Genomic DNA, 57,671 nt, shown 5'->3' on the forward strand with positions numbered 1-57,671 from the left:
CGGTATTGCGCGAGAACTGCAGGAACCCTTCGGCATTCGGATGCTCGATCTTGCGGTCGCGCACGAGCGGATGCGGACCCGGCTTGTCGGCAGCCTTGCGCGCGAACGCGATGGCTTCATCGAGCAGATCGCCCTTTGCCATGGCGTCGAAAAGCCCCGACGTGGCGAGCTTGTCGGACAGCACCGGCGCGCCGCTCACGATCATGTTGAGCGCGGCTTCGAGACCGATCGCACGCGGCAGACGCTGCGTGCCTCCAGCGCCGGGCAGGATGCCGAGCTTCACTTCAGGCAGCGCGATCTGGGCACCAGGCGCGGCGATGCGATAGTGCGCGCTGAGTGCCAGTTCGAGGCCGCCGCCCATCGCGACGCTGTGGATGGCCACCACGACGGGCTTGGCGCTCTGTTCGACCGTTTTGATGACGGTATCGAGCGAAGGCTCCTGGAGTGCCGCTGGCGTGTTGAACTCGGTGATGTCCGCGCCGCCCGAGAATGCCTTGCCGGCACCCGTGATCACGATGGCGGCAATGGCCGGATCCTGCGCCGCGCGCGCGACGCCTTCGACGATGCCAGTGCGGGTCGATAGCCCAAGGCCGTTGACGGGCGGGTTGTTGAGCGTGATGACGGCGACACCGTCACGAGTCGAGTAGTCCACTGCCATTTGGCTGCCTCCATGCTTGCGGGTCGCATTGGGATTCGTCGGCTTTCATTGTCCGACAATCCCGATAGAGAGGCAGCATACCCACAAACGAACGATCGTTCAATTTTTTAACGCTTCATCCACACCAGGGTTTTACCGAGGATTGGCCGGCGCTAGTCGAGAACACCCATCACCAGCGCCGGTGAACGCAAATAGAGGCATGGGGCGCGCTACGTGGCTCCAGCAACAAACCACCGCTGAATGGCGCACCGAAGCGCGCAAAGAAAAAGGCGCGGCAGAAACGCCGCGCCTTTAAACGCCTCCCTGTGAACGAAGCCGCTCACCGTTAGCGATTCGCCTCGCTTTCGCCGAGCGGGCAGTTATCGGTATCGAGCGCCGTGGGCAGCACGTAGTCGCGGAACTGCTCGCGAAGTTTGAGTTTCAGAAGCTTGCCCGTAGCGGTGTGCGGTAGTTCGTTGACGAACACGACGTCGTCGGGCATCCACCACTTCGCCACCTTGCCTACGAAGAACGCGAGGAGCTCTTCGCGCGTGAGCGTCGCACCCGGCTTGAGGACCGCCACGATCAACGGACGCTCGGTCCAGCGTGGATGCGCGCACGCGATGCACGCGGCCTCCGCGACGGCAGGATGCGCGACCGCCACGTTCTCCAGACTGATCGAACTGATCCACTCGCCGCCCGACTTGATGACATCCTTGGTGCGATCGGTGATGTGAAGGAAGCCGTCGGCATCGATCGTCGCAACGTCGCCGGTCGGAAACCAGCCATCGACGAGCGGCGACCCGCTCTCCTGACGAAAATAACGGTCGATCACCCACGGCCCGCGCACGTGCAGGTCGCCGAACGCGACGCCGTCCCACGGCAGTTCCTTTCCATCGGGACCGACAATCTTCATGTCGACGCCATAGATCACGCGCCCCTGCTTTTCCAGTTGCGCGCGCTGCTCCTCCAGTGGCCGCTGCGACTGCGCCCAGTTCAGTTTCGCGAGCGTCCCGAGTGGCGACATTTCAGTCATGCCCCACGCGTGGATCACCTGCACGCCGTACTCGTCCTCGAACGCGCGCAGCATCGCCGGCGGACACGCCGACCCGCCGATCACAGTGCGCTTGAGCGTCGAAAAGCGCACGCCAGCCCCGCGCAGATGCGCCAGCAGACCGAGCCACACGGTCGGCACACCGGCCGCGCACGTCACACCCTCGGCCTCCATCAATTCGTAGAGTGATTTGCCGTCGAGATCCTTGCCCGGCAACACCAGCTTCGCGCCGTCGAGCGGCGCCGCGTGCGGAATACCCCACGCGTTCACATGGAACATCGGCACGACAGGCAGGATTGCGTCCCGCGAAGACAGGCCCATCGCATCGGGCAGCGATGCGCCATAGGCGTGCAGCACCGACGATCGATGGGAGTAAAGCGCGCCTTTCGGATTTCCGGTCGTGCCGGAGGTGTAGCAGAGAACCGACGCGCTGCGCTCGTCCAGTTGCGGCCACTCGTACTGTCCGTCCTGCGCTTCGAGGAGCGTTTCGTAACAGAGCACTGGCGTTCGCATCGCGGGGAGATGCGATTCGTCGGTGAGCGCGATCCAGCCGCGCACGTTCGGGCACTGCGGGGCGAGCGCGTCGACGAGCGGCGCGAACGTGATGTCGAAAAGGACGTACTGATCGTCCGCGTGATTGACGATGTAGGCGATCTGCTCCGGAAAGAGCCGCGGATTGATCGTGTGGCACACCGCGCCAAAACCTGGTACACCGAAATATGCCTCCAGGTGCCGGTAGCCGTTCCAGGCAAGCGTGCCGACACGCTTGCCTCGCGCCACGCCGAGCGCCATCAGCGCCTGCGCGAGCTGCTTCGCGCGCGTCTCGCATTCGCGGTACGTGTAGCGATGAATGTCGCCTTCGATGCGGCGCGACACGATCTGGGTGTCACCGTGGTAACGCGCCGCGTGCGCAATCAGCGACGACACGGTGAGCGGCACGTCCATCACTTGTCCAAAGAGCGGCGCAGTCATCGGGTGCGGTCTCCTCGCCTTGAATGTGTGTTTTCTGCCTGTATCGGCTTGTATCGACTTGCGTCTGCCCAGGTGCCGCGGCCGTCATGCCCGGCCTCATGGGCCGGCAGGCGCATTAACGGGCGTCCTGCACGCCTGCCGGCGCGGATTTACAATATCGGCTATTCAACAGGCGCTCAATATGTCGTTTTCACCAGGCCAAACCAATTCCCTCGCGGACCTTGCCGCGACGCCCCAAACGCTCGACGGCCCGCTGGCTGACGTCGAACGCGCGCTTATCATGCCGCGCGAAAGCGCATTTCCCGCACTGGGTTCGACGTTCCTCACCCGGCTGCCGGCACAACCGCTCCCCGCGCCGTATCTCGTCGGTTTCTCGACCGAAACAGCGGCGTTACTCGGGATCGATCCTGCCATCGCAGCCAACGCGGCCTTCGCGCCGTTCTTCGCCGGAAGCTTCACGCGCGAACGAACACCGTCGTCGATGTCGTACGCCACGGTCTATTCGGGGCACCAGTTCGGCGTATGGGCGGGCCAGCTCGGTGACGGACGCGCGCTCGGCCTCGGCGAACTCGAGCACGCCGGCCAGCGCAATGAACTGCAACTCAAGGGGGCGGGCCGCACGCCGTATTCGCGCATGGGCGACGGCCGCGCGGTATTGCGCTCGTCGATCCGGGAATTCCTGTGCTCGGAAGCGATGCACCACCTCGGCATCCCGACCACGCGCGCGCTCGCGGTAGTCGGCTCCGATCAACCCGTGCGCCGCGAGGAAATCGAAACGGCGGCGGTCGTGACGCGCGTCTCGCCGAGTTTCGTGCGCTTCGGCCACTTCGAGCACTTCTACGCGAATGACAATGTCGTCGCGCTGCGCTCGCTCGCCGATCACGTGATCGAGCGTTTCTACCCGAACCTGCGCGAAGCCGACGATCCCTATCTCGCGCTACTCGACGAAGCGGTGCGCACTACCGCGGCGCTGATGGTCGAATGGCAGGCGGTGGGCTTCTGCCACGGTGTCATGAACACCGACAACATGTCGATCCTCGGTCTCACGATCGACTATGGTCCGTTCGGCTTCATCGACGGCTTCGACGCGAACCACATCTGCAATCACTCGGATTCGCAGGGCCGCTACGCGTACCGCATGCAGCCGCAGATTGCGTACTGGAATCTTTTCTGCCTCGCGCAGGCGCTACTGCCGCTCTTTGGCCTGCAACGCGACGAAGCCGACGACAAGACACGCGGCGAGCGGGCAGTCGCCGATGCGCAAGGCGTGCTCGAACGCTTCAAAGGTCATTTCGCGCCCGCGCTCGAAGCGCGCATGCGAGCGAAGATCGGCCTTGAAACGGCCCGAGAAGGCGACGACGCTCTCGCCAATCGTCTTCTCGAAATCATGCACGAGAACCGCGCCGACTTTACGCAGACGTTCCGCCATCTCGCCGGTGTGTCGAAACACGACGCACACGGCGATGCGAGCGTGCGCGACCTGTTCCTTGACCGTCCGGCTTTCGACGCGTGGGCGAACGACTATCGCACGCGCCTCGCCGTTGAGCCACGCGACGACGCCACGCGCGCCGCTGCGATGAATCGGGTGAACCCGAAGTTCGTGCTGCGCAATCACCTTGCTCAGACCGCGATCGAACGCGCCGCGCAGAAGGATTTCAGTGAAGTGGAACGGCTCGCGCGCGTGCTGTCGCGTCCGTTCGACGAGCAACCGGAGCACGCGGCGTATGCGGCCTTGCCGCCCGACTGGGCGAGCTCGCTCGAAGTGAGTTGCTCCTCGTGAGCCACGCCTGGCCGCCCCGCGTTGCCTCCTTTCCCTCGACAGGAACCCAAACATGAGTCACGACGATCACAATTCCGACGCCTACCCCGGTCACAAGGACGACGCCGACTGGCGCGAGCAGCTCTCCGACACGGAATACCAGGTGACGCGCCACGCGGCGACCGAGCGCGCGTTCACCGGGCGCTTCTGGGATCACTGGGACCGCGGCGTCTACGACTGCGTGTGCTGCGGCACGCCCCTCTTCGAATCCGACACGAAGTTCGACGCCGGTTGCGGCTGGCCCAGCTACTTCCGGCCGATCAACGGCGAGGTGATCGAGGAGCGCACCGACCGCGCGCATGGCATGCTGCGCATCGAAGTGCGCTGCAAAAACTGTGGCGCCCATCTGGGACACGTCTTCGAAGACGGCCCCGCCCCGACCGGCCTTCGGTATTGCATCAACTCGGCTGCGCTACAATTCGAGCCCAAGTGAGCGCCGTACGCGGCGCCCACACCGCAGCGTCCGTCAAGACGCTTGCGGACTACGCTGCGCCGCAAACGGCGTCGCGCCCTCTTTTTGCGGACTTCCAGACCGATAATGAAATTCCTGTTTGATCTGTTTCCGATCATCCTGTTCTTCGTCACCTTCAAGGTATGGGGCATTTTCACGGCGACCGCCGTGGCGATCGTCGCGACGCTCGTGCAGATCGCCTGGGTCGCCTTCCGTCACCGCAAAGTCGACCCCATGCTCTGGCTGTCCCTCGGCATCGTCGTGGTATTCGGCGGCGCGACGCTCGTGCTGCACGACGAAACCTTCATCAAGTGGAAGCCCACCGTCCTCTACTGGGCGTTCGCGGTGGTGCTGCTCGTCTCGCAGCTCGGCTTCGGCAAGAATCTGATCGAGGCGATGATGGGTAAGCAGATCGCGCTGCCGCATCGGGTCTGGACGCAGCTCAACCTGGTGTGGGCGATCTTCTTCGCGCTGCTCGGTGTCGTGAACCTCTTCGTCGCGTTCCACTTCTCCACCGATGCGTGGGTCGATTTCAAGCTGTTCGGCGCGACGGGCATGCTCGTGGTGTTCATCGTCGCACAGAGCCTCTGGCTCTCGCGTTACATCAAGGAGGAAGAATGAGCGACGTCTTCCTCAACGCAAGCCCGGCCGAACGCGCGGCGCTGATCGAGTCGCGGCTCACGGCCGCACTCGCACCCGTTGTGTCGATTTCGGTGCGCGACGATAGCGCGCAGCATGCCGGCCACGCCGGAGCGGCCGCGGGCGGCCATTACAGCGTCACGATCGTGGCGGCGGCGTTCGCGGGGAAAGCCCGCGTAGCAAGGCATCGCATGGTGTATGATGCGCTGGCCGAAGCAATGCAGCGCGGCATTCACGCACTCGTGATCACAGCGCTCACGCCCGAAGAAGCGGCAGCGTTGCCCCGGTGATGCCTCCGGTTTTACCTCCGGTGTTGCCTCGATAGCCCCACTTTATAGTTCGCCCTGTTAGGAATTTTCGATGACCTTGAAGAAAACCCGTCTGTGGGTGTTGCTGGCTGCGTGCGCAGCTGCGCCCGCCTTCGCGCAGAACATCGCCGTCGTGAACGGCACGCCGATTCCCAAAGCGCGCGCCACCGCGCTCGTCGACCAACTCGTGCGTCAAGGCCAGCAAGATTCGCCGCAACTGCAGATGGCGGTTCGTGAAGAGCTCGTGAACCGCGAAATCCTGATGCAGGAAGCGATCCGCCAGGGCATCCCGAACCTTCCGGACGTGAAGGCGCAAATCGCAGTGGCCCAGCAGACTGTCGTGCTGCGCGCGCTGATCGAAAATTTCGTCAAGAACAACCAGCCGACCGACGCCGACGTGAAGGCGCGTTACGAGCAGCTGGCGAAGGATGCAGGCGGTAGCGAATACCATCTTCACCACATCCTCGTGGACAACGAGCAGCAGGCCAAAGACCTGATCGCGAAGATCAAGGCCGGCGCAAGCTTCGAAGATCTCGCGAAGCAGTACTCGAAGGATCCGGGCTCGGCAAAGAACGGCGGCGATCTCGACTGGTCGAACCCGAAGGCCTTCGTGCCGGAATTCGCCGATGCAGCAACGCATCTGCAGAAAGGCCAGATGACCAGCACGCCGGTGCAAACGCAGTTCGGCTGGCACATCATCCGCGTGGACGACATCCGTCCGGTCACGCCGCCGCCGCTCGAACAGGTGCGCGCGCAGATCGTGCAGCAGATGCAGCAGGAGAAGCTGCAGGCATTCGAAGAAAATCTGCGCAAGCAGGCGAAGATCCAGTAACACGCGCGTCGTGTTGCTGTCATGAAAACCCCGCGACTTGTGTAAAGCGCGGGGTTTTTCTTTGGTCGGCCGTTGCGCGCAACATCGATCAATCGGCCGCCACGTTCGCGCACCACAAGCAATCAACCAGCGATCAAACCGCGCCGGATCCGCATTGCGGAGAATCGTAGTCCTCGACAAAAAAGCGCCGCCGGGCTGCTTCGTCGGACGGCGTCTCCGGTCCCAGACCCGGGAAATCGGGCGCGCGGTCCGGTTCCTTCGCGAAGCACGGCAGGATGCGGGCTCTACGTGCGTCGGCGACCGGGCCTCGTTCGTAAATCAACTGTGTGAGCCAGTCCTCCACCCGGTGTAGCGCGCCATAGTACTGGTCGTGCTGCCCGGCGTACGCGTGTGCGGCGGCAGACCAGTCGTCTGTGCCAAGCAAGCCGTCGCGCAGTACCCGGACGTCCCTCAGTGTCAGCGACAACCCGCAGCCCCACGATGGATCACTTGCCGCGGCCGCATCACCGATCAACACCACGCCATCGTGGTACGGATGGTCGACCCAGCAGTCCGCACCGGGATAAGCCGCGAGCGGGCCGATGGCGCTGACGCGTTCATACCAGTCGCGCGGCACACCGGTGTCGACGCAAGCATCGATAAACTCACCGACATGCCGGCTGCCGCTGATGGGTTGCCGGCGCTGCACGATCCCCGTGACGAAATAGGCACGGAACCGTTGACCGCCGATCGGAAAAAGCAGTGCCGCCTGTCCCGAGGACGGAGACACAAAGTGGTGGACCGAGTCTTCCGATGCATCCACCCCCTCTAGCAGGACACCCGCGATAACCAGCCTTCCTGCGTCCTGGTTGACGGTAAAGCCCGCGGATCTGCGCACAGTCGATCTGCGCCCGTCGGCGCCGACCACCAATCGGGCGCTCACGCGCTGCTCGCCGGAACGCGTACGCAATTGCGCGACCGGTGCGCTTCCCCGTTCGACGCCGACAAACTCGGCGCCACGAATCACGGTTGCCCCTGCGTCCTCGGCGGCGTCGAGCAGGGTTCGTTGCATCGCCGGATGATAGAAGTCCAGACAAACTGTGTGTCCTGGCGTTGTCGCCACGAGATCACGGCATTGGCCCTGCGCGGATCCGGCGTAACGCGTCCACCCATGGACCTCGTGCGCCCCGCCTTCGCAAAGCAGGCGATCGATGCCGAGTGCGCGCGCTTCGACCACACCCCATGGCATCATGCCCTCGCCACGCACGCGGTCTCTGAACGCGGACTCGCGCTCGACGATGAGTGTCCGAATCCCCTCGCCTGCCAGCGCACGGCCAAGAGCGGCGCCGCCAAGTCCCCCGCCCACAATGACTACGTCGTAGCATCCCTGTGTCATTTGGGGACCTCCGTGCCATTTCGATGACATGTCCGCATACGTCGGCTGACGAACATCGAACGTTTCGATAAGCGAACACAATCGCAACCCGAGGGAAACTCGAAGGCGCTAGTCGGAGTGGGTGCGATCGCAGCCATTATGCGACGCACACGTCTCGATTACACCGTGTTCAAAATTCGCGGCGATGTTTCAAAATGAAGTTCGCGGTCAGGCTGCTGAGTGACGGCACTCGTTGCTGTTCCCGGGTGTCGTCTATAAATTGGTCAACAATGGCGGTGGAGACGACTTGATGCGGGCAATTGGTTACGGATTCTTGAAAGAGCCCTCGGCTCGCACCGGAAGCGCAGCAATTTGTCGGAGAAATAGCGCCGTGGACCAGCACCGTGCATCTTCACCTCGACATGTCCGCCTGCGGGGACCCGTTTGGTCGAACCACACCGGGATGACACGTCGAGTCGAACACCTTGCCGATCAGCCAGCGTTTGATCTTGCGGTTGTCGCTGAACCGCCGGGACAATTCGCGTGTCGCTGCTGTCGTGCGCATTCGTACTGGTGGTGACGCATGACCGAAGCGCGCGGCAGCCAGTTCGTCCTGCAGACGACCGCCCTCACAACGGTGGCGATGCTCGCCTTCGCGGCCAACTCCCTGCTTTGTCGGCTCGCGATGCAACGTGGGGAAATCGATCCGGTCAGCTTCGGCGGAATCAGGCTCCTCTCTGGAGCGATCACGCTCGCCGTCATCGTGAGGTTCAGAACGGAACGGCCCGCGGCCGCAAACGCCGATTGGCTCGCCGCTGCCATGCTCTTTTCTTACGTTGCCTTCTTTTCCTTCGCGTATTTGACCTTGTCCGCCGGTACCGGAGCATTGATTCTGTTCGGCGCAGTTCAATTGACGATGTTCAGTGTCGGCCTGCGCTCCGGCGAAAAGTTCGGATCGGTAGCGTGGCTCGGTCTCGCACTGGCAGTTGCAGGACTTATCTACCTGGTGTCGCCGGGTATCGCAGCGCCGCCGTTGGTGGGCGCTGCGTCGATGGCGATCGGTGGCGTGTCATGGGGTGTGTACTCGTTGCGCGGCCGCGGCGTGGCCGACCCGCTCGCCGCCACGGCAGGAAACTTCGCGCGTGCGGCGCCGCTTGCCCTCTTGCTAAGCGTGCTTTTCATCGCCAACGCGCGCGCTCATGCGAACGAAACCGGAGTCACACTGGCGATTGTCTCCGGAGCACTCACCTCCGGCATGGGGTATGTCATCTGGTATGCGGCGATGAGCAAGCTCACCCCTATGCGAGCCGCCACCGTGCAGTTGTCGGTGCCACTGATCGCTGCATTTGGCGGCGTGGTGTTCCTCTCGGAAGCGATCACGCCGCGCCTGGTTGCTGCCTCAGCCTTCATTCTCGGGGGTATCGCGATGGTGCTGAGCAGCAGGTCGCCGAAACGTCGCACGTAGCGTTCATGGTGCCGGTGACCCGCGAATTCGATCACCCATGGTTCTTCGCAGATTTCCGGAATGGGCTCTGTTCGGCCCACTGCCGCCCTTCGGCAGCCTGCAAGGTGCAACGGTGGCGTGGGCAACGATGTCCGCTGACGGGCGAAGCCCCAACGCAAAACGCTGTTCGAGATGGAAGCTTCAGGCAGCGACATTTGCCAGCCGATATTCAACGCGCATAAGGTACGAATCTGCGATGGCTCCCGGATCTGTACGAATTCGTACGGAAGACGACACAATTTCCCATCAACATTTGCTTTTGACCGAGCATGAGATCGAATGCCGTTTCGAAACCAGACCGGAAGACGCCGATGACCACATTGAACGACCGTCTCCCGCGCGACGGATTCGCACCGGTGAGCGCGGCGAGCGCGCACGCGCTGGCTAAATCAATGGACGAATCCGGAGTAGGTGTCCTGCACCAGATCGTGCCGCATGCAATTCTCGCGCAGATGCGAAGCTTCGTTGCCCATCACATCGAGCAGCACGGCGGCCAGTATTTCGCCTTCGAGGGCAATGGATGGATCGGCGACACCTGCCTGCGTCCGCTATTTGAGGATGCTGGCCTGCAGGCGCTGTTGCGATGCCTTTACGACCTGAAGATGCGCACGTCGCCGCCCAGCGACCGGATTTTTCCGGTCCTGCGCGTGCTGACCGGCACGCATGGTCTACGACATGCGAACAACTTTCACTTCGACTCGTACGTCGTAACCGTATTGCTGCCGGTTCAGATCCCCAACGGCCTCGATGAACCCCCAGGCGACCTGGTCATGTTTCCGAATATGCGCGATGCGAGGCGCTTTGCGGTCGTCAACATCCTTGAAAAACTGCTGGTAGAGAATCTGCTGAAACGGATTTGGCGTACGCCACGCGTGCAGCGTTGGCGATCGGCGAAAATCGTGCCGCTGACGCCGGGCAATCTCTACTTCTTCTGGGGCATGCGCTCGCTGCATGCGAATCAGGCCTGTCTGCCTGGCAGCGTGCGCTGCACTGCATTGCTGCATTTTGGCGATCCACACGAGTGCAGTGTGTTTAAACGTGTCTCCCAAAGATTGCACGTAATGAGACTGCGGCGCATGGCGCGGGATTAGCGCTTACGCAATAAGCCTGAATGACCGCAACGGTCGATGACGGGACAGGCAGCATCGGCGGCGGATGTCTCTTGTCCGGGCGGAGGCACCGCTCGAATTTTCATGTGGATGACCAGGCGAAATGCGGTAGAGGGACGACTACGGCCTGCCCATCGGCGGTCTCCCCGGAAATCCGCGAAGAATAAAAAAAGCCGGCCCGAAGGCCGGCTTTTTCACGTGTACCGATCGAAGCGGAATGCGCCTTAACCGACCCACTTGCGCGCATTGCGGAACGCGCGCATCCACGGGCTCGCTTCGCCCCAGGCTTCCGGATGCCAGCTCATCGTCACCGTGCGCTGCACGCGCTCGCTGTGCGGCATCAGCACCGTGAAGCGGCCATCGGGCGTCGTCACCGACGTGATGCCCTGCGGCGAGCCATTCGGGTTGAACGGATAGCGCTCGGTCGCCGCGCCGTGGTGGTCGACGTAACGCATCGCCACCGCAACCTTCGAGAGATCGCCTTGCTGCGAGAAGTCCGCGAAGCCTTCGCCGTGCGCAACCGCCACCGGAATGCGCGAACCTTCCATGCCTGCGAAGAAGATCGACGGTGAGCTTTCCACTTCGACGAGCGAGTAACGCGCCTCGAACTGCTCCGACTTGTTGCGCGTGAACTTCGGCCAGGCGTCGGCGCCAGGGATCATCGAAGCGAGGCTCGACATCATCTGGCAGCCGTTACAGATGCCAAGCGCGAACGTGTCCTGACGCGCGAAGAAGGCCGCGAACATACCGGCGAGCTTCGCGTTGAAGCGGATCGTCTTTGCCCAGCCCTCGCCCGCGCCCAGCACGTCGCCATACGAGAAGCCGCCACACGCCACCGCGCCCGCGAAGTCAGCGAGCGTGGCGCGCCCTTCGAGCAGGTCGCTCATGTGGACGTCGTGCGCGTCGAAGCCCGAGCGATCGAACGCGTACGCGGTTTCGAGGTGCGAATTCACGCCCTGCTCCCGCAGGATCGCCACACGCGGACGCGAACCCGTCGCGATGAACGGAGCCGCAATGTCGTCAGCCGGATCGAACGTCACATGCGGCTGCATGCCCGGATCGGCGGCGTCGAGGAGCGCGTCGTATTCGGCGTCGGCGCAGGCCGGGTTGTCGCGCAGACGCGCGATGCGCCAGCTCACTTCGCTCCACGCGCGCTGCAGTTCGGCGCGCGGCGCTTCGTAGATGCGCTTCGCGTCGCGGTAGATTTCGACCGCGTCACGGTTGTTCAACTGACCGACGACGTGCGAGCACGCCGACAGGCCATACTGGCGCAGCACGGCGAACACGGCATCGCGCTGCTGGGTCGGCACCTGGATCACAGCGCCGAGTTCTTCGGCGAACAGCGCACGCAGCGTGCGGTCTTCGCGGCGGCCGCTCGTCTGCTTCGCCCAGTCCTTCGCGTCGCCGTAATCGGATTCGTGCTCGGTGTCGAGCGTCAGCATGTCGACGTTCAGCGACACGCCAACGTGACCCGCAAACGCCATTTCGCAGATAGTCGCCCACAGGCCGCCGTCCGAGCGGTCGTGGTACGCGAGCAGTTGCTCGTTCGCGTTGAGTTGCTGGATCGCGGTGAAGAAGTGCTTGAGGTCCTCTGCGCTATCGACGTCGGGCACCGCGTCGCCGACCTGCTGGGTGACCTGCGCGAAGATGCTGCCGCCGAGGCGGTTCTTGCCGCGGCCCAGGTCGATCGCGATGAGCACCGACTCGCCCACTTCATCGACACGGCGCAGTTGCGGCGTGAGATGGCGGCGCACGTCCTCGACCGGCGCGAACGCCGAGATGATGAGCGACACTGGCGCTACGACTTCCTTCGCGACACCCTGATCGTTCCACTTGGTGCGCATCGACAGCGAATCCTTGCCGACCGGAATGCCGATACCGAGCGCCGGGCACAGCTCCATGCCGATCGCCTTCACGGTGTCGTAGAGCGCGGCGTCTTCGCCGGGCGCACCGCACGCGGCCATCCAGTTCGCCGAGAGCTTGAGCTTGTCGAGCGACGCGATCGGTGCGCTCGCAATGTTCGTGATCGCCTCGCCGACGGCCATGCGGCCCGACGCCGGCGCGTCGATCACGGCGAGCGGCGTGCGCTCGCCCATCGTCATCGCTTCGCCCTTGTAGCCTGCGTAGTCGAGCGCCGTAACGGCGCAGTCCGCGACGGGCACCTGCCACGGGCCGACCATCTGGTCGCGCACAGTCGTGCCGCCGACCGAACGGTCACCGATCGTGATGAGGAAGGACTTGCTGCCGACCGTCGGATGACGCAGCACGCTCTTCGCGACTTCGTCGAACGACACGCCGGTTACCTCGACGGGAATGAGCGGCGTGCTCGCGTGCTCGACGTCGCGGTGCATGCGCGGCGGCTTGCCGAGCAGGATGTCCATCGGCATGTCGACCGGCTGGTGGTTGCCGTTCGCGGCGAGCGCCTTTTCGTCGGTGTCGATCAGTTTCAGTTCGCGCTCGGCCGTCGCGACGCCGACCACGGCGAACGGGCAGCGTTCGCGCTCGCAGATCGCTTCGAACATCGGCAGATCCGCGGGCGAGATCGCGAGGACATAACGCTCCTGCGACTCGTTCGACCAGATTTCACGCGGCGACAGACCCGACTCTTCGAGTTGCACGTTGCGCAGTTCGAAACGCGCGCCCTTGTCTGCGCCATCGACGAGTTCGGGGAACGCGTTCGAGAGGCCGCCCGCGCCGACGTCGTGAATGGAGAGGATTGGGTTGCCCTCGCCGAGTTGCCAGCAGGAGTTGATGACTTCCTGCGCACGGCGCTCGATTTCGGGGTTACCGCGCTGGACCGAATCGAAGTCGAGTTCGGCGGTGTTCGTGCCGGTGGCCATCGAGCTGGCCGCGCCGCCGCCCATGCCGATGCGCATGCCCGGGCCGCCGATCTGGATCAGCAGCGAGCCCTCGGGAAGATCGTGCTTGTGCGTGTGCTGCGCGCTGATGTTGCCGATGCCGCCCGCGATCATGATCGGCTTGTGATAGCCGCGCACGGTGCCGGCGACGTTCTGCTCGTAGACGCGGAAGTAGCCGCCGAGGTTCGGGCGGCCGAATTCGTTGTTGAACGCGGCGCCGCCGAGCGGGCCGTCGATCATGATCGAAAGCGGCGACGCGATGCGGTCCGGACGGCCGTAAGCCTGGGCTTCGTCGGCGGGATTGCGGTGCGCGAGCGGTGTGGCGTTGTCGCGGGCGTTTTCCCACACTTCGCGCGCGTCCGGCAGTTCGAGGTTCGACACCGTGAAGCCCGTGAGACCGGCCTTCGGACGTGCACCGCGGCCCGTCGCGCCTTCGTCGCGGATTTCACCGCCCGCGCCCGTCGCGGCGCCCGGGAACGGCGAGATCGCCGTCGGGTGGTTGTGCGTCTCCACCTTCATCAGCGTGTGCGTGAGTTCGGTGTGACGGCCGTATTGCTCGCCCGGCGCGTTCGCGGCGCCCGCCTTGCGCGGGAACCAGCGTTCAGCGACCGCGCCTTCCATGATCGACGAGTTGTCCGAGTACGCGACGATCGTGCCTTGCGGACTGATCTTCTCGGTGTTGCGGATCATCGCGAAGAGCGAGAGGTCCTGCTCCTTGCCGTCGATGGTCCAGCTCGCGTTGAAGATCTTGTGGCGGCAGTGCTCGCTGTTGGCCTGCGCGAACATCATGAGTTCGACGTCCGTCGGGTTGCGTTCGAGCTTCGTGAACGCGTCGACGAGATAGTCGATTTCGTCGTCCGCGAGCGCGAGGCCCAGTTCGCCGTTCGCGGTCTCAAGCGCCTTGCGGCCGTGGCCCAGCACGTCCACGGTCTGCATCGGCCGTTCGGGCAGCACGTCGAAGAGGTGGTGCGCCGCGTCGCGCGAAGCCGCCACGCTTTCCGTCATGCGGTCGTGCAGCGCCGCCGCGACCGCGTCGCGTGCTTCATCGGACAGCGTCTTCTTGCCGCCCAGCAGGCCCGTTTTCAGCACAACCGTGTATTCGACCCCGCGCTCGATGCGACGCACCTGTTCGAGACCGCAGTGGTGCGCAATGTCGGTGGCCTTGCTTGCCCACGGCGACACCGTGCCAAAGCGCGGCACGACGAGGAACGTCATCACGCTGCCTCGCTCGGCCGGCGCCGCGAACGGCGCGCCGTAGTGCATCAGCGCCTCGATCTTCGCGCTGTCCTCAGCGGTGAGCGGCGCGGCCGAATTGACGAAATGCAGATACTGACCGTGCACGCCGACGATGTTGGCGTCGATACGCTGAAGCGTTTCGAGCAGGCGGGTCTGACGGAAGTCGGAGAGGGCCGAAGCACCGGGGAAGCACGAGAAGTGGGCCATGGACTGGGGCGTTGCGTCGAAGTTGCGTCGAAGATTCGTCTGAGTTGCGTCGCGGAATTCGCCTCGCGTGGCAGCAATCGCACAAAGGCGATGCCTCGCGCGTGGGGGCGACATCAGACGAAAGGGAGACCGCGATTATACCCCGGAAGGGCCGTCTGGACTGCGCCCCGGGGCCCGTTTGCACGCAGAACGCACTCGCGCACGGACGCACCCTGCGTGCGAGCCTCCGGGCCGCCGCGCGCCACGATGGCGCGGGATACGCGCCGGAAACACGCCCACGCCCAGTTGGGGCGCGGCGCACGCTCGTGCAACCAGGCACCGCACCGCCCGGCTCCGCCGACGCAGCACATCCTACGCAATCTGCAAATTCTCCAACAAGGCCGATGGTGAACGGCCCGGTTTGGCTGCTATCATTGCGCGTTTCACACGATCGGCTCGCAAATATGCGCGCCGCACGCCCTACCCCCGGCACGGCGCCCATTTCCCGTCGGCGCGCCGCCTGCCTGCAGATCGTATCGTCATGGATGTCATCGTCATTGGCGGCGGAATCGCCGGCGTCGCCACCGCTTACCAATTGCGCGCGGCGGGTCACCGCGTCTGCGTGGTCGAGCGCCACGCCACGGTTGCGCAAGGCGCCACTTATGGCCACAGCGGCGTCGTGCTCCCGAGCCCGCTGGACGTCTGGTTCGGCCCGACCTTCTTGCGAGACAGACGGCACTCCTCTAGCGGAGTGATCTGCAAAACGGGGTTCGGCGGTCAGGCTCGCGCGTTCGTCAAGCGGCTCGGCGCGCTGCGTAGCTCCGAGGCCTTCGCGGCCCGCTACGCGCTGCTGCGCCCGCTGATCGACTCGGCAGAAAGCGCGCTCGACGACGCCACAAACCGCTTCCAGCTCGACTACGAACAGCGCGAAGGCCTGCTCCACCTCGTGCGCGGCAACGACGAGTGGTCCCTCACGCAGCCCGCGCTCGAACTCCTGCGCCGCTTCGAGGTACCGCACCACGCGCTGTCCGCCGCCGAATGCATCGCGTTCGAGCACAACATCCCGCCCGAACCGGCGTTCGCTGGCGGCGTACGCATCGAGGCGGGGCGCGTGGCGAACTGCCCGCTCTTCGTCAAGCAACTCAAGCAGGTGCTCGACAACCAGGGCGGCGTGCAATTCCAGACCGGCCGCGAAGTCAGCGCGATCCGGCTCGAGAGCGGCCGCGCGGCTGTCGAACTGGCGCCACGCCTGCCCGCGCATGCCAGCGCACGCGAAGTCGAAGTGATCTCCGGCGATGCAGTGGTGGTTGCGGCGGGCGCACAGACGCTGCCCCTCGTCGCACCGTTCGGGGTCAAACTGCCGCTCTATCCGTTGCGAATGCACACGCTGAACGCGCCGGTTGCACACGAGGAATGTGTGCCCCACACGACGATCATCGACGCCGCCAAGCGCATCGCGATTACACGCATGAATCACCGTCTGCGGATTTCAGGCGGTGCCGTGCTGCTGCGCGCGAACCAGGTCGACGAGCCGCTCACCGAAGCCCTCACCGAGAGCGCGCTCGCGCTGCTAGGCGAGGCCTCGCGCGACTGGGCGCCCGGTGCGGCGCGGATTTCGGCGGCGCTCGCATGGGAAGGCATGAAGCTGCTTTCCGCCGATGGCCTGCCCGCCGTTGGCCACGCGGGCCATCCGCGGCTCTTCGTCAACGCGGGACATGGTCCGGCTGGCTGGGCGCTCGCGCTCGGCTCGGCGAAGCTCATCGCGCAGCAGATCTCGGGCACCGCGCCCGATCTTCCGGCCGATACGGTCAACGCCCTCAGCCCCGTGCGCGGGTAAGCGGCACAGCCAGCAGCACACAGCCTCGCCGAGTTCTTCGGCGAGGCAAGCCACCCCGCACACTTCGCGAACGCGACGCTCGCGAGGTCGGATCTCGCGTCCGTCAGGGTCCCTGAGACCGGACACCTCGGGTATCGTTGCACTTGTCGATACCCCGAGCCACATCCGCTATGTCCGCGACTCCGCGTCCCACGTCTACAGCGCCCACGCTCTTCACGCCGCACGACCGGCCCGTGCCGCTTCTGACTGTAGCGGAGCTGCGCACCTGCGAAACCGGTGCGCAGTCCGGCTTGCCTGCGCACACGCTGATGGCCCGTGCCGGAGCCGCGGCCACCCGCTTCCTGAACGAACAGATTGCCCATGCGCCATCGCCCTTGGCCGGTAAACCCGTGTGGTTCGCCGCGGGTCCGGGCAACAACGGTGGCGACGCGCTCGTCGTCGCGACTGAACTGCATCGCCTTGGTGTCGCCGTGGAGGTCTGCATGCCCGTCGAGGTCAAGCCCGACGACGCGCGCTGGGCGCTGGCCGCAGCGCGCGTCGAGGGCGTGCCCATCGCAAGCGACCCGCCCGCCTCGTTCGACGGATACGGTTGGCTTGTCGACGGCATGTTCGGCATCGGGCTCGTACGCGAGCTTGAAGGTGTGTTCGCGGAGCTGGCTGTGCGACTTTCTGCTCGCGCGCAAAGTCTCGGGCACGTGCTCGCGCTCGACGTGCCGAGCGGCCTCGACAGCGACACAGGCAACGTCGTCGGCGCGGGTGTTGCCGTGCGGGCGACGCACACGGTCACGTTCATCGCGGCGAAGCCTGGCCTTTACACCGGCGCGGGCCGCGATTACGCGGGCGAAGTGAGCATTGCGCCGATCGGCGTCGATACCGACGTCGCGTCCTCCGCCGCCCGTCTCAATGCGTCCGCACTCTTCGCCCCGTGGCTTCCCTCACGCGATTTCGCGACGAACAAGGGCACGTTCGGCACGCTTGCCGTGATCGGCGGCGAGACGGGCATGTGCGGCGCACCGATCCTCGCGGCCCGCGCGGCGCTTTTCGCGGGCGCGGGCAAGGTCCACGTGGGGTTCATCGGCAGCGACGCACCGCCCTACGACCCGCCGCACCCCGAACTCATGCTGCACGCGGCGGGCAAACTCGTACCCGGCACCATGGACGCGATCGCGGCAGGCTGCGGTATGGGCGGCAGCGCGTCGGCAAGTCATCTCGTCGACCAGATCCTGCAGTTGAACCTGCCCGTGCTGCTCGATGCCGATGCGCTCAATCTCGTCGCCCGCGACGATGCCCTTGCTGCGCGTGTCGCCGGGCGCGGCACGCCGTGCGTGATCACGCCGCATCCGCTGGAGGCCGCGCGGCTCCTTGCGACCGATACGGCGTCCGTGCAACGCGACCGTGTCGCGGCGGCGCGCGCGCTGGCGGCACGCTTCGCCGCTGTGGCCGTACTCAAGGGCAGCGGCACCGTGATCGCGGCGCCCGATGGCCGCATCGTGATCAATCCGACTGGCAACGCGGGACTCGCGACCGGCGGCACCGGCGACGTGCTCGGCGGCCTGATCGGCGCGCTGCTTGCACAGCGGCTACCGCCGTTCGAAGCGGCACTCGCAGGCGTGTGGCTGCATGGCCTCGCCGCTGAAGCGCTCTGCGCCGAAGGCTGCGGCCCCGCAGGCCTCACCGCCGGCGAGCTTGCGCCGATGGTAAGACGGCTCATGAACCGGATGTTCTATTCGTCGCGGGACTAGCCGATCGCGAGACCGGCACGTCGCTTGCTGGCGGTTTGCCTGTTTCATGCCTGTTTCATTCGAGGCGAAAGACGCACGATCGTGCGCCTTCGCGCCAGCAAATCCAGCCTCACGACGGCTGCGCAGGTTCACGCGAGGCCGCTATACTGACTGCCCGCACCGCCGTATCCACCAGACGGACGCGTGCGCGTATCCGCGCCGCGTGTGAAGCGCGCACGCCCCATTCCTCAGTGCATCCTCGCTAGACGAACATGACGAATACTCTTCCTGCATGGTCCACGCTCCAGACGCACTACGAACAGATCCGCGACGAGCGCCTGCGCGACTGGTTCGCGAGCGCTAACGACACCGCTCCCACCCGCGCCGAACGCTTCACGTTCGCGGGCGGCGGCCTCGCGGCCGACCTTTCGAAAAACCGCATCACCGACGCGACGCTGAAACTGCTCGCGCAACTCGCGCGCGAATCAGGCGTAGAAGCGCGCCGCGACGCGATGTTCGCGGGCGAGATCGTCAACCCGACGGAAGGCCGCGCGGCACTGCACACAGCGTTGCGCGCAACCGAGCCCGACGCACCGTTCCACGCCCAGGTCCTCGCTGAGCGCGCGAAGATGGCCTCGTTCGCCGACGCCGTGCGCAGCGGCGCGTGGACCGGCTACACGGGCAAGCGCATCCGTCACGTGGTGAACATCGGCATCGGCGGCTCGGATCTCGGACCGAAGATGGTCGTGCACGCGCTCAAGCACCTCGCGACGCCGGACATCACATCGCACTTCGTCTCGAACGTCGACGGCGCGGATCTCTGGCGCGTGATCGAGCACATCGATCCCGAAGAAACGCTCGCGATCATTGTTTCGAAGACCTTCACCACGCTCGAAACGATGACCAACGCGCGCTCGATGCGCGCCTGGTTCGTACGGAACGGGTGCCCGGAAAGCGAACTCGCGAAGCATTTCGTGGGTGTGTCCGCGAATCCCGCCGAGGTCGTGAAGTTCGGCATCGCGCCGGATAACGTCTTCGAGATGTGGGACTGGGTCGGCGGCCGCTACTCGCTATGGTCGGCGGTGGGCCTCTCGATCATGATCGCGATCGGGCCGCAACAATTCGACGAACTGCTCGCCGGCGCGCACGACATGGACCGGCACTTCCGCGACGCGCCGCTCGAACGCAACCTGCCGGTGCTGCTCGGTATGATCGGTATCTGGTACCGCAACTTCTTCGGTTCGCAGAGCTATCTGGTCGCGCCGTATTCGGAGGCGTTGCACTACCTGCCCTCGTACCTGCAGCAGCTCGAAATGGAAAGCAACGGCAAGTCGGCGCGACTCGACGGCCACCTCGTCGATTACCCAACCGCAGCCGTCACATGGGGCGAGCCCGGCACCAACGGACAGCACGCGTTCTTCCAGATGCTGCACCAGGGGCCGACGATCGTCCCGATCGACTTCATTGCCGTGCTTACGCCGGAACACCCGCTCGGCGACCATCATCCGAAGCTGCTCGCGAACTGCTTTGCGCAGAGCGAGGCGCTGATGCTCGGACGCACCGAAGAAGAAGCGCGCAAGGTGGCTGGGCCGGACAAGCCCGAACTCGTGCCGCACCTCATGTTCCCCGGCAACCGTCCGACGACGACATTGCTCGTCGACGCGCTCAACGCGCGCACGCTCGGCGCGCTGATCGCGCTTTACGAGCACAAGGTGCTCGTGCAGGCCGCCGTGTGGAACATCAATCCGTTCGACCAGTGGGGCGTGGAGCTCGGCAAGATTCTCGGCAAGGTTGTCGAGGCCGATCTCACGGCCGCGCCCGGCGACGTGAAGCAGCACGATTCGTCGACGGCTGCGCTCATCGCACGCGCGCGCGACGCGCTCAAGCACGAGGGAGCATCAGGCTCTTGATCGGGGAAACGTGGCGTGCGCTGCGGCGCACGTCAACTGCGGTCAGCGTCCGGCCTCTTCGACCTTGCCGGAATCACGAACGTCGCCGTGCGCGACACGCCGCCCCGCTTCGATCGTCACGGTCGCATCGCAGCGGCGTGCCAGATCGACGTCGTGCGTGACCAGCACAAGCGTCGCGCCCGTCGCACGGTTCATTTCGAACATCAGGTCGATAACGGCATGGCCCGTCGCGGCATCGAGACTGCCGGTGGGCTCATCGGCGAAGAGCACTGAGGGGCGGCTCACGAATGCGCGTGCGAGTGCCACACGTTGTTGTTCGCCACCGGATAGCAGCTTCGGATAATGCCCCGTACGCTGCCCGAGGCCGACGCGTTCGAGCAGTGCGCGCGAGCGCGCGAACGCCTCGCGCGTGGACATGCCGCCCTGCAGTTCGAGCGGCAGCGCGACATTCTCCAGCGCAGTGAGATGGGGCATCAACTGAAACGACTGGAACACGAAACCAACCGAACCGTTGCGCAGCGCCGCGCGCTCGTCCTCGGCCATGCCGGTTAGTTCGCGGCCGAGCAGCCGAACCGACCCCGCACTCGCGCTGTCCAACCCGGCTAATAGCCCGAGCAGCGTAGACTTGCCCGAGCCCGAAGCGCCGACGATTGCCACGCTGCTGCCCGCCCGCACGGTGAGGTCGATGCCGTCGAGTATCGTTAGCTCGCCGGTCGCGTCGGTGACCCGCTTGCACAATCCCCGCACTTCAATGACTGGATCGCTATTCATTCGCACATGATTACGCAAAGGTTAGCCGTCAAGACGCGCCGCGCCGCCCTTATCACCACTATTGCCACCGCAATTGCGACCACCGCCGCCAGAATCATCGCGATTGTGGCATCGCTCTGCGCGCTCTGCGGCATGCTGCCGGCAATCGCCGCGACTCCGCCCGCAGGGACAACCGTCAACGCAGCGAAGCCCGTGATCGTCGTGCTCGGCGACAGCCTCTCCGCCGAATACGGACTGCCGCGCGACACCGGCTGGGTCGCGCTGTTGCGTCAGCGCCTCGCGAGTGAGCGAATCGATTATAGCGTCGCGAACGCGAGCATCAGCGGAGACACGACGAGCGGCGGTCTCGCTCGCCTGCCGCTCGTGATGGAGCGTCTCAAGCCGTCCGTCGTGATCGTCGAACTGGGCGCCAACGACGCGCTGCGCGGCGTGCCGCTCGCCACCACCGAAAGCAATCTGCGCGCCATCATTGCGCAGATCCGCAAGGGTAATGCGAAGCCGATGCTCGTCGGCATGTACGTGCCGACGAATTACGGGCCCGACTACACGCAGAAATTCCATGGCCTCTACGAGCGCCTGGCGCAGGAGTTGCGCACACCGCTGGTCCCCTTCCTCCTCGCCGGTCTCTCTGACAAGCCCGATCTGTTTCAGTCCGATCAGCTTCATCCCACCCAGCAGGCACAACCCTTGCTGCTCGATAACGTGTGGCCGACGCTCAAGCCGCTGATCGGCGGCGGTACGCAGCACTAACCGCAGCGCTGGCCTCGACGAAACGCCTGTCGCGGGCGTTGGCCCCGGACGCGTCACGCTTCTCGAATGCGCTCGAGCCAGTCAGCCAGCGCGCGTTGGCGGACGGCGCATTGCGCCGGATCAGATCGTCCGCGTCTGGGAGGAAAAAAGTGTGAAGGTCCTGTCTGTAATTCTCGTGACGTCAGCGCTCGGCGCGTGTGCCAACCAGTCCGTACCCATGGGAGCTCAGTCCATCGGCACGAGCGAGCAGCCAACGGCGGCCGTCGCGCAGTGCATCGCGCGGAAATGGGCCGACCGCGCGCAACTGCCTGTCGTTTCGCAGACGATGATCGCCAACAACCAGGCCGTCGATATTTACCTGCCGGGCCAGTCGCAGCCAGACGGGACCGCCGCGACGGTGCGCACGTCCCGGTCACCGACCAACAAGACGTGGGTGGGCTACCGCGCCGGCGACAGCGCGGGCATTGAAGCCACGGCTGACATCAGCACCTGCCTTTGACCGCATCCGCCTCTCAAAGCAAAAAGCCCCGCAGGTGCGGGGCTTTTGTACTGCGTGCACGGCCGAACCGTGCGGGCGGCTTACTGCCCGTCGCCGGACTGGCCAGCCGCGCCGAGCGAGCCGAAATACTTCACCTTGGAGCGGTCGCGCAGCGCATCGAGATACGCCTGCACTTGCGACTGTCCGCCCACGCGTGCAAGTTCCTGCTCCGCGGCAGCGAGATGCCCGCCGTCGGCGGCCGGTGCATTCGTGACTGCGTTCACGCGATAGATCGCAAAGCCGTCCGCGCCGAGATCGACACCGACAAAACCCGGCAGCTTCTGCGCATCGACCTTGAAGATCGCCGCGAGTGCATCATGCGGCAAGCCCTGGGTGTCGTTGCGCGAGACTTTCACGGCCGGCGAGAATCCATCAGCCGATGCCGACTTCCTCAGCGCAGCGAGCTTCGCCTCGCCATCCTTGCGCGCAAACTCTGCAGCCTGCTGAGCGATGACCCGCTGGCGCACGACATCCTTGACCGTCGCGAACTCGGGCGTCGCAGCGGCCTTGAAGCTCGTGACGCGCGCTGCGATCAGCGTGCCGTTGCCAACGTCAATCGCCTGGGTGTTGTTGTGCTGGTTCACCGAATCGTTCGCGAACACCGCGTCGAGGAACTTCTGATTGTTTAGCGGGCTGTCCGGCGGCAGCGCGGCATTCGGCTTCGGCGTGACCGTCGCGGTCTGGATGGTCAGCTTGAACTTGTCGGCGGCCGGCTGCAGGGTCTTCGACTGCTCATAGACGATCGACGTGAAACCTTCGGAAGCATCGGAAACCAGCTTTGCGGCCTGCTGAGTCTTGACGTCGTTGATGATCGAAGCTTTCACCTCGTCGAAAGGCTTCGTCGTCGCCGGCTTGATATCAGTGACCTTGACGATGTGATAGCCGAAGTCCGACTGGATCACATCGCTGATCTGGTCCTGCTTGAGCTTGAAGACTGCGTCGTCGAACGCCGCGCCGCCCGCGATCATGCCGCGGCCGAAGAAGCCGAGGTCGCCGCCCTTCGCCGCCGAGCCCGGATCCTGCGACTCCTTCTGGGCAATCTGCGCGAACTGGTCGGGATGCGCCTTCACTTGCGCGAGGATCGATTCGGCCTTCTGCTTCGCGGCAGTTCGATCGGCTGCGCTAGCGTCCTTCGGCGCGGCGATCAGAATGTGGCTCGCACGGACCTGCGCATCGGTGCGGAAGTGCGCGATGTTGTCGTTGTAGAACTGCTTGAGATCGGTATCGGAAGGTTGAACGTTCGCCGCGACCGTCGCCGCCGACAGCACCAGATACTGGATCTGTGCCGTGGCAGGCGTTGCGAAATCACCCTTGTGCGCGTCGAAGTAGGCCTGCAGTTGCGCGTCGGTCGGCTGCACTTTGGCCGTATAGGCGGCTGCGTGGAACGCGAGGGCCTGCACTTCGCGCTGCTGCCCGGAGAGCGCCGTCAGCTGCTGCGCGAGCGACTTCGGCGTGAACGCGGTGCTAACGATGGCCGAGGGCAGTTGCTGCATCGCGAGGCTGTAGCGCACGCGTTCCTGGTACTGCTCGGGCGTCATGCCCTGCATGGCGAGCAACTGCGTGTAACGGTTGAGATCCATCGAACCGTCGGGATTGCGCAGCGACGAAATCACCGGATCGGCCAGCAAGGTCCGGCGAACGGCCTCGTCCGAGGCGGTCAGATGGAGGCGCTGCGTCTCGTCGATGAGCACGCGCTGCTGAATCAGACCGTCGAGAATGTCCTTGCGATGCTGCGGCGTGTCGAATAGGGTCGCGTCGAAATTCGCGCCCATGACCTGGCGGGCCTGGTCGAGTTGCGCGCGGGCGGCGTTGTCGAACTCGACGCGTGTGATCTTGTAACCGCCGACGCTCGCGACGTTCGCACTCTCGTCGAAGAAGCCGCGGAAACCTTGAATGCCGACGAAGCCAAGCCCTGGCAGAACCACCAGGAGCAGCATGAACATCATCAGGCGTTTGTGATTGCGGAAAAAGTCGAGCATGCTTGACAGAGCGAAGGGAGCGTCAAAAAAACGGAACGCCCGATATTACCTCAGAGGACAATAAAAAAGGCGAACCGTACTTTGCTTTCGGTTCGCCTTCCTTACTCAGATCTGGCGGAGCGGACGGGACTCGAACCCGCGACCCCCGGCGTGACAGGCCGGTATTCTAACCAACTGAACTACCGCTCCGTGCGGCTGCACTTTACAACTGCGCGGCACCTGCAATTTTGCACATGCCTGTGAAACCGGAAACTGGTGGGTGCTGAGAGGCTCGAACTCCCGACCTACGCCTTGTAAGGGCGCCGCTCTACCAACTGAGCTAAGCACCCAGCTTCGCGATTCCTGAACTGCTCTTTATGCTTCTTCGGCGTTGGCTCGCGCGCTTGAATCCACATGCAACGTCAGCCAACGAGCCCGCTAGTTTAGCGCATCTTTCAGCGCTTTACCAGGCCTGAATTTCGGGACCTTGGCGGCCTTGATCTTGATCGCGTCACCGGTGCGCGGGTTACGTCCCGTACGCGCCGTACGCTTGCCGACGGCGAACGTACCAAATCCGACCAGCGTGACCGTTCCGCCCTTCTTGAGTGTGCCCTTCACGCCGCCGATTACGGCGTCGAGTGCACGTCCTGCTGCCGCTTTTGAGATATCGGCTTGTTGAGCGATGTGGTCGATTAAATCCGTTTTATTCATTCCAACCCCCGAGAATGTGTTTGAGCAAACGTCAGGACGCTTTGTGCGTCGGGAGATAAACAGACGGCCCCGGTTATGCTCCGGGCTCGCTCATTTAAAGGGTCCGAAACAACGGTGTCAAGCGGAATTCAGCGTGGCGGGGCGCGGGTTTTCGAGGACTTCCTCAGGCGCGTGATGCTGCGACGCTACGCATCGTGCGCGGGACGAAAAAAAACCCGCGGACCAGGCCGCGGGTTTTCGGTGCGTCTGCCGGCCACAGCACTTCGCTGTGGCCGGCGTTCAGCTTTAATGCTTGACGACTTCGGTCGCGCCAGCGTCCGTCTTTTCGGCGACGGGCGCCTTCGCCTCTTCTGCCTTCACTTCTTCTTCCGGCAGAGCCTGCGGCACACGTTCGAGCGCAAGTTCGAGCACCTTGTCGATCCAGCGGACCGGCACGATTTCGATTGCGTTCTTCACGTTGTCCGGAATCTCCGAGAGATCCTTGACGTTCTCTTCCGGGATCAGCACGAGCTTGATGCCGCCGCGATGCGCCGCGAGCAGCTTCTCCTTCAGCCCGCCGATCGGCAGCACTTCGCCGCGCAGCGTGATCTCGCCCGTCATCGCAACATCGGCGCGCACCGGGATGCCCGTGAGCACGGACACCAGCGCCGTCGTCATCGCGATACCGGCGGACGGACCGTCCTTGGGCGTCGCGCCTTCAGGCACGTGGATGTGGATGTCCTGCTTCTCGAACGCCTCATCCTTGATACCGAGACGCCGCGAGCGCGAGCGCACCACCGAGCGTGCCGCTTCGACCGACTCCTTCATGACGTCGCCGAGCGAACCCGTGCGGATCACGTTGCCCTTGCCGGGCATGACCGCCGCTTCGATCGTGAGCAGATCGCCGCCAACTTCCGTCCACGCGAGGCCCGTGACCTGACCGGTCTGGTTTTCCTTCGCGGCGAGGCCGAAGTCGTACTTGCGCACGCCGAGGAACGTGTCGAGGTTTGCGCCATCGACCGTCACCGCGCCCTCTGCCTTCTTCAGCAGCAACATCTTCACGACCTTGCGGCAGATCTTCGAAATTTCACGCTCGAGCGAACGCACGCCCGCTTCACGCGTGTAGTAACGAATGATGTCGCGGATTGCACTTTCCGTGACTTCGATCTCGCCGGCCTTCAGGCCGTTGTTCTTCTTCTGCTTCGGCAACAGATAGCGCTGCGCGATGCTGACCTTCTCGTCTTCCGTGTAGCCCGAGAGGCGGATGACTTCCATCCGGTCGAGCAGCGGCGGCGGGATGTTCAGCGAGTTCGACGTGGCGACGAACATCACATCGGAGAGGTCGAAATCGACTTCGATGTAGTGGTCGGCGAACGTGTGGTTCTGCTCCGGATCAAGCACTTCGAGCAGCGCCGACGACGGATCGCCGCGGAAATCCATGCCCATCTTGTCGACTTCGTCGAGCAGGAAGAGCGGATTGCGCACGCCGACCTTCGCGAGGCTTTGCAGGATCTTGCCCGGCATCGAACCGATGTACGTACGGCGGTGACCTCGAATTTCGGCCTCGTCACGCACGCCGCCGAGCGCCATACGGACGAACTTGCGGTTCGTTGCACGCGCAATCGACTGGCCGAGCGAGGTCTTGCCGACGCCCGGAGGCCCGACGAGGCACAGGATCGGCGCCTTGACCTTTTCCACGCGCTGTTGCACCGCGAGATACTCGAGAATGCGTTCCTTGACCTTCTCGAGACCGTAGTGGTCTTCGTCGAGCACGGATTCGGCGTTCGAGAGGTCGTTGTTGACCTTGCTCTTCTTGCGCCACGGCAGGCCAATCAGCGTGTCGATGTAGTTGCGCACAACGGTGGCCTCGGCCGACATCGGCGACATCAGCTTGAGCTTCTTGAGCTCAGCGTCGGCCTTCTTCTTCGCTTCCTTCGGCATGCGCGCGGCCGTGATGCGCTTCTCGAGTTCTTCGAGATCGGCACCCTCTTCGCCTTCGCCCAGTTCCTTCTGGATTGCCTTGACCTGTTCGTTCAGGTAGTACTCGCGCTGGCTCTTCTCCATCTGGCGCTTCACGCGGCCACGGATGCGCTTCTCCACCTGGAGAATGTCGATCTCGGCTTCGAGCTGCGCGAGCAGATGCTCGAGACGCTCCACGACAGGGAACATTTCGAGGATGTGCTGCTTTTGGTCGAGCTTGAGCGGCAGGTGCGCGGCGATAGTGTCAGCGAGACGCCCGGCCTCGTCGATGCCCGACAGCGACGTCAGGATCTCCGGCGGGATCTTCTTGTTGAGCTTCACGTACTGGTCGAACTGCGACACGATCGCGCGGCGCAGCGCTTCGGTTTCAGCGCTGTCGGCGTGGTCGGGTTCGAGCGGCATCACATCGCACGAGAACTGCGTTTCCTGCTCTTCGATCGAGAGCGTCTTCGCGCGCTGCAAGCCCTCGACGAGCACCTTCACCGTGCCGTCGGGCAGCTTGAGCATTTGCAGGATGTTTGCGACGCATCCCACTTCGTACATGTCTTTTTCGGTCGGCTCATCCTTGGCGGCGGTCTTCTGTGCGACGAGCATGATGTGCTTGCCGCCCTCCATCGCTGCTTCGAGGGCCTTGATCGACTTCGGGCGCCCCACGAAAAGGGGAATCACCATATGCGGGAAAACTACTACGTCTCGCAGCGGCAGCAGCGGGAGCGTGGTGCGTTCCGGCGGAAGGAGTTGGGTTCCTGACATTTCATTTCCCCATGAATGGAATCAGTTCGTTCGATAGGTGAGGCCTGCACCAGCAATTGCAAGCCTCCAGCTTGTGGGAAAAGTTCAGTGACTCCAAAAAAGTGCGCCATCGACCTCAAGATAAACTAAAAAGCCGTTCATCCCATTGTATGAACGGCTTTTCCCCGAAACTCTTTAGCCGGTCATCACCATCAATTGGACCCTGCAACCTTCGGAGCGTCTTCGTAGATCAGAAGCGGTTTGCCGTCGCCGTCGATGACGTTGTCGTCGATGATGACCTTGCTCACGCCCTTCATGGCGGGCAAGTCGTACATCACGTCGAGCAGCGCCTGCTCGAGGATCGAGCGCAGGCCACGCGCACCGGTCTTGCGGCGGATCGCCTTGCGGGCGACAGCCTGCAGCGCAGCCGGGCGGATCTCCAGTTCCACGCGCTCCATGTTAAAGAGCTTGTGATACTGCTTGACGAGTGCGTTCTTCGGCTCGACGAGGATCTTCATCAGCGCCGTTTCGTCGAGCTTGCCGAGCGTCGCCACCACAGGCAGACGGCCGATCAGTTCCGGAATCAGGCCGAACTTGATCAGGTCTTCGGGCTCCACTTCGCGCAGCACTTCACCGGCGTCGCGCTCCTGCTTGCTCTTCACGCTCGCGCCAAAGCCGATGCCGGTCTTCTCGGTACGGTCGGTAATGACCTTTTCGAGACCGTCGAACGCGCCGCCGCAGATGAACAGGATGTTGGTCGTATCGACCTGGATGAAATCCTGATTCGGGTGCTTACGACCGCCTTGCGGCGGCACCGAGGCCATGGTGCCCTCGACCAGCTTGAGGAGCGCCTGCTGCACGCCTTCGCCCGACACGTCGCGCGTGATCGACGGGTTGTCCGATTTGCGGCTGATCTTGTCGATTTCGTCGATATAGACGATACCGCGCTGCGCCTTCTCAACTTCGTAGTTGCAGTTCTGCAGCAGCTTCTGGATGATGTTCTCGACGTCCTCGCCCACGTAACCGGCCTCGGTCAACGTGGTGGCGTCGGCGATCACGAACGGCACGTTCAGAAGGCGCGCAAGCGTCTGCGCGAGCAGCGTCTTGCCCGAGCCCGTCGGCCCGATCAGCAGGATGTTGCTCTTGGAGAGCTCGACTTCGTCCTTCTTGTCGAGATGCTTGAGGCGCTTGTAGTGGTTGTACACCGCCACCGCGAGGATCTTCTTCGCGCGCTCCTGCCCGATCACATACTGGTCGAGGATGTCGCGGATTTCCTGCGGACTCGGAAGGTCCGAGCGCGACAGTGCGGCGTCGACGCCCGCGCCCACCGCTTCGTCGCGAATGATCTCGTTGCACAGGTCGATGCATTCATCGCAGATAAACACCGACGGCCCCGCAATCAGTTTCTTTACTTCATGCTGGCTTTTGCCGCAGAACGAGCAATACAACAGCTTTTCGCTGTTAGATCCTTTCTTGTCCGCCATGGAAAGATGAGCCTCCGGACACTCTGTTACATGATACTACGCCGTTTCCCCCGGCCACGCCGGCCCGGGGGGCGCATGAACCGCTTGCTGTGACGGCGTGTGGGCCGCAGGCTGCGAGCGCTTTTTTTAGATTATTCCACACCGCCCGTGCGGCGCTGCCAATCCCCTTTTACACGGGGGTAAAGTCCCGAAGAAAAGCGGGCGACGCGCCGGAGCGGGCAAAATCAGGGACGCTTGTGAAGCACCTGGTCGACGAGCCCGTAAGCCTGCGCGTCATCGCCGGACATGAAGTTGTCGCGGTCCGTGTCGCGCGCGATGCGCTCGACCGGCTGACCCGTGTGGTGCGCGAGCATCTGGTTCAGGCGCTCCTTCAGGTACAGGATTTCGCGTGCCTGGATTTCGATATCCGACGCCTGGCCGCGCGCGCCGCCGAGCGGCTGGTGGATCATCACACGCGAGTTCGGCAGCGCAAAACGCTTGCCCTTCGCGCCCGACGCCAGCAGGAACGCGCCCATGCTGGCCGCGAGGCCCATGCAAAGGGTCGAAACGTCCGGCTTGATGAACTGCATCGTATCGTAGATCGCCATGCCCGCCGAGACCGAACCGCCCGGGCTGTTGATGTACAGGCTGATGTCCTTGTCGGGATTCTCGCTTTCGAGGAACAACAGCTGCGCGACCACGAGGTTCGCAGTCTGATCGTTCACTTCGCCAACCATGAACACCACGCGCTCCTTGAGCAGGCGCGAGTAGATGTCGTACGAACGCTCGCCGCGGCCGCTCGTCTCGACGACGATCGGCACGAGCCCGAGCGCCTGCGTTTCGAGGTCCCGCGTTGCGTGGGAGGTCAACGTATCCAGCGATTGAGCGCGAATGGTCATGCGATGCATCCTTGTCTGGAAAGGTTCTTCTGGTAAACCTGTATGGCGACGGACGCCGCGTAATTCAACCACACGATGAGCATGGCCAAATTACACGGATACAAAAACGGCGTGCTCGCCGTCGGTCGCTCCGACAGCCGGCACGCCGTTGCGCAGTCGCCTTAAGCCTGCGCCGTCGCGCTTGCCAGTTCTTCGAAGCTCACTTGCTTGTCCGTCACTTTAGCCTTGCCGAGCACGAAGTCCACGACGTTCGATTCGACGACGAAGGCTTCCATTTCGGCGAGACGCTGCTGGTTGGAATAATACCAGCGCACGACTTCCTTCGGGTCTTCGTAACTTTTCGCGAATTCGTCGACTTCGGCACGAATCTGCTCCGGCTTCGCTTCAAGGCTGTTCGCCTTCACGAGCTCGGCCAGCACGAGGCCCAGCTTGACGCGGCGCTCGGCTTGCTCCTTGAACATTTCGGCCGGGATCGGCGCGTCCTTGGCGTTCGGCACGCCGCGTTGCGCGAGGTCCGCACGCGCCATTTCGACGAGGCGGTCCTGGTCTTGCGCGACGAGTGCGTTCGGCACGTCGAGTTCAGCAACCTTCAGAAGCGCATCCATCACCTGGTTCTTGACGATGGCCTGGGTGCGGCGCTTCGCTTCGCGCTCGAGGTTTTCCTTGATCTCGGCGCGCATCTTGACGAGGTCACCGTCGGCGATGCCGAGCGACTTCGCGAATTCCCCGTCGATTTCCGGCAGGTGCGGCCACTCGACCTTGTGCATCGTGATCGTGAACTTCGCCGTCTTGCCCGCGACGTCCTTGCCGTGGTAGTCCTCAGGGAACTTCAGGTCGAATTCGCGCGACTCGCCTTCCTTCAGGTCGAGTGCAGCCGTTTCGAATTCCGGCAGCATGCGGCCTTCGCCCAGCACGAACGCGAAGCCTTCCGCGCTGCCGCCGGGGAACGCGACGTCGTCGATCTTGCCGACGAAGTCGACCGTCACGCGGTCGCCGTTCTTCGCTGCGGCTTCGGCGCCGCCGTCACCGTGCTCGCCTGCCTCGCCACGTGCGTGGAAGTGCACGCGCTGCTTGCGCAGGATGTCGAGCGTGCGGTCGATTTCGGCTTCGGTGATCGTCGTGGTCGTGCGCTCGATTTCAGCTGCCGCCACGTCGCCGAGCTTGACTTCCGGATAGACCTCGAAAGTCGCGTCGAACGCGTAGTCGCCTTCAGCGGCGTCGGACTTCGGCGCGAAGCTCGGCTGACCGGCAACGCGCAGGTTCTCGGCACGGCTGATGTCGAAGAATTCCTTACCGACCTTGTCGCTCAGGACTTCGGCTTCCACCTGGCCCGAGTACTGCTGCGTCACCATCTTGAGCGGCACCTTGCCCGGGCGGAAACCCGGCATGCGCACGTTCTTCGCGAGTTGGCGGATGCGCGACTCAACTTCTTTCTGCACGGCATCCTTCGGCAGGGAAATCGTCACGCGGCGTTCGAGCTTACCGAGGTTTTCAACAACGTTAGCCATGGCTTCAATCGTCCTAAATTTGTTCGAGCGAATCAGTAATCTTTGCTGTGCCGCGGCCCGCCTGCCCAACTGGGCAAACCGGACACGCGGTGAGGCGATCTACAGCACCTGCGCCTCATTGCGCCGCTTGCAGGTGCTTGCCTGCGCCCGTCGCTGGCACTCCCGCGCCGCATGTCGCACGCCCGGCCAAGGCCGAAGGTGCGTTTTGGACCCCATTCCGGATCCTGTCCATCCGGCTTGCGGCACCGGAATGGCGGCTTGCGACGCGGTTCCGTCAAAAGAGCCAAGTATTCTAGCAAACTATTTCCGCCATCAAATGGATTCGCCGATCTAGTTAGCCCCGAATTCGGCCAAAACACGCCTTTTTACGCGTTGTGAGCACGCCAAACGGGCCTAAACGGGGTTCAGGCCGAGGTCGATGCGACGCACGCAGCGCCCTGCCACACCGTCACTTCGACCGCCAACCCGCGCTTTTCACCAGCTGCGTATCCAGCGAGCCAGGCCAGGCTGTTAAGCTTACGGACAAGCCGGACGCCCCGCCGGCCCCAGCCGACGCCCAAACAAGACAACTTTCCGAACAGAGACACCATGTCCAACCCGTCGTCTGACACGCCTGTCGTCGTCATTGCCCCCGATTCGTTCAAAGGTTCACTGAGTGCGGACGCGGTCGCAGCCGCGATCGCCGAAGGCATCCGCCGCGCCCGCCCGGACGCGGACATTCGCATCTGCCCCATGGCCGACGGGGGCGAAGGCACGCTCGACGCCATGCTCTCCGTCGGCGGCGAGCGCCGCCTGATCGGCGTACGCGGCGCCGCTGGGCCGACGCGAGACGCCGCAGTCGGCCTGCTGCGTGACGGCAGCGCGGTCGTGGAAACGGCCGAGATCGTCGGCATCACGGATCCAGTGGGTATGAGTGTGCCGGTAACCGCGCGCAGCACGATCGGCATGGGCGAGGCGATCCGCGCGCTGCTCGACGACGGCGTGCGGCGCTTCTATGTCGCACTCGGCGGCAGCAGCACGAACGATGCCGGCGCAGGGCTGCTCGTGGGCCTCGGGATGCAGATTTTCGACGCCGGCGGCGCCTCCGTCGAGCCGACGCCGGAGGCGCTCGCCCGCGTGGCGCGCGTTGACGTGTCGGGCCTGGATGCTCGCCTCGCAGAAGCTTCGTTCGTTGCGATGTCCGACGTCGACAACCCGCTTACGGGGGACCACGGCGCGACAGCGGTCTTCGGTCCGCAAAAGGGCGTGAAGCCGGACCAGGTCGCACTGATCGACGCGTCGCTCGCGCGCTTCGCCGACCTCGTCGAAGCCGCGCTCAACCGTCGCGTGCGCGACGAAGCGGGTTCGGGTGCCGCGGGCGGCCTCGGCTTCGCGTTGCGCATCCTCGGCGCGAGCTTCGAGCCCGGCGCCGAGGTCGTGGCGCGTCAGATCGACCTCGATGCTGCATTAAGCGGCGCGAACTGGCTCATCACCGGCGAGGGACGTTCGGACGTGCAGACACTGCACGGCAAAGCGCCCTTCATCGCGTGCCGCCACGCGCAGGCCGCGAACGTGCCTGCAACCCTGCTCTCAGGCGCCATCGATCCCGTCGCGCTGCCGCGCTTGTCGGAACACTTCAGCGGCTGCTTCTCACCGGCACCCGGACCGATCACGCTCGACACCGCGATCCGTGACGCTGCGAAACTGTTAGCGAACGAAGCGGAACAACTCGCGCGTCTTCGCTTCGATGCACGCTGACGCTACAACGCGCTTCTGCTTAAGCTTCTCCCTGAACTTCTCGCTAAACGATTAAAAGATGCGTGCGCCACGTTCTATGCGTGGCGCGTGTTTTCACTCTACGTGTTTGCACGCTACGCGTTGACCCGCGAGCCGGTTGCGGCAACAATCACATCACGCGCGACACGATCGCGCGCCCCCTCGTTTATGCAACCGGGACGACCATGAAGGCAAGCAAAGCCGGACTCGAGCAGTTTCTGACCTATCGACTCCATGTCCTGAACAAGCTCTCCGAACGGGGCAGCAGCGATCGCTATCAGGCGAAGCTCGGCATCACGCTGCCCGAAGCGCGCCTCATTGCTGCAGTGGGCGCATTCGGCCCGTTCTCGGTGATGGAACTCGCACGCCACGCCAATCTCGACAAGAGTCAGGCGAGCCGTGCAGCGGAAGCTTTGATGCGCCGTGGGCTCATGCGCCGCGATGCGAGCGAGGAAGATGGCCGCCTCGTGCTCGTGTCGCTCACCCCCGAAGGACGTGTGCTCTACCGCAAGGTGATGCCCGTCGCGCGCAAATGGAATCTCGACTTCTTCTCGTGTCTCGACGACAAGGAGCGTGAGATTTTGCGCCGGGTGCTCGACAAGGTCATCAACGCCTCGCTGGCCGAAGGCTAGCAGTGAGCGTCGACTGAAAGGTCAGAGGAAACGAAGGCCGCTGCAAAGCGGCCCTGGAGAATTGCTGCCTGGATTCGTTCGCTCTGCGGACGTTTCCAGCGCAAAGATGAGGTGGTGCGTGAGGCCGGACTCGAACCGGCACACCCTTGCGGGCGTCAGGACCTAAACCTGGTGCGTCTACCAATTTCGCCACTCACGCGAATCTTTTCGCCTGGTCAGCAGGACCGCTGCGTATTTTGTGACTGCGTTTTTGTGAATTTCTCGCGTGCGGATCAACCTGATTCAACCTTATACGCTTTGGCGTGACCGATGGGCGCGGTTTCCCGCGTACACAGTCCCAAAAGCGCAAGCGCGAGATTCTAACCGATTGGCTTGCGCTTGTCTGCATAGGCATGCGCGGCAGCGCTACACACGATGCTAGAATCGCGCGTCTGCCGCCGCGGCCCGGGCCGTTGCCCGTTCCTCTGCGCCGCGGCGCACCTTTCCCCCTCCGAACGCCGTGAACTTCGACGATTACTGCCTGCAAAAGGCGGCTCCCCCCGGATCGAGCACCTACTATGCGCTGCGCCAGGCAAGTGCCTCACGCCAGCCACTCATCGCTGCCCTCTTCGCGCTGCGCCGCGAACTGGAAGAAACCGCAAAGGAAACGAGCGACCCCGCGGTCGGACGCACGAAGCTTGCGTGGTGGCAAAAGGAGCTGGCCGCGCTGGCGGGCGGAACGCAGGCACATCCCGTGACGCAGGCGCTCGCGCATCACCTCGGCGACGTCCAGGCCGCATACCCCGGGCTTCAAGCACTGCTCGCCGGCTTCGAAATGGACTTCGAGCAGGCGCGCTATCTCGACTTCGCCAATCTGCGGCGCTACATGGAGGGTGTTGGCGGCACGTTCGCCACGCTCGTAGCGCGCGTGAGCGCACGCGAGCCCGATGCCGCCGCGCAATGGGCCGCGCCACTCGGCAATGCGCTGATGCTTGCGCAACTCGTGCCTGAGATCGGCAACGACGCGCGCCATGGTCGCATCTATATTCCGATCGACGAACTGCAGCGCTACAACGTCACCGCCGCCGATCTGATCAATCGCCGCTACAGCGACGAATTCGTCGAACTCATGCAGTTCCAGACGACACGTGCACGCGAAGCGCTCACCGCCGCACTCGACGCCATTCCTGCCTCCGAACGGCGCGGCCAGCGAACGCTGCGCTCGCTCGCCGCGCTGTCGTTCGCGCTGCTCGATGAGGTCGAGCGCGAGCGCTTCCAGGTACTGCATCAGCAGATCGTGCTGACGCCGGTACGCAAACTCTGGATCGCGTGGCGCGCGGCACGGCGCGCCTGAACTGCACACATCGCCACGCCGTGGCTATACGCGCAGAAGCGGCAGCGGCGCGTAACGTCCCTGCAGCACGGCCTGCGCGTCGAGCCCCCACCACGGGCCCAGCACCGTCGAGTAGATCTGCCGGAAATCGACACCCAACGGCAAGTTTCCGTTGCCGTCCAGTTGCGCGAGTTGCGGCGCCTGACCGTAGAGGCCACCCGCCACGCGACCGCCGGCCACGAAATGAGCGGACGCCGTGCCGTGATCGGTGCCGCGACTCTGGTTCTCCCGCACGCGCCTGCCAAACTCCGCATACGTGACGATCATCGTGCGGTCCCAGCGGCCAAGTTCGACAAGCGCGCTGCGCAGCGCCACCATGCCCGCGGCGAATTGCTGAAGCAGACCCGCGTGCCGGCCCGGCTGGTTCTGATGCGTGTCGAAACCATTAAGCGTGAGCCGGATCGCCGCGACACCCTTACCCGGCACAGGTTCACCCCGCGCCGTGTCACCCGATGCGAGCGCCTCCATCGCCGTCTTGATCGACGTGCCGAATCCCCCTTGCGGGAATACCGTCTTCAGCACGTACTGACCGGGCTGCGGACGCAACTCGTCGGCAGCACGAACGATGTCGTTCTCGACGTCGAGGATGTGTGCGAGCGCCGGGTTGCGCTCTTTCAGTGAGACCGGTGTGACGAACCGCGACGCGAGCGCGAACTGCGCTGGATTCACAAGCGCGATCGCGCGCGCGCCGTTCGCGAGCGGACCCATCTCCGCGCTGCCGAGCACCAGTGCGTCGGCAACGAAGCCCTCCGGCACCGGCGCGCTGGCGAACGCCCGCGTGAGCCAGCCTTCGCGCAGGTACTGATCGGAGCGAGACGCGGTGTCCCAGATCTCGATCGAGCGGAAGTGCGAAAGATTCGGCTGCGGATAGGTCACGCCCTGCACAATCGCGAGTTGCCCCGCGCGCCACATCGGCAGGAGCGGCGCGAGCGCCGGATGGAGCGCGGTGCGCTCATCGAGTTGGATCGCCTGATCCCGGCGCACGCCAATGTTCGGGCGATAGCTGTAATAGAGCGGATCAGCGAACGGGACGACCGTATTGATGCCGTCATTGCCGCCCTTGAGTTCGATAAGGATCAGCAGATTGTCGTAGCCTCTCGCGAAAGGACCCGGCGACGCCGCGCCGGTCTGCGCGCGCACCATGCGCGGCAGACACAGCGACGTCCCCGCCGCAGCGGCCGCAGCCAGAAACTCGCGTCGCTTCATCCTGTGTCTCGCTCTTCATGGCGGCCGCATGCGCAGGACCGTCGTTTGGTTCGTTTCGTGGTTCGACTGATCATTTCAACTGGTACACCGGATCCATCAGCAGTGCTTCGAGATACGCGCGCGCGTTGCTGCCCGCGGCGATCGCATCGACGGGCTCGAGCGGAAGCACCGCGTGCTGCATCTTCAATTGCGCCGTCAGGCCTGGCACATCGTCTGCGTTCACACCGAATTGCGCAAGCCATGCGTCGAGATCGAAACGCATGCTGCCCTGCGCCACGCGCGCGGGGGCGCCCATCCGCGCGTCAGCCTTCATCATCATGCCGGGCCTGCGCACGCGCGTCGGTTCGGTCGCGCGAAACAACTGCGCGACGAATTGCTTGCGCGCAAGGAGTGTCGAACTGTTGATCCACATCAATCCACCAGGCCACCCTTTCACATTCGGCGGATCGAACAGCTTCTCGCCAAGCGAGGCCGCCGTCCGTGCGAAGGGCATCGTTTCGCCATAAGCGACGTCGAATCGCCGCACCGTGCCCGCGATAAACTCCACCGGCGAACTCACCATTACCCCGCGATTGCGCTCGTCCCAGAACGCGGGCGTGAGCAGCAGCGCCCGCATGCCCGTCTTGATGTCGTAGCCGCTCGCGCGCAGCGCTTGCGCAACCGTCTGGAGTTCGTCGTTGTCGGGGGTATCGGAGACGAACTCGCGCCATAGTTTCGTCGCGATGAAACGTGCAGTCTGCGGCTCGCCGAGCAGGATGTCGAGCACCTCGTCGCCGTCGAACGCTCCGCTGTGGCCAAGCACCGTCTTCTCGCCATCGTCGTGTTGCCCCGGCCGCCACACGTAGCGCCAGGTATCGGGATCGACGCCCCAGCCCGTATAGGCCCTCGCCGCTTCTGTTACGTCGCGCTGCGTGTACTGCCCCTCGCCCAGCGTGAACAGCTCCATCACCTCGCGTGCGAAGTTCTCGTTGGGCTTGCCCTTGCGATTGCTCGCGCCGTCGAGATAAAGCAGCATCGCCGGATCTTTCGCGACCGCATGCAGCAAGTCGCCGAAACGGCCGAGCGCGTCGCGCCGTAACAGTGCATTTTGCGCGGCCATTAACTGTGGATCACGCACCTTGTCCTGACCGGACGTGAAGTGGTTGTGCCAGAAGAGCGTCATGCGCTCCGTGAACGGTGAAGGCGTGACGAGCATCTCGTGCAGCCACCATGCGCGCAAGTCGTCGTAGCGTTCGCGACGCAGACGCTGTTCGTCGCGACGCTGGTCCGGTGTCCACGTTGCACGTTGTGCACGTGTCGCGGGTGCATCGGTTGTCCACGAGGGCAGCGGCGTGAGCGCCTCATGACGCGACGACGCGAGCACGCGCGCAACCGCTTCGCCGCGCGTGAGTCCGACGTAAGGCGTGACTTCCGCTGTGGTGGGCGCGAAGCCCGTGCGCACGAGCAGGTGGCGAGCGTCGCCGGGGTCGAGCAGCAGGTCAACGCCTTCCGCCGATAGACGCGCACTCGCCTCATGCGTACGACGGCCGTTCGCTGCGCCGGGTGCGTCGCCAGCCGACGCTCGCGAGGGCGAGTTGCTCGTGAGCCAGACACCTGCCGCCGCAAGGCGCGACGATGCGATCGACCTGATCGGTTTCATGCCGTCCCGGGTAAAAGTGAGCACGCGAGTCACAGCGGCAGCTCGCACACAATGACTCTAGCCGCTTAACGGACGATCCGGAACGGATGTTGACTGCGCAATTGCTACGGAATTTTTCAGTGATGTGCCAGAGCGGCGGCGTCAGCGCTTGTAGAGTTCGCGGACCGCGTCCTCGATATGCTGGCGCAGGAGGCGACGCTCTTCGGGCGTCATGTGGCCGTCGCGGCGTCGCTCGTCGAGATCGGGAGGAACGCCGGGTGTGCGCGGATTGGGATCGGATGCGGGACGCCCGGGCGGGTCATTGTGCAAGCGCTGCCCGGTCGACTTGTAGCCTGCGGAATGGGAGGTCGGGCGAGGACGGTCGAACCGGTCAGCGGAAGGTTGGGCGCTGGCCTGGACCGAATCCAATGCGGCCACGACGCCACCGGCCAACGCCAGTGCAATCATGGTGAGGCGCATTGTCGGCCTGCCCCCTCCCTTCATTATGTTTCCTTCGTGACGCGGCAAACGGCTACCTCGAAAGCGTGCGGACCCGCGTTGACGCGGAAGACAATTAAAAGTCGGGTGAAGTATCTACCGAACGGCCGCATTCCGTAAAGCAGTCTATCCGTCAGCCTTTAATGACGTGGCACAGGCTGGGTAAATCTTGTAACCGACTGTAACCTGATAATTGGTGCAAACTCGCACCACGATCCAATCGCGATAAGATGCCAGGCATGGAAACCAAAAACCCATCCAAAATCCTCGTCGTCGACGACGATCCGCGGCTGCGCGATCTGCTGCGGCGTTATCTCGGCGAACAAGGCTTCAATGTTTACGTCGCCGAAAACGCACCCGCGATGAACAAGCTGTGGGTGCGCGAGCGTTTCGACCTGCTGGTGCTCGATCTCATGCTTCCGGGCGAGGACGGCTTGTCAATCTGCCGTCGCCTGCGCGGCAGCAATGATCGCACGCCGATCATCATGCTCACGGCGAAGGGTGAGGACGTGGACCGCATCGTCGGTCTGGAAATGGGCGCCGACGACTATCTGCCAAAGCCGTTCAATCCACGCGAGCTGGTCGCGCGCATCCATGCAGTGCTGCGCCGCCAGGCGCCGTCGGAACTGCCGGGCGCGCCGTCGGAAACTACCGAGGTGTTCGAGTTCGGCGAATTTGCACTGAACCTCGCCACACGCACGCTCACCAAAGCTGGTCAGGAGATTCCGCTCACTACTGGCGAGTTCTCGGTGCTGAAGGTGTTCGCGCGTCATCCGCGTCAGCCGCTTTCGCGCGAAAAGCTCATGGAACTCGCGCGCGGCCGCGAATACGAAGTGTTCGACCGCAGTCTCGACGTACAAATCTCGCGGCTGCGAAAGCTGATCGAGCCGGATCCCGGCAGCCCGCGCTTCATTCAAACGGTCTGGGGACTCGGCTACGTGTTCATCCCCGACGGCGCAGCCTGACCCGTCTGGATGTCTGCCATTCCTTTGTCTGACAGGAAAGGGCCCATGCGGATTGACCGGCGTCTGCTGACGCTTGCGTTCGGCGACCTGTTCTGGCGTACCTTCCTGCTGATCGCACTCCTCATTGCGGTCAGTCTTGCGGCGTGGTTCCAGAGTTTTCGCGTGATCGAGCGGGAGCCGCGCGCGCAGCGCGTGGCCCTGCAGCTCGTCGCGATCGTCAAGCTCACACGCACCGCCCTGCTCTATTCCGATCCCGACCTGCGCCGCGCGCTGCTGCAGGACCTGGAGAGCAATGAAGGCGTGCGCGTCTACCCGCGCGAAACCACCGACAAATACAAGCTCCAGCCCGACGAGTCGCTCAACCGGCTCATCGAGCACGACATCCGCGGACGCCTCGGCGACGACACGGTCATCGCCCAGTCGGTGAACGATATTCCTGGCGTCTGGATCAGCTTCAAAATCGACGATGACGATTACTGGGTCGCGCTCGACCGCGAGCAGCTCGATAACGTCACGGGCCTGCAATGGGTCGGATGGGGGGTGTCGGCGCTTGCGCTTTCGCTGTTCGGCGCGGCGTTCATCACGAGCCTCGTGAACCGGCCTTTCGCGCGGCTCGCGATGTCGGCGCGCATGGTCGGCTCCGGCCAGTCGCCTGCGCCATTGCCGGAGAGCGGCATGGGCGTGGCCGCGGAAACCAATCGAAGCTTCAACCAGATGGTGCGCGACCTCGAACAACTCGAGGCCGATCGCGCGCTCATGCTCGCGGGCATCTCGCACGATCTGCGGACACCGCTCGCGCGGCTGCGGCTCGAGACGGAGATGAGTCCGTCCGACGAGTCGACCAAGGAGGCGATGATCGACGACATCGAGCAGATGGACTTGATCATCGGACGCTTCCTCGACTATGCGCGTCCGGTCCAGCGCCTGCCCGAGCGCGTCGACCTCTCCGTGATCGCGAGTGAAATGGCCGCGCGCCTCGCGAGCGAAGACGGCGTGCGAATGATCACGCGCCTTGCGCCGACCGCGCTGATCGAAGCCGACGACACCGACATGCGCCGCGTGGTCGGCAACCTGATCGAGAACGCGCGTAAGTACGGTGCGAGCGAAACGGACGGCATTCCACACATCATGCTCGAGACGCGCGTTTCGCATTCGCGGGTCGAGCTTTCGGTCGTCGATGAAGGTCCTGGCATTCCCGAAGATCAGATCGCGCTCGTCACGCGACCGTTTTATCGCGTCGACAACGCCCGCACTCAGGCCAACGGCACCGGCCTCGGCATGGCGATCGTGCAGCGGCTCGTGGGTCGCTACCGTGGCGCGCTGCGCTTGCGCAACCGCATGCCCGGCCCCGGCCTCGAAGTGACAATCGAATTTCCGCTCGCCAAGGGCGTGTAATCCGGGGACGCGGCGGCCCACTTCACTGCCTCACACGGGCCGCATTCTCGTGCGGCGAACGTCGCCCTGGAGCTAACGACGCAACAAGCGTGCGGCGGCTTCGAATAGCGCGATCGCGTTCGTCAGGGCCATCCTGCCGGTCACTCTCTCACCAGGAGCTGACGCATGAAAACCGTGGGCGACAAACTCGAAGCCTTCACCGTCACCGCAGCGAAGCCGGGATTCAATCATCCAGAAGAAAACGGCGAGTCGGCGTTTCAGGAAATCACCGAGCAGACATTCGCGACGAAGTGGAAAGTCATCTACTTCTATCCGAAGGACTTCACGTCTGACTGCGCCACGGAAATCGTCGGATTCGCGCGGTTACGCAAAGAGTTCGAGGCTCGTGACACTATGCTGATAGGCGGCAGTTGCGACAACGAGCACGTAAAGCTCGCGTGGCGCCGCGAAGACAAGGACCTCGACCGCCTGAACCACTTCTCGTTCGGCGATGTGAAAGGCGAACTGATCGACATGCTCGGCGTACGCGACAAGGACGAAGGTGTGGCGCTGCGCGCCACCTTTGTCGTCGATCCCGACAATACGATCCAGCACGTCAGCGTGGACAATCTGAACGTCGGGCGTAATCCCGACGAAATCCTGCGAGTCCTCGACGCCCTGCAGACAGGGCAGATGTGCCTGAGCGGACGTCCCGTCGGCGGCACCACGCTTCAGGTGCGATAACGCGTTGGTGTGGTAGCTACGTGAGCCGCTGGCGGATTGTCGCTTCGAATTCCCATTTCCATTCGAACGTCGATTCTTCGGCCGCAGGTATTCAGGAATACGAAATCATGCGCGAACCCCGGTCACAAAACCGGAGGCGCGCGCCGTCACATCGTCGGCGCGCTTGTCGCGCGCATCAAGCGCGCATGAGCAGCACGGCGGCCTGCGCCTCGATGCCCTCGCCCCGGCCCAGATAGCCGAGCTTTTCATTCGTCTTCGCCTTCACGTTGACGCGATCGAGCGGCAGCTTCAGATCTTCGGCGATATTCGCACGCATCGCGTCGATATGCGGTGCGAGCTTCGGCGCCTGCGCGATCACGGTGCTGTCCACGTTGACGAGCGCGAATCCCGCTTCCTCGACACGTCGCAGGCACTCGCGCAGCAGCACGCGGCTGTTCGCGCCATAGAAGTTCTTGTCGGTGTCGGGAAAATGCCGGCCGATGTCGCCAAGCGCGGCGGCGCCGAAAAGCGCGTCGGTGATCGCGTGCAGGAGCACGTCGGCGTCCGAGTGACCGAGCAGTCCGCGCTCATACGGCACCGTCACGCCGCCAATGATGAGCGGGCGTCCCGGCACCAGCGCGTGCACGTCGTAGCCTTGTCCGATTCTGAGGTCCATGGGTGGGGTTATCCGTGTTGGTTATCGTCGCGCGCCGAGCCGCTCAACCGCCCGACGGCCGGTTGAGAATCGCTTCCGCAAGCGCGAAATCTTCGGGGTACGTCACTTTGAAATTGCGCAGGCTGCCCTGCACGAGGCGCGGCGAATGACCGAGCCATTCGATCGCGCTCGCCTCGTCGGTGAGATCGTGGCCGTCCTGCTGCGCGCGCTCGATGGCCGTGCGCAACATGCCAATGCGGAACATCTGCGGCGTTTGCGCCTGCCAGAGTCCGTCGCGGGCTTCGGTGCGGGCGATGCGCGGCGCGCTGCCCTCCGGATCGACACGTTTGAGCGTATCGGCAACGGGCAACGCCATGATCCCGCCCACCGCATCGTCCTTCACGGCGTCGACGAGCGACCGGATCAACGCGGGTGTGATGCCGGGGCGCGCCGCGTCGTGCACGAGCACCCAGTCGTCATCGCGCGCGCCGAACTCGGCGAGCGCGGCGAGGCCGTTGTAGACCGACGCCTGGCGCGACGCGCCGCCACAGCGACGCACGGCGAAGCGCAGACCGCCGAAGCGGCGCGCGTCGAAGTGTCCGTCGTCGGGAGCGATCACGACGAGCGTCTGGGAGAATTCGCTGCAGGCGTCGAAGGCGGCGAGCGTATAGTGCAAAAGGTCGCGGCCGGCGACCATCCGGTACTGCTTCGGCATGGCCGAGCCGGAACGGCTGCCGGTGCCGGCGCACGGAATCAGGGCAAACAGGCGTGGTGTCACGGTGATGCAAGCCGTATGAGTCAAAGTAAGGGACGGATTTTATAATAGATGCTTTGCCCGCACGGCGGACGCACGCAGAAGCACGCGCAAGCGCGTAACGAGAAGCGCGCAAGCGCGTAACGCCGGGCCGTTTCAGCCCCTTGCCACGGCAAGGCGCGAAATGGGCCCGCATGCGCCTGAACCGCCGGACGGCCGTCGATACTGTCGCCCGGCGCGCACATGCCCGCCGGGCGGACCCGCTGGATTCGCGCCTCGACGCTGTCACCCAGGCCAGGAGCCAGGCTAATAGCCGGGCCAACACCTGGGCCACCGAGAAGGCCAACCTGTCGCCTATGTCCGATATCGCCGCTTCGTCGCAGTCTCCGTCCCCCGTCGCCGTCGTCAAGCCGGGGCAGCGCTACGCCTTCGACGGCACGCACGGTTCGTCCGATGCGTTGCTGATCGCCCGCTACCGTGAGGCGTCGCGGGCGAGCGCGCCGCTCATCGCCGTCATCTGCGCGAGCGCGGTCGACGCGCAGCGGCTCGCCCAGGAGATCCCGTTTTTCGCACCCGAGGCGCGTGTGCGCCTCCTGCCCGACTGGGAAACGCTCCCCTACGACACGTTCTCGCCGCACCAGGACCTCGTCTCCGAGCGGCTCGCGACGCTGCACGATCTGGGCGAAGGCCGCTGCGACATCCTGCTGGTTCCGGCCACGACGGCGCTTTACCGCATGCCGCCCGCCTCCTTTCTCGCGGCGTACACGTTCTCGTTTGCGCAAGGCCAGCGGCTCGACGAGGCGAAGCTCAAATCGCAACTGACGCTCGCGGGCTACGAGCACGTGAGCCAGGTCGTGCGGCCCGGCGAATACTGCGTGCGCGGCTCGCTGATCGACCTCTTCCCGATGGGCTCGCCGCTGCCGTACCGCATCGACCTGTTCGACGACCAGGTCGACTCGATCCGGGCATTCGACCCCGACAGCCAGCGCAGCCTCTATCCGGTGAAGGACGTGCGGCTCCTGCCGGGCCGCGAGTTCCCGTTCGACGAGGCCTCGCGAACGGCGTTCCGCAGCCGCTGGCGCGAGGTGTTCGAAGGCGACCCGAGCCGCGCGACGGTCTACAAGGACATCGGCAACGGCGTGCCGTCGGCGGGCATCGAGTATTACCTGCCGCTCTTCTTCGAAGAAACCGCGACGCTGTTTCACTATCTGCCCGCGGACGCCCAGCTTGTGTTCTCGGGCGACCTGGATGCCTCGATCCGCCGCTTCTCGGCCGACACGAAACAGCGCTACAACTTCCTTTCGCACGACCGCGAACGGCCGATTCTCGAGCCGCAGCGCCTCTTCCTCACCGAAGACGACTTTTTTACGTTCGCGAAGCCGTTCGCGCGCCTCGTGCTACCGGCGGCGAGCGCGGGCGGCTGGGCGAATGCACTGCCGAACCTCGCGATCGACCGCCACGCCGACGACCCGCTCGCCGCGCTGCGCGGGTATCTCGGCACGACGAAGAACCGCGTGCTGTTCGCGGTGGAGTCGGCTGGCCGCCGTGAGACGATCGCGCAACTGCTCGCGGACAACCACCTTCGGCCCGCCTCCGCGGACAGCTATGAGGACTGGCTTACGTCCGACGAGCGCTTCGTACTGGGCGTCGCGGCACTCTCGACGGGCTTCGCGCTCGCCGGTGAAGCGCTCGCCATCATCACGGAAACCGAGCTGTACGGGCCGCTTGCACGCCGCGCCGGACGCCGCCGCCAGGAACAGGCGAGCAACGTCGATTCGATGGTGCGCGATCTTTCCGAACTGAAAGTCGGCGATCCGGTCGTGCACGCACAGCACGGCATCGGCCGCTATCACGGCCTCGTGACGATGGACCTCGGCGAAGGCGACACCGAATTCCTGCACCTCGAATATGCAAGCGGCAGCAAGCTGTACGTGCCCGTGTCGCAGCTGCATGTGATCTCGCGCTACAGCGGCGCCGATCCAGACAATGCACCGCTGCACGCGCTCGGCTCGGGCCAGTGGGAAAAAGCGCGCCGCAAGGCCGCGCAACAGATCCGCGACACCGCAGCCGAATTGCTCAACCTCTACGCGCGGCGTGCCGCGCGCGAGGGCCATGCGTTCAAGCTCGATCCGCGCGACTACGTCAAGTTCGCGGAGAGCTTCGGCTTCGAGGAAACACCAGACCAGGCGGCGGCGATTGCGGCCGTCATCGGCGACATGACGAGCGGCAAGCCGATGGACCGCCTAGTGTGCGGCGACGTCGGCTTCGGCAAGACCGAAGTGGCGCTGCGCGCGGCCTTCATCGCCGTGATGGGCGGCAAGCAGGTCGCGATCCTCTCGCCTACGACGCTGCTCGCCGAGCAGCACACCCAGACCTTCACCGACCGCTTCTCCGAGTGGCCCGTGCGCATCGCCGAACTCTCGCGATTCAAGACCGGGAAGGAAGTCAACACGGCGATCGGACAGATCAACGACGGCACCGTCGACATCGTCATCGGCACGCACAAGCTGCTTTCGTCAGACGTGCAGTTCAAACGGCTCGGGCTCGTGATCATCGACGAGGAACACCGCTTCGGCGTGCGCCAGAAGGAAGCGCTGAAAGCGCTGCGTGCGGAAGTCGACGTGCTCACGCTGACCGCGACACCGATCCCGCGTACGCTCGGCATGGCGCTCGAAGGGCTGCGCGATTTTTCGGTGATTGCGACTGCGCCACAGAAACGCCTCGCCATCAAGACGTTCGTGCGCCGCGAAGAAGACAGCGTGATTCGCGAAGCAATGCTGCGCGAACTCAAGCGCGGCGGCCAGGTGTACTTCCTGCACAACGAAGTCGAGACGATCGAGAACCGCCGCGCGATGCTCGAAGCGCTCGTGCCCGAGGCGCGCATCGCGGTCGCGCACGGCCAGATGCACGAGCGCGAACTCGAAGCCGTGATGCGCGACTTCGTCGCGCAGCGCGCGAACGTGCTCCTGTGCACGACGATCATCGAGACCGGCATCGACGTGCCGACTGCGAACACGATCCTCATCCATCGCTCCGATAAATTCGGCCTCGCGCAATTGCACCAGCTGCGCGGACGCGTCGGACGCTCGCACCACCAGGCTTACGCGTACCTGCTCGTGCACGATCCGCAGGGCCTCACGAAGCAGGCACAGCGCCGCCTCGAAGCGATTCAGCAGATGGAGGAACTCGGTTCGGGTTTCTATCTCGCGATGCACGACCTCGAAATCCGCGGTACGGGCGAAGTGCTCGGCGACAAGCAGTCGGGCGAGATTCAGGAAATCGGCTTCCAGCTCTACTCGGACATGCTCACCGACGCGGTGAGGGCGCTCAAGGAAGGCCGCGAGCCCGATCTGAACGCACCGCTCGCCGCGACCACGGAGATCAACCTGCACGCGCCCGCGATCCTGCCCGCCGACTATTGCGGCGACGTCCAGGAACGCCTGTCGCTCTACAAGCGGCTGGCGAACTGCGAGCACGACGACTCCATCGACGGCATCCAGGAAGAGCTGATCGACCGCTTCGGCAAGATGCCGCCGCAAGCGCACGCGCTCATCGAGACGCACCGGCTACGGCTCGCGGCGAAGCCGCTCGGGATCACGAAGATCGACGCGGGCGAAGCCGTGATCGGCCTGCAGTTCGTGCCTAATCCGCCCGTCGATGGCATGCGCATCATCGAGATGGTGCAAAAGCACAAGCACATCAAGCTCGCCGGGCAGGACAAGCTGCGCATCGAAACGCGCAGCCCGGACCTCGCGGTGCGCGTGGCGACGGTCAAGGAAACGCTGCGTGCGCTCGGCGCGCCCGCGCGGGCGGCGGCACGTTAAAGGGCGCGTCAGCCGGCGCATGACGGAGTGACTTGCAGCGGTGCGTCGCGCGTGCCGCTGCAAGTCGCGTTCCGAAGCGCACAAGCTTCCACCATCCTTTTTAGGTAATATTGGGATATTGGAACGCTGGAGTCATGTTATGGCCGTCGACGCTGAATCGGCGCAATCCACACAGTCGCGCGCTTCCTCCTCCGCGCCTCCCATCTCGCTTCCCTGGGTCACGCGGCTCGTGTCGATGGACACAGTGAGCCGCAATCCCAATCTCGGCCTCATCGAAACAGTCCGCGACTATCTGCGCACGCGCGGCATCGAATCGGTACTCACCCACAGCCCCGAAGGCAAATGGGCCAACCTGTTCGCGACGCTGCCCGCGCACGACGGATCGACGAACGGCGGCATCGTCCTCTCGGGTCACACGGACGTCGTCCCCGTCGACGGCCAGAAGTGGGACAGCGATCCGTTCAGCCCGGAAATCCGCGACGGCCTGCTCTATGGCCGCGGCACCTGCGACATGAAAGGGTTCATCGGCGCCACACTCGCACTCGTGCCGGAGATGCAGCAAGCGAAGCTCGCGAAGCCGCTCCACCTCGCGCTTTCATTCGACGAAGAAATCGGCTGTGCGGGCGCACCGCTCATGATCGAGGAACTCATGAAGCGGGGCGTGAAGCCGGAAGGCTGTATCGTCGGCGAGCCGACCAGCATGCGGCCCATCGTCGCCCACAAGGGCGTCAACGCGTACCAGTGCTGCGTGCGCGGACACGCAGCGCACTCCTCGCTCACGCCGCGCGGCCTCAATGCGATCGAATACGCGGCGCGGCTCATCTGCCATATCCGCGATCTCGCCGACCAGTTCCGCGCCCAAGGCCCCTTCGACGACCGCTACGACGTGCCGTTCACGACCGCACAAACGAGCCTGATCGACGGCGGCAACGCGATCAACACCGTGCCCGCCCAGTGCCGCTTCACCTTCGAATTCCGCAACCTGCCGACGCTCGATCCCGATGCGATCTTCGCGCGCGTCGAGCAGTACGCGCGCGAGACGCTGCTGCCGAAGATGCAGCGCGAGCACGCGTCGGCGGCCATCGAGTTCTCGAAGATCGCCGCAGCGCCGGGCCTCGATGCGAGCGAGCAGGCCGCGATCACGCAACTCGTGCGCGCGCTCACTGCCGACCGCGCGCAACGCAAGGTGGCCTACGGCACGGAGGCGGGGCTGTTCGCGCGCGCGGGGATTCCGAGCATCGTGTGCGGTCCCGGCGACATCGAACAGGCGCACAAGCCGAACGAATTCGTTTCCCTCGACCAGCTTGCCGCGTGTGAAGGATTCCTGCGCAAGCTCGTCCACGCGCAGTCCGTCGAAGCGCAGTCGCAATAGCGCGACAACGAGGCACGCGAGCGCCATGTCCAACGGCACGCCAACACCGACCGGCCACACGATCGACGGCGAAGCGATCCCGACACTCGACGACATCGCCTCGCAGCACTTCACGCTCACGCCGTGGGTGCTGCGCACACCGGTGTTCGACCGCCACGACCTGCCCTCGTTTGAAGACACGCTCGTCAACTTCAAGTTCGAGCTGCTGCAGGCGAGCGGCAGCTTCAAGGTGCGCGGCGCGTTCACGCATTTGCTCGCGCTCGACGCCGCGGAGCGCCGCGCGGGTGTCACGTGCGTCTCGGGCGGCAATCATGCGATTGCGGTGTCGTATGCTGCGATGCGCCTTGGCATCAGCGCGAAGGTCGTGCTCTTTCGCACGGCGAGCGCGGCGCGTGTCGAACAGTGCCGGCGCTTCGGCGCCGAAATCGTCGTGGCGGGGAGCAGCAGCGAAGCGTTCGACATCGTCAGGCGCGTAGAAGCCGAGGAAGGCCGCTATTTCGTGCATCCGTTCAACGGCTATCGCACGGTGCTCGGCACGTCGACGCTCGGCTACGAGTGGGCGACCCAGGCGAATGACCTCGATGCCGTGATCCTGCCGATTGGCGGCGGCGGCCTCGCTGCGGGCGTCTCGCTCGCGCTGCGGCTCGCCGATCCGCGCGTGCACATCTACGGCGTCGAGCCCGAATCCGCAGACGTGATGAGCCGCAGCTTCGCCGCCAACCATACGGTGCACATCAGTCGCATGCATTCGATCGCGGACTCGCTGATGGCACCGCACTCCGAGCAATACAGCTACGAGCTGTGCCGACGGCATATCGATCGCATCGTCACCGTCAGCGACGACGACTTGCGCGCCGCAATGCGCGTGCTGTTCGATCAGCTGAAGCTGGCTGTCGAGCCCGCGTGCGCTGCGGCCACGGCAGGCCTGCTCGGGCCACTGCGCGACGTCGTGCAGGGCAAGCGCGTCGGCGTCCTGCTGTGCGGGACCAACACCGACCCCGCAACGTTCAGCGAACATCTGGCGCGCGCAAGCTAACGCGGATTGCGCAACGCGAGCGCGCCGTGTCCCTACTGCGGCTCGATCGCACGCGCAAGCAGCAACATGCCAGGGACTGTCAAATAGCTACCACGTCGGGAATGCGTTCGCTATCATTGCGCCATCCCATTGTTGTGTTCTGCCCCTTCACCCGGAGAGTTTGTCCATGAGCATGATCCAGGAATTCAAGGAATTCGCCGTCAAAGGCAACGTGATGGACCTCGCAGTCGGCGTGATCATCGGCGGGGCTTTTTCGACTATCGTGAACTCGGTGGTGAAGGACCTCATCATGCCCGTCATCGGCGCGATCACGGGCGGCCTGGACTTCTCGAACATGTTCGTCCGGCTCGGCCACGTTCCCGCGACTTACAAGGGCAATCCCGATTCGTACAAGGATCTGCAGACGGCAGGGGTAGCCGTATTCGGATACGGCTCGTTCCTCACGGCGGTGATCAATTTCATCATCCTCGCGTTCATCATTTTTCTGATGGTGAAGTTCATCAACAAGCTGCGCAAGCCGGACGAAGCGCCCGCAGCCGAACCGGCTCCGACGCCCGAAGACGTCGTGCTGCTGCGCGAAATCCGTGACTCGTTGAAAAACAATCCACGCTGAAGCGGTCTTTCCACCGCTACGACAAAGCCCGCGCCGGCGTACTGCCTCGCGGGTTTTTTCTTGCATATTGTTGCCCGCGCCACAGTCCGCCGCGGACTCAGGATTCGTGATGCCCCGCCACGTGGGCAGCATTCATCCGCTCGATCAGCCGTTCGAGCTGCTCGAAATTGACCGGCTTCGTGAGGTGCGCCGTGAAACCCGCATCGAGGCAGCGTCGCACATCTTCGTCGGTGCCGAAGCCGGTGAGCGCGATCGCGGGCGCGTCCGAGTCCTTTCGAAAGGCATGGATGAAGTCGACGCCGGTGCCGTCGGGCAGGCCCACGTCGCTCAGCACGAGATCGAAATGCGTACGACCCGTATACGCGAGCGCATCGGCCACGCTCCCCGCCACGGCCACCTCGTGCCCCAGTCCGCGGATCAGTTGCGACATCACCTCGGCCGTGTCCTCATGATCTTCGATCAAGAGGACGTTGAGCACGCCCGCCTGCTGCGGCCCTGCCTGTAGCGCTGGCGCGGCCGATTCCGGTTTCGCCATCGCGGTCGGCAGCACGATCGTGAACGTCGCGCCGCAATGCGCGCCGGGACTCTTCGCCACCACGGTACCGCCATGCGCCTCCGTGAGCGCCTTCGTCACCGCGAGTCCGAGCCCGAGGCCGCCGAACTGCCGCGTCATGTTGTGACTGCCCTGCTCGAACGCGTGGAAGAGCTTGCCGATCTGCTCCGGCGCGATGCCGATCCCCGTGTCCTCGACCTCGATCTGGACATGCATGCGTTCGTCGCGCGTGCGCACGTAGATGTGACCGCCGTCCGGCGTGAACTTCGCCGCATTGCGCACCAGATTCCAGAACATCTGCTGCAGCCTCGCCCGGTCGCCGCGCACGAAATGGTGCTGCGCGCGCAGATCGACATGCACGTCCTGCTGTTTGACCTGGATCTCGCTGTGGAAAAGCTCCAGCACGGCATCGATCGCTTCGTGCACGTTGACGGTCTCGAGCGCGAGGCTCAGCTTGCCGTTCGCCACGCGCGTGAGGTCGAGCAGGTCGTCGATCAGGCGCGCTTCGAGTTCGATATTGCGACGAATCATGAGCATGCCCGCGCGCACGGCCCCCGGCAGATCGGGGAGCTGCTCGATGAGCCGCGTGCCGGCCAGTACCGGCGTGAGTGGCGTGCGCAGTTCGTGCGAGAGCATCGCTAGGAAGCGGTCCTTCGCGCGGTTGGCCTCTTCCGCGATCTGGCGGGCCGCCTGCTCGGATTCGAGCAGACGCTCACGCTCCTCGGCAGACTCGCGCTGTGCGTGCACATCGGTGCAACTGCCGAACCATTTGTTCACACCGCCGCGCGGATTGCGCATCGCGACAATACGCATGTCGAACCAGCGATACGCACCATCGTGCCGGCGAATGCGCAGTTCGTGGCGATAGTCGGTGGCGCCGCTGCTAACGTCCTTGAGCCAGGTTCCGCGGATCTCCTCGCGATCGTCGGGATGCACGGCATCGAGCCAGGCGAAGCCATGCGAATGTTGCGCATCGAGCCCGGTGTAGTCGAACCACTGCTTCGAGAGAAAATCGCAGTTGCCATCGGCGCGGCACGTGAGCACGAGGTGGGGCAACGCCTCGGAGAGCGTCCGGTAGTGTTCCTCACGATCGCGCAACAACAACGATTCGTCCGAAGCGCGCTGCAGCAAAACCTGGGCGAGCACGCGCGCGACCGCCTCCGGCAGATAGTCGAGATAGTCGCCGGATTTCGGCACGACGTCCGAGACGCCCGCGCGCAGCGCCGCGATGACGCGCGATTCGTCGGTGAAGCCCGTCACGAGAATCGCCGGCACACGCACATCCTCGTCACGCAGGCGGCGGAAAAAGTCGAGGCCGGTTTCCGCGCCGTCGAGCTGATAGTCGAGCACGAGCACGTCAGGCGTATGCAAGGTAAGCAGCGCGCGCGCTTCCCCAACGCTCGCGCAGGTGTCCACGCGCGCGCCGGCGCGTGCGAGCGATTTGCGTGCGAGCCGCAGGATGCCCTCGTCGTCGTCGACGACAAGGACGTGCGCTGCCGCCAACAGGTTTCGTTCGTCGTTCATGCGCGTGACATGCCTCCTGGCAGGGGTGTGCGCAACGGGATCATCGGCTCGTGGGCAAGGTGGCTTTACGGACGCGCCAGTCGATGCCCCGGCGGCAGTTTGACGACCTGCAGGAAAAAGCCGAGCCGCCGCACGGCTTCGATGAAAGCGCCATATTCGACAGGCTTCGTGATGTACACATTACAGCCGAGTTCGTAACAGCGTTCGATTTCGCGCGGATCGTCGGTCGTTGTCAGCACGATGACCGGTACCGCCGCCGTGAGCGGATCGGCTTTCAGGCGCCGCAGCACTTCGAAGCCGTCGACACGCGGCATGCGCAGGTCCAGCAGCACGACGAAGTTCGCAAGGTCTTCGCGCGACGGGACGTCGGGCGCAACGCTCGAATCGGCGCCGGGCGATCCGAAGAAATAATCGAGCGCCTGCTGCCCGTCCGAAAAGCGCACGAAGCCGTTGGAAATGCCCGAGCGCCGCAGGTTGCGCTGGACCAGCGTCGCGTGACCGTCATCGTCTTCTATCAGTACGATGCTGACCCGTTCCCCGTCTGTCATGTCTGCTCTCCAAGGGACCACGGCATTCGATGACGCACGCGGCGCGCACGCCGTTTCCTTTCGCTCATGCGGTACGTAAGGGCTGAGTGGGCAGCGCGACGAAGAACGTCGAACCCACGCCCTCCGCCGATTCAACCCAAATCCGGCCGCCGTGCCGCTCCGCAATGCGGCGCGCCAGCGCGAGGCCAATGCCCTCCCCGCCGGATTCGCTGCCATGCAGCCGCTGGAACGCACTAAAGAGCTTCGGCAGGTAAGCCGCCGGAATGCCGGTTCCATTGTCTCGCACATAGTAGGTCCGCGTGCTCGCGTCCAAACCCGGCGCAACGCTTGATTCCGCCCCCTCGGCGGCGTCGAGCGCGCCGATCGCGACGCGCCCCGGCCGCGCCGGGTCGAGATGGCGCATCGCGTTGTCGATCAGATTGCCGAAAATCTGTTCGAGCGCGGCCGGGTCGCCCCACGCGGGCGGCAGTTCCCCCACGTCGATACGTGCGCCATCCGGCAGCGCGCGGGCGGCCGTTAGTGCGCGCTCGACAATCCGTCCCATGTTCACGCGCTGCCAGTGATATTCGAGGCGGCCCGCGCGCGAAATGCGCAACAGCGCGTCGATGATCGCCGCGGCGCGCGCCACGGCCTGGCGCAAGAATTGCAGCGACTCCTTAACATCGCCATCGAGCAGTTCGACCATCCGGCGATGCTCTTCCGCCGGCAGTCCGGCCGAATCGATCTGCGAACGCACGTCGTCACACGAGATCTGCAGCTCCTTCGAAAAACCTTGCAGATTGACGAGCGGCGAGCGTAAATCGTGCGAGACGCTGTAGATAAACATTTCAGTGTCCTGGGTCTCCTGACGCAGATGTTCGTTGGCACCAGCGAGATCGGCCGCACGCGCCTCGAGCTGCAGCTTCAGCGCCGCTTGCTCGCGATCGGCGTGGCGCAACCGCGTGCTGGTTTGATGCAGCACGGCATCGAGCGCCGCGATTTCGTCACCGCCCGAGAGCGCCGGCGCGAGCTTCACACCGTCGGCGAGGCGCAGGGCATTGTCACGAAGCGCGCCGAGCCGCACGCCGACGTTACGTGCGAACACGACGGCAGTCACGCCCCATATCAGCATCGAGCCCAGCACAGCGACGATCAGCGCGTAATGCTGATGCGCGCGCGTCATGCTCGACGACACGCTGCGCATCTCGTCGAGCCGGGTTTCTTCGTCGATGAACTCGGCAAGCTCGCTGCGCACGGTCTCGATCTCGGGCGGCAACGCCACACTGATCTGACGCGCCCACGCGATGCTGCGGCCCGCGCGCAGCGCGTCGGCGACATCACCCGCCTGTGCGCGCCACGCATACGCAGCCGCGCGCATGTGATCGACGCGTTTGAGTTGCGCCGGATTGTCGGCGACCATGCTGGAGAGCAGCGCGATGCGATCGGCAAACTCGGTCCAGACCGCGTGCCGGTCGATGAAAGTGGGGTCTTCGAGCACGATGCCCGTTCGTACGCGGGCCGCTTCGCGCAGGAGCGGATCGACGAGACTCGACGCCTGCCAGAGAATCTGCTTGCTGTTTTGTGCACTGCGTGCAGCACCTGCCGCCGCCGCTTGCGTATCGAACACGACCCCGAGCAGCGCCAGTTCGATGGCGCTTGGAATCGCGATCAGCAACAGCCCCTTGGCGAACAGTTTCATGGCGTTTTTGGCGCGTTTCAGGCTGACGGGCGGTCTGTGCAGCGCAGCGCGCGCTGCCTGCCACGCGGTGCGGAGCAAGCGCGGGCACTAGAAGCGGATCATTATCAGCGCGAAATAATTGGATGGCAACGGATGAGGCGAGCGTCCGGTGGCGAGCAGAAAAGCCCGCTTTTTTACGACTGTTCCGCCCACTGCCTGCGCGTGCAGGTCTATTATTGAGACGCGGAGACAGTAAAGACAGCGGAAAAGAGCGCCGGGATACCTACATGAGCGCGGCGAGCGGTCCGGCATGGCGATTGCGGGACGCAATGAGGGTTTGTGTGGCGTCTGAATCCTCGTGAATCCTGCAGAACCCTATGCTATAAAGGATCGACGTGCGGCGCGCAAAACCGGGAGTGGTCGCATGGGACAGCTGCGTTATTTGCAATCCTTTTTCAGGCGAATTTTTATGTCCTTCCCGAAAAAGCGTAAACGCATCAAGGCGGACGGCGACGAGTCCTTTCTCACCGTGCTCAGCCACTTCAAACCCTTCAGTCAACTCGACACCAAGATTGCGCGCGCCCGCGCGCAAGACGAGCCTGTCCTTTACGCGCATGTCCTGCCGGGACTCGATGTCCTGCTTTGCAGCGTGCGCGGCGCGCAACCGCCCTATCCCTGCACCACCGAACTGAGGCGGCGCTGCATCGAGTCCATCGCGCATGCGCTCGAACAGCCCATCGAAGGGCTGGAGAACGGCGGCTACTGGTATGAAGCGGACGGTTTCGGATTCCTTGTGTTCGCGAGCCGGGCGCGTGGCCGGATCCTTCCGGAATTCGGCGCATCGCGACCCACTGTGAGTTCGAGGCGCATCACGCGCCGCCAGGACGCGGCCGGCGACGCCGCTCCGCGATCGCTGCGCTAAGCGCGCTGACGCGCCGCCGGCGCGTCAGCGTTCCTTGTAGAGTCTCGATGACAGTGCCTGCGGCACGGCGAACTTGCCGGTGTTGCAGCTTCGCAATCGCGTCTGTGCGACCAGCCGACGATTGCTTGTCGCTCGCACGCCCGCTCATTCAAATAGCCCTCGGCCGGGAATAACCACCCGAAGGCTCGCCGCCCCGCTTGTTCACCCACTGCCCCGCGCTGTTCCACTCGTAGTTCGCGCCGATAGCCGCAAATGTCATATCTGCGACGACGACAATCCGCACAAGCCATGCGAAGATCCGGGCAGGTACGCGGCCGATGCCTCAAAACCACGAGTTGCCGTGACGTGACATGATGCACACCCGGTGACCTCCCCCGTGCTTTTCGCCCACTCTGAAAGTGGCCGGCCGGCCGTCATGTGCATACGTTAGCCATCACGCTGAATCACGAGACGACGCGGTTTTGTCTGCATTCATTCGATGAACAATCCGATTTTTTCGAGCCAAAACGAAGCTAGCCACGCGGCAAATGGCGTGCCGATCGTGGAAACCAGCCAGATTACGCGGCGCGATCCACAACGCGGCCTAACGCTGCTGCAGCCCACGGACTTCGCGCTGCGCCCAGGCGAACGCGCCGCGCTAACTGGCCCATCGGGTTCAGGAAAGAGCGTCTTCCTGCGTGCAGTTGCGCTGCTCGATCCACTCGACGGCGGCTCGATCCGATGGAACGGCCATGCCGTCCCCCGCACGGGCATCCCGCGTTTTCGCCGCCATGTGGCGTATCTGAGGCAGCGCCCCGCGCTACTCGACGGCACCGTGGAGGACAACCTGCGCTATCCGTATTCACTCGCGGTCTATCGCGGCGAACAGTTCAATCCCGTGCGTGTAGAGACACTCCTCGCCGCCGCGGGCCGCGCGGAGGACTTTCTCACGCGCCCCGCGTCCGAACTTTCGGGCGGGGAAGCGCAGATCGTCGCGCTCGTGCGCGTGCTGCAACTCGATCCCGAAGTCCTCCTGCTCGACGAGCCCACCGCCTCGCTCGACCCCGACTCGGCGCGCGCCGTCGAGACGATAGTGACCGCCTGGTTCGAGTCTGATCCGTCGAGGCGCGCGACGATATGGGTGTCGCACGATCGCGCACAGGCCGCGCGAGTCGGAAACCGGAGACTCGCGATGGACGCAGGCGCCCTCGTCGATGAAACCGGTGCGGCGCACCCGGCCACCTTTGCCTCCCCCGTTACCGGAACCGCGCGATGAATCCCGTTCTCCAGAACCTCGGCCTCGGTGATGTCGCTATCGCGGCGTTGCTCGTGTTCGTCAACGGCGCTGTGTCGGTGCTGCTCAAGCTCGATCTCGAACGCAAGCTCGCCTGGGCGGCCACGCGCACGGTCGTCCAGTTGCTCGCGATCGGTTACGTGCTCGGCTGGGTCTTTGAGTACAACCGCTGGTACGTCGTGCTGCCGCTCATGGTGCTCATGACGCTGATCGCAGGCATCGCCGGTTCGCAGCGCGGCGCACACGTGTACACGGGCCAACGCGCCGACAGCATCCTGTCGATCTGGGTCAGCGCGTGGCTCGTCGCTGCGGTGGGCCTCTTCGTCGTGATCCGCATCCGGCCGTGGTACCAGCCGCAGTATGCGATCCCGATTCTCGGCATGATCCTCGGCAACACCTTGACGGGCGTGTCGCTCGGCGTCGAGCGCATGACCCAGGAACTGACCGCGCGGCGCGACCGCGTGGACACTGCGCTCGCCCTCGGCGCGACGCGCTGGGAGGCCGCCCAGGCGCCCGCGCGCGACGCCGTTCGCGCCGGCATGATACCGACGCTCAACCAGATGGCCGTCGTTGGCGTGGTGAGTTTGCCCGGCATGATGACGGGCCAGGTGCTCGCGGGGGAGTCACCGCTGCAGGCGGTGCGCTATCAGATCGTGATCATGTTTCTGATCGCGGCGTCGTCAGCACTAGGGACGGTTGGTGCGGTGCTGCTCGCCTACCGGCGCGTCTTTTCGGCCGAGCATCGCTTTCTTGCGTCGCGGCTCATCGAACGCGAGGCGTTCGCAAAAAAACGCATCGCGTAGCACGCGCGCCGGCCTTGTTAGCGCTGCGCGGAGATCGTGAGCTGGGTGCCGTCGCTTAGCGTGATCATCTTTGGCGTGCCGTTGGTCGCCATCGAGAAGTGAACGATCTGGCTATACGACTTGACGTCGGGACACTTGAGCGTCTTCTCGCCGCTCGTCACGCTGCGCGTGCCGTGCGGTGTCTGTGCCCGGAAGTTCAACTGGACGTTCGCGGTGCCGTGCTCGTCGACAACTGGCGTGAGGCGCACTTGTGTCTGACGAACCATTGCACCGTTGGC

The 57,671-nt window shown here is 64.3% G+C and carries 45 protein-coding genes and 3 tRNA genes (2 of these 48 cut by a window edge); 25 read left to right on the forward strand and 23 right to left on the reverse strand.

What is annotated here, in order from left to right; genetic code table 11:
• Both L0U80_RS07445 and L0U80_RS07450 read right to left on the reverse strand, forming a co-directional pair.
• Window positions 1-658, reverse strand: the beginning of a protein-coding gene (locus L0U80_RS07445; RefSeq protein ID WP_233863324.1) for a 3-hydroxyacyl-CoA dehydrogenase NAD-binding domain-containing protein. It extends 1,424 nt beyond the left edge of the window; the window shows 658 of its 2,082 coding nt (coding positions 1-658); the start codon lies at window positions 656-658; its stop codon lies off the left edge, out of view.
• Between the two features lie 325 nt (window positions 659-983).
• Complete coding sequence (locus tag L0U80_RS07450) at window positions 984-2,663, reverse strand: 3-(methylthio)propionyl-CoA ligase (protein WP_233863325.1); 1,680 nt, start codon at window positions 2,661-2,663, stop codon at window positions 984-986.
• A gap of 181 nt (window positions 2,664-2,844) precedes the next feature.
• Here L0U80_RS07450 and L0U80_RS07455 point away from each other — a divergent pair, with 181 nt between their 5' ends.
• The 5 genes from L0U80_RS07455 (at window position 2,845) to L0U80_RS07475 (ending at window position 6,712) form a co-directional block, all read left to right on the forward strand.
• Window positions 2,845-4,443, forward strand: coding sequence for a protein adenylyltransferase SelO (locus L0U80_RS07455; protein ID WP_233863326.1), 1,599 nt, complete (start codon window positions 2,845-2,847; stop codon window positions 4,441-4,443).
• 52 nt (window positions 4,444-4,495) lie between these two features.
• On the forward strand, window positions 4,496-4,915 hold the full coding sequence (msrB, locus tag L0U80_RS07460) for a peptide-methionine (R)-S-oxide reductase MsrB (protein WP_233863327.1): 420 nt from the start codon (window positions 4,496-4,498) through the stop codon (window positions 4,913-4,915).
• A 105-nt stretch (window positions 4,916-5,020) separates the two neighbouring features.
• The gene (locus L0U80_RS07465; protein ID WP_233863328.1) at window positions 5,021-5,554 is read left to right on the forward strand and encodes a septation protein A; all 534 of its coding nucleotides are present in this window, start codon (window positions 5,021-5,023) and stop codon (window positions 5,552-5,554) included.
• Window positions 5,551-5,862 carry a BolA family protein gene (locus L0U80_RS07470; protein WP_233863329.1) on the forward strand — a complete coding sequence of 104 codons (312 nt, stop codon included), beginning with the start codon at window positions 5,551-5,553 and terminating at the stop codon, window positions 5,860-5,862. Before L0U80_RS07465 ends, L0U80_RS07470 begins: the two co-directional genes overlap by 4 nt.
• Window positions 5,863-5,932: 70 nt before the next feature.
• A complete protein-coding gene (locus L0U80_RS07475; protein WP_233863330.1) occupies window positions 5,933-6,712 on the forward strand; it encodes a peptidylprolyl isomerase in 780 nt (259 codons plus the stop codon).
• 133 nt (window positions 6,713-6,845) lie between these two features.
• On the opposite strand, the gene L0U80_RS07480 is transcribed toward L0U80_RS07475, so the two are convergent.
• Window positions 6,846-8,117 (reverse strand): FAD-dependent oxidoreductase, encoded by a 1,272-nt coding sequence (locus tag L0U80_RS07480; protein WP_233863331.1) that lies wholly within the window; start codon window positions 8,115-8,117, stop codon window positions 6,846-6,848.
• Between the two features lie 532 nt (window positions 8,118-8,649).
• Here L0U80_RS07480 and L0U80_RS07485 point away from each other — a divergent pair.
• Together L0U80_RS07485 and L0U80_RS07490 are read left to right on the forward strand one after the other, a co-directional pair.
• Window positions 8,650-9,531 (forward strand): DMT family transporter, encoded by an 882-nt coding sequence (locus L0U80_RS07485; RefSeq protein WP_233863332.1) that lies wholly within the window; start codon window positions 8,650-8,652, stop codon window positions 9,529-9,531.
• A 395-nt stretch (window positions 9,532-9,926) separates the two neighbouring features.
• Window positions 9,927-10,661, forward strand: coding sequence for a hypothetical protein (locus L0U80_RS07490; RefSeq protein WP_233863333.1), 735 nt, complete (start codon window positions 9,927-9,929; stop codon window positions 10,659-10,661).
• Window positions 10,662-10,903: 242 nt separating this feature from the next.
• On the opposite strand, the gene purL is transcribed toward L0U80_RS07490, so the two are convergent.
• Window positions 10,904-14,980 carry a phosphoribosylformylglycinamidine synthase gene (gene purL / locus L0U80_RS07495; protein WP_233863334.1) on the reverse strand — a complete coding sequence of 1,359 codons (4,077 nt, stop codon included), beginning with the start codon at window positions 14,978-14,980 and terminating at the stop codon, window positions 10,904-10,906.
• Between the two features lie 520 nt (window positions 14,981-15,500).
• On the opposite strand from purL, the gene L0U80_RS07500 reads away from it, so the two are divergent.
• The 3 genes from L0U80_RS07500 to pgi all read left to right on the forward strand — a co-directional run bounded on the left by L0U80_RS07500 (window position 15,501) and on the right by pgi (window position 20,427).
• Entirely contained in the window at window positions 15,501-16,796 is a 1,296-nt protein-coding gene (locus L0U80_RS07500; RefSeq protein ID WP_233863335.1) for an FAD-dependent oxidoreductase, read from the forward strand.
• Between the two features lie 170 nt (window positions 16,797-16,966).
• Window positions 16,967-18,538 (forward strand): NAD(P)H-hydrate dehydratase, encoded by a 1,572-nt coding sequence (locus tag L0U80_RS07505; protein ID WP_233863336.1) that lies wholly within the window; start codon window positions 16,967-16,969, stop codon window positions 18,536-18,538.
• 251 nt (window positions 18,539-18,789) lie between these two features.
• Window positions 18,790-20,427 carry a glucose-6-phosphate isomerase gene (gene pgi / locus L0U80_RS07510; RefSeq protein ID WP_233863337.1) on the forward strand — a complete coding sequence of 546 codons (1,638 nt, stop codon included), beginning with the start codon at window positions 18,790-18,792 and terminating at the stop codon, window positions 20,425-20,427.
• A 42-nt stretch (window positions 20,428-20,469) separates the two neighbouring features.
• Here the strand turns inward: pgi and L0U80_RS07515 are convergent, their stop codons facing one another.
• On the reverse strand, window positions 20,470-21,198 hold the full coding sequence (locus L0U80_RS07515; RefSeq protein WP_233863338.1) for an ABC transporter ATP-binding protein: 729 nt from the start codon (window positions 21,196-21,198) through the stop codon (window positions 20,470-20,472).
• A gap of 132 nt (window positions 21,199-21,330) precedes the next feature.
• Here L0U80_RS07515 and L0U80_RS07520 point away from each other — a divergent pair, with 132 nt between their 5' ends.
• Together L0U80_RS07520 and L0U80_RS07525 are read left to right on the forward strand one after the other, a co-directional pair.
• Window positions 21,331-21,948, forward strand: a complete 618-nt coding sequence (locus L0U80_RS07520; RefSeq protein ID WP_233865744.1) for an arylesterase — start codon at window positions 21,331-21,333, stop codon at window positions 21,946-21,948.
• Window positions 21,949-22,099: 151 nt separating this feature from the next.
• Window positions 22,100-22,447: a hypothetical protein gene (locus tag L0U80_RS07525; protein WP_233863339.1), complete on the forward strand. Its 348-nt coding sequence runs from the start codon at window positions 22,100-22,102 to the stop codon at window positions 22,445-22,447.
• A gap of 80 nt (window positions 22,448-22,527) precedes the next feature.
• Here the strand turns inward: L0U80_RS07525 and L0U80_RS07530 are convergent, their stop codons facing one another.
• From L0U80_RS07530 to tig, 8 genes are all read right to left on the reverse strand, one after another.
• Window positions 22,528-24,465, reverse strand: coding sequence for a SurA N-terminal domain-containing protein (locus L0U80_RS07530; protein WP_233863340.1), 1,938 nt, complete (start codon window positions 24,463-24,465; stop codon window positions 22,528-22,530).
• A 112-nt stretch (window positions 24,466-24,577) separates the two neighbouring features.
• A tRNA-Asp gene (locus L0U80_RS07535) sits at window positions 24,578-24,654 on the reverse strand.
• A 64-nt stretch (window positions 24,655-24,718) separates the two neighbouring features.
• Window positions 24,719-24,794, reverse strand: a tRNA-Val gene (locus L0U80_RS07540).
• 88 nt (window positions 24,795-24,882) lie between these two features.
• Window positions 24,883-25,155 carry an HU family DNA-binding protein gene (locus L0U80_RS07545; RefSeq protein WP_124150560.1) on the reverse strand — a complete coding sequence of 91 codons (273 nt, stop codon included), beginning with the start codon at window positions 25,153-25,155 and terminating at the stop codon, window positions 24,883-24,885.
• Window positions 25,156-25,440: 285 nt separating this feature from the next.
• Window positions 25,441-27,867, reverse strand: a complete 2,427-nt coding sequence (gene lon, locus L0U80_RS07550) for an endopeptidase La (protein WP_233863341.1) — start codon at window positions 27,865-27,867, stop codon at window positions 25,441-25,443.
• Between the two features lie 191 nt (window positions 27,868-28,058).
• The gene (gene clpX, locus L0U80_RS07555; RefSeq protein ID WP_233863342.1) at window positions 28,059-29,330 is read right to left on the reverse strand and encodes an ATP-dependent Clp protease ATP-binding subunit ClpX; all 1,272 of its coding nucleotides are present in this window, start codon (window positions 29,328-29,330) and stop codon (window positions 28,059-28,061) included.
• A 224-nt stretch (window positions 29,331-29,554) separates the two neighbouring features.
• Window positions 29,555-30,208, reverse strand: coding sequence for an ATP-dependent Clp endopeptidase proteolytic subunit ClpP (gene clpP, locus L0U80_RS07560; protein WP_233863343.1), 654 nt, complete (start codon window positions 30,206-30,208; stop codon window positions 29,555-29,557).
• Between the two features lie 161 nt (window positions 30,209-30,369).
• Window positions 30,370-31,716, reverse strand: a complete 1,347-nt coding sequence (tig, locus tag L0U80_RS07565; protein ID WP_233863344.1) for a trigger factor — start codon at window positions 31,714-31,716, stop codon at window positions 30,370-30,372.
• 588 nt (window positions 31,717-32,304) lie between these two features.
• On the opposite strand from tig, the gene L0U80_RS07570 reads away from it, so the two are divergent.
• Both L0U80_RS07570 and L0U80_RS07575 read left to right on the forward strand, forming a co-directional pair.
• Entirely contained in the window at window positions 32,305-33,453 is a 1,149-nt protein-coding gene (locus L0U80_RS07570; RefSeq protein WP_233863345.1) for a glycerate kinase, read from the forward strand.
• A gap of 203 nt (window positions 33,454-33,656) precedes the next feature.
• Window positions 33,657-34,103 (forward strand): MarR family winged helix-turn-helix transcriptional regulator, encoded by a 447-nt coding sequence (locus L0U80_RS07575; RefSeq protein ID WP_233863346.1) that lies wholly within the window; start codon window positions 33,657-33,659, stop codon window positions 34,101-34,103.
• Between the two features lie 112 nt (window positions 34,104-34,215).
• Here the strand turns inward: L0U80_RS07575 and L0U80_RS07580 are convergent.
• Window positions 34,216-34,302: transfer RNA gene (locus tag L0U80_RS07580), tRNA-Leu, on the reverse strand.
• 300 nt (window positions 34,303-34,602) lie between these two features.
• Here L0U80_RS07580 and L0U80_RS07585 point away from each other — a divergent pair.
• Window positions 34,603-35,436, forward strand: a complete 834-nt coding sequence (locus tag L0U80_RS07585; RefSeq protein ID WP_233863347.1) for a squalene/phytoene synthase family protein — start codon at window positions 34,603-34,605, stop codon at window positions 35,434-35,436.
• Window positions 35,437-35,460: 24 nt separating this feature from the next.
• Here L0U80_RS07585 and L0U80_RS07590 read toward each other — a convergent pair whose 3' ends face one another.
• From L0U80_RS07590 to L0U80_RS07600, 3 genes are all read right to left on the reverse strand, one after another.
• Entirely contained in the window at window positions 35,461-36,681 is a 1,221-nt protein-coding gene (locus tag L0U80_RS07590; protein ID WP_233863348.1) for a DUF1501 domain-containing protein, read from the reverse strand.
• Window positions 36,682-36,751: 70 nt separating this feature from the next.
• Complete coding sequence (locus L0U80_RS07595; RefSeq protein WP_233863349.1) at window positions 36,752-38,320, reverse strand: DUF1800 domain-containing protein; 1,569 nt, start codon at window positions 38,318-38,320, stop codon at window positions 36,752-36,754.
• 141 nt (window positions 38,321-38,461) lie between these two features.
• On the reverse strand, window positions 38,462-38,803 hold the full coding sequence (locus L0U80_RS07600) for a hypothetical protein (protein ID WP_233863350.1): 342 nt from the start codon (window positions 38,801-38,803) through the stop codon (window positions 38,462-38,464).
• A gap of 224 nt (window positions 38,804-39,027) precedes the next feature.
• Here L0U80_RS07600 and ompR point away from each other — a divergent pair, with 224 nt between their 5' ends.
• From ompR to L0U80_RS07615, 3 genes are all read left to right on the forward strand, one after another.
• Window positions 39,028-39,762 (forward strand): osmolarity response regulator transcription factor OmpR, encoded by a 735-nt coding sequence (gene ompR / locus L0U80_RS07605; protein WP_027814652.1) that lies wholly within the window; start codon window positions 39,028-39,030, stop codon window positions 39,760-39,762.
• Window positions 39,763-39,807: 45 nt separating this feature from the next.
• Window positions 39,808-41,157, forward strand: a complete 1,350-nt coding sequence (locus L0U80_RS07610; RefSeq protein ID WP_233863351.1) for an ATP-binding protein — start codon at window positions 39,808-39,810, stop codon at window positions 41,155-41,157.
• Between the two features lie 165 nt (window positions 41,158-41,322).
• Entirely contained in the window at window positions 41,323-41,880 is a 558-nt protein-coding gene (locus L0U80_RS07615; protein ID WP_233863352.1) for a peroxiredoxin, read from the forward strand.
• A 175-nt stretch (window positions 41,881-42,055) separates the two neighbouring features.
• On the opposite strand, the gene ispF is transcribed toward L0U80_RS07615, so the two are convergent.
• The gene (gene ispF / locus L0U80_RS07620; protein ID WP_233863353.1) at window positions 42,056-42,535 is read right to left on the reverse strand and encodes a 2-C-methyl-D-erythritol 2,4-cyclodiphosphate synthase; all 480 of its coding nucleotides are present in this window, start codon (window positions 42,533-42,535) and stop codon (window positions 42,056-42,058) included.
• Window positions 42,536-42,578: 43 nt separating this feature from the next.
• On the reverse strand, window positions 42,579-43,292 hold the full coding sequence (gene ispD / locus L0U80_RS07625) for a 2-C-methyl-D-erythritol 4-phosphate cytidylyltransferase (protein WP_233863354.1): 714 nt from the start codon (window positions 43,290-43,292) through the stop codon (window positions 42,579-42,581).
• Between the two features lie 332 nt (window positions 43,293-43,624).
• On the opposite strand from ispD, the gene mfd reads away from it, so the two are divergent.
• The 4 genes from mfd to mscL all read left to right on the forward strand — a co-directional run bounded on the left by mfd (window position 43,625) and on the right by mscL (window position 50,113).
• Window positions 43,625-47,092 (forward strand): transcription-repair coupling factor, encoded by a 3,468-nt coding sequence (gene mfd, locus L0U80_RS07630; protein WP_233865746.1) that lies wholly within the window; start codon window positions 43,625-43,627, stop codon window positions 47,090-47,092.
• A 139-nt stretch (window positions 47,093-47,231) separates the two neighbouring features.
• Window positions 47,232-48,464 (forward strand): acetylornithine deacetylase, encoded by a 1,233-nt coding sequence (argE, locus tag L0U80_RS07635; protein WP_233863355.1) that lies wholly within the window; start codon window positions 47,232-47,234, stop codon window positions 48,462-48,464.
• A 25-nt stretch (window positions 48,465-48,489) separates the two neighbouring features.
• Entirely contained in the window at window positions 48,490-49,500 is a 1,011-nt protein-coding gene (locus L0U80_RS07640; protein ID WP_233863356.1) for a threonine ammonia-lyase, read from the forward strand.
• A 166-nt stretch (window positions 49,501-49,666) separates the two neighbouring features.
• Window positions 49,667-50,113, forward strand: coding sequence for a large conductance mechanosensitive channel protein MscL (gene mscL, locus L0U80_RS07645; RefSeq protein WP_233863357.1), 447 nt, complete (start codon window positions 49,667-49,669; stop codon window positions 50,111-50,113).
• A 97-nt stretch (window positions 50,114-50,210) separates the two neighbouring features.
• On the opposite strand, the gene L0U80_RS07650 is transcribed toward mscL, so the two are convergent.
• From L0U80_RS07650 to L0U80_RS07660, 3 genes are all read right to left on the reverse strand, one after another.
• Window positions 50,211-52,190, reverse strand: coding sequence for a hybrid sensor histidine kinase/response regulator (locus tag L0U80_RS07650; RefSeq protein ID WP_233863358.1), 1,980 nt, complete (start codon window positions 52,188-52,190; stop codon window positions 50,211-50,213).
• Between the two features lie 65 nt (window positions 52,191-52,255).
• Window positions 52,256-52,738 carry a response regulator gene (locus tag L0U80_RS07655; protein WP_233863359.1) on the reverse strand — a complete coding sequence of 161 codons (483 nt, stop codon included), beginning with the start codon at window positions 52,736-52,738 and terminating at the stop codon, window positions 52,256-52,258.
• 64 nt (window positions 52,739-52,802) lie between these two features.
• Entirely contained in the window at window positions 52,803-54,416 is a 1,614-nt protein-coding gene (locus L0U80_RS07660) for a sensor histidine kinase (protein WP_233863360.1), read from the reverse strand.
• 403 nt (window positions 54,417-54,819) lie between these two features.
• Here L0U80_RS07660 and L0U80_RS07665 point away from each other — a divergent pair, with 403 nt between their 5' ends.
• The 3 genes from L0U80_RS07665 (at window position 54,820) to L0U80_RS07675 (ending at window position 57,393) form a co-directional block, all read left to right on the forward strand.
• The gene (locus L0U80_RS07665) at window positions 54,820-55,317 is read left to right on the forward strand and encodes a hypothetical protein (protein ID WP_233865748.1); all 498 of its coding nucleotides are present in this window, start codon (window positions 54,820-54,822) and stop codon (window positions 55,315-55,317) included.
• Between the two features lie 478 nt (window positions 55,318-55,795).
• On the forward strand, window positions 55,796-56,572 hold the full coding sequence (locus L0U80_RS07670) for an ABC transporter ATP-binding protein (RefSeq protein WP_233863361.1): 777 nt from the start codon (window positions 55,796-55,798) through the stop codon (window positions 56,570-56,572).
• Complete coding sequence (locus L0U80_RS07675; protein WP_233863362.1) at window positions 56,569-57,393, forward strand: ABC transporter permease; 825 nt, start codon at window positions 56,569-56,571, stop codon at window positions 57,391-57,393. The genes L0U80_RS07670 and L0U80_RS07675 overlap by 4 nt, the downstream gene beginning before the upstream one ends.
• 17 nt (window positions 57,394-57,410) lie before the next feature.
• Here the strand turns inward: L0U80_RS07675 and L0U80_RS07680 are convergent, their stop codons facing one another.
• Window positions 57,411-57,671, reverse strand: the 3' end of a protein-coding gene (locus L0U80_RS07680) for a DUF6013 family protein (protein ID WP_233863363.1). 300 nt of this gene lie beyond the right edge of the window; 261 of the gene's 561 nt are visible here — the last part of the coding sequence; its start codon lies off the right edge, out of view; its stop codon occupies window positions 57,411-57,413.

Source organism: Paraburkholderia adhaesiva (assembly GCF_021390575.1).
Lineage (GTDB): Bacteria > Pseudomonadota > Gammaproteobacteria > Burkholderiales > Burkholderiaceae > Paraburkholderia > Paraburkholderia adhaesiva.

Bases quoted from the DNA above. Each gene is read 5' to 3' on its own strand.
- L0U80_RS07450 (WP_233863325.1), bottom strand. From the start codon at position 2,663: ATGACTGCGCCGCTCTTTGGACAAGTGATGGACGTGCCGCTCACCGTG.
- L0U80_RS07455 (WP_233863326.1), top strand. From the start codon at position 2,845: ATGTCGTTTTCACCAGGCCAAACCAATTCCCTCGCGGACCTTGCCGCG.
- msrB (WP_233863327.1), top strand. From the start codon at position 4,496: ATGAGTCACGACGATCACAATTCCGACGCCTACCCCGGTCACAAGGAC.
- L0U80_RS07465 (WP_233863328.1), top strand. From the start codon at position 5,021: ATGAAATTCCTGTTTGATCTGTTTCCGATCATCCTGTTCTTCGTCACC.
- L0U80_RS07470 (WP_233863329.1), top strand. From the start codon at position 5,551: ATGAGCGACGTCTTCCTCAACGCAAGCCCGGCCGAACGCGCGGCGCTG.
- L0U80_RS07475 (WP_233863330.1), top strand. From the start codon at position 5,933: ATGACCTTGAAGAAAACCCGTCTGTGGGTGTTGCTGGCTGCGTGCGCA.
- L0U80_RS07480 (WP_233863331.1), bottom strand. From the start codon at position 8,117: ATGTCATCGAAATGGCACGGAGGTCCCCAAATGACACAGGGATGCTAC.
- L0U80_RS07485 (WP_233863332.1), top strand. From the start codon at position 8,650: ATGACCGAAGCGCGCGGCAGCCAGTTCGTCCTGCAGACGACCGCCCTC.
- purL (WP_233863334.1), bottom strand. From the start codon at position 14,980: ATGGCCCACTTCTCGTGCTTCCCCGGTGCTTCGGCCCTCTCCGACTTC.
- L0U80_RS07500 (WP_233863335.1), top strand. From the start codon at position 15,501: ATGGATGTCATCGTCATTGGCGGCGGAATCGCCGGCGTCGCCACCGCT.
- L0U80_RS07505 (WP_233863336.1), top strand. From the start codon at position 16,967: ATGTCCGCGACTCCGCGTCCCACGTCTACAGCGCCCACGCTCTTCACG.
- pgi (WP_233863337.1), top strand. From the start codon at position 18,790: ATGACGAATACTCTTCCTGCATGGTCCACGCTCCAGACGCACTACGAA.
- L0U80_RS07515 (WP_233863338.1), bottom strand. From the start codon at position 21,198: ATGAATAGCGATCCAGTCATTGAAGTGCGGGGATTGTGCAAGCGGGTC.
- L0U80_RS07520 (WP_233865744.1), top strand. From the start codon at position 21,331: ATGCTGCCGGCAATCGCCGCGACTCCGCCCGCAGGGACAACCGTCAAC.
- L0U80_RS07530 (WP_233863340.1), bottom strand. From the start codon at position 24,465: ATGCTCGACTTTTTCCGCAATCACAAACGCCTGATGATGTTCATGCTG.
- L0U80_RS07545 (WP_124150560.1), bottom strand. From the start codon at position 25,155: ATGAATAAAACGGATTTAATCGACCACATCGCTCAACAAGCCGATATC.
- lon (WP_233863341.1), bottom strand. From the start codon at position 27,867: ATGTCAGGAACCCAACTCCTTCCGCCGGAACGCACCACGCTCCCGCTG.
- clpX (WP_233863342.1), bottom strand. From the start codon at position 29,330: ATGGCGGACAAGAAAGGATCTAACAGCGAAAAGCTGTTGTATTGCTCG.
- clpP (WP_233863343.1), bottom strand. From the start codon at position 30,208: ATGACCATTCGCGCTCAATCGCTGGATACGTTGACCTCCCACGCAACG.
- tig (WP_233863344.1), bottom strand. From the start codon at position 31,716: ATGGCTAACGTTGTTGAAAACCTCGGTAAGCTCGAACGCCGCGTGACG.
- L0U80_RS07570 (WP_233863345.1), top strand. From the start codon at position 32,305: ATGTCCAACCCGTCGTCTGACACGCCTGTCGTCGTCATTGCCCCCGAT.
- L0U80_RS07575 (WP_233863346.1), top strand. From the start codon at position 33,657: ATGAAGGCAAGCAAAGCCGGACTCGAGCAGTTTCTGACCTATCGACTC.
- L0U80_RS07590 (WP_233863348.1), bottom strand. From the start codon at position 36,681: ATGAAGCGACGCGAGTTTCTGGCTGCGGCCGCTGCGGCGGGGACGTCG.
- L0U80_RS07595 (WP_233863349.1), bottom strand. From the start codon at position 38,320: ATGAAACCGATCAGGTCGATCGCATCGTCGCGCCTTGCGGCGGCAGGT.
- L0U80_RS07600 (WP_233863350.1), bottom strand. From the start codon at position 38,803: ATGAAGGGAGGGGGCAGGCCGACAATGCGCCTCACCATGATTGCACTG.
- ompR (WP_027814652.1), top strand. From the start codon at position 39,028: ATGCCAGGCATGGAAACCAAAAACCCATCCAAAATCCTCGTCGTCGAC.
- L0U80_RS07610 (WP_233863351.1), top strand. From the start codon at position 39,808: ATGCGGATTGACCGGCGTCTGCTGACGCTTGCGTTCGGCGACCTGTTC.
- L0U80_RS07615 (WP_233863352.1), top strand. From the start codon at position 41,323: ATGAAAACCGTGGGCGACAAACTCGAAGCCTTCACCGTCACCGCAGCG.
- ispF (WP_233863353.1), bottom strand. From the start codon at position 42,535: ATGGACCTCAGAATCGGACAAGGCTACGACGTGCACGCGCTGGTGCCG.
- mfd (WP_233865746.1), top strand. From the start codon at position 43,625: ATGTCCGATATCGCCGCTTCGTCGCAGTCTCCGTCCCCCGTCGCCGTC.
- argE (WP_233863355.1), top strand. From the start codon at position 47,232: ATGGCCGTCGACGCTGAATCGGCGCAATCCACACAGTCGCGCGCTTCC.
- L0U80_RS07640 (WP_233863356.1), top strand. From the start codon at position 48,490: ATGTCCAACGGCACGCCAACACCGACCGGCCACACGATCGACGGCGAA.
- mscL (WP_233863357.1), top strand. From the start codon at position 49,667: ATGAGCATGATCCAGGAATTCAAGGAATTCGCCGTCAAAGGCAACGTG.
- L0U80_RS07650 (WP_233863358.1), bottom strand. From the start codon at position 52,190: ATGAACGACGAACGAAACCTGTTGGCGGCAGCGCACGTCCTTGTCGTC.
- L0U80_RS07655 (WP_233863359.1), bottom strand. From the start codon at position 52,738: ATGACAGACGGGGAACGGGTCAGCATCGTACTGATAGAAGACGATGAC.
- L0U80_RS07660 (WP_233863360.1), bottom strand. From the start codon at position 54,416: ATGAAACTGTTCGCCAAGGGGCTGTTGCTGATCGCGATTCCAAGCGCC.
- L0U80_RS07665 (WP_233865748.1), top strand. From the start codon at position 54,820: ATGGGACAGCTGCGTTATTTGCAATCCTTTTTCAGGCGAATTTTTATG.
- L0U80_RS07670 (WP_233863361.1), top strand. From the start codon at position 55,796: ATGAACAATCCGATTTTTTCGAGCCAAAACGAAGCTAGCCACGCGGCA.
- L0U80_RS07675 (WP_233863362.1), top strand. From the start codon at position 56,569: ATGAATCCCGTTCTCCAGAACCTCGGCCTCGGTGATGTCGCTATCGCG.